Origin of the sequence: Streptomyces sp. NPDC091371 (genome assembly GCF_040684275.1) — a bacterium.
Lineage (GTDB): Bacteria > Actinomycetota > Actinomycetes > Streptomycetales > Streptomycetaceae > Streptomyces.
Genome location: NZ_JBFBFP010000057.1, coordinates 1 through 44,546, shown reverse-complemented (window position 1 = coordinate 44,546; position 44,546 = coordinate 1). Strand labels below are relative to the sequence as shown.

At 72.3% G+C, this 44,546-nt stretch carries 38 protein-coding genes and 1 riboswitch; of the genes, 25 read left to right on the top strand and 13 right to left on the bottom strand.

What is annotated here, in order from left to right:
* Positions 1 to 243: 243 nt before the first annotated feature.
* The 3 genes from AB0O21_RS36075 to thiO all read right to left on the bottom strand — a co-directional run bounded on the left by AB0O21_RS36075 (position 244) and on the right by thiO (position 2,459).
* Entirely contained in the window at positions 244 to 1,038 is a 795-nt protein-coding gene (locus AB0O21_RS36075; protein ID WP_365178756.1) for a thiazole synthase, read from the bottom strand.
* 6 nt (positions 1,039 to 1,044) lie between these two features.
* The gene (gene thiS / locus AB0O21_RS36070) at positions 1,045 to 1,245 is read right to left on the bottom strand and encodes a sulfur carrier protein ThiS (protein ID WP_365178753.1); all 201 of its coding nucleotides are present in this window, start codon (positions 1,243 to 1,245) and stop codon (positions 1,045 to 1,047) included.
* A complete protein-coding gene (thiO, locus tag AB0O21_RS36065; RefSeq protein WP_365178750.1) occupies positions 1,242 to 2,459 on the bottom strand; it encodes a glycine oxidase ThiO in 1,218 nt (405 codons plus the stop codon). Before thiO ends, thiS begins: the two co-directional genes overlap by 4 nt.
* A riboswitch (TPP riboswitch) is annotated at positions 2,457 to 2,568 on the bottom strand. (Overlaps the previous gene by 3 nt.)
* 81 nt (positions 2,569 to 2,649) lie before the next feature.
* Between thiO and AB0O21_RS36060 the strand changes: the two genes are divergently transcribed.
* The 5 genes from AB0O21_RS36060 to AB0O21_RS36040 all read left to right on the top strand — a co-directional run bounded on the left by AB0O21_RS36060 (position 2,650) and on the right by AB0O21_RS36040 (position 7,130).
* The gene (locus AB0O21_RS36060) at positions 2,650 to 3,879 is read left to right on the top strand and encodes an FAD-dependent oxidoreductase (RefSeq protein ID WP_365178747.1); all 1,230 of its coding nucleotides are present in this window, start codon (positions 2,650 to 2,652) and stop codon (positions 3,877 to 3,879) included.
* Positions 3,880 to 4,119: 240 nt separating this feature from the next.
* Positions 4,120 to 4,485 (top strand): Rv2175c family DNA-binding protein, encoded by a 366-nt coding sequence (locus AB0O21_RS36055; RefSeq protein WP_365178744.1) that lies wholly within the window; start codon positions 4,120 to 4,122, stop codon positions 4,483 to 4,485.
* 82 nt (positions 4,486 to 4,567) lie between these two features.
* Complete coding sequence (gene thiE / locus AB0O21_RS36050) at positions 4,568 to 5,206, top strand: thiamine phosphate synthase (RefSeq protein ID WP_365178742.1); 639 nt, start codon at positions 4,568 to 4,570, stop codon at positions 5,204 to 5,206.
* 82 nt (positions 5,207 to 5,288) lie between these two features.
* A complete protein-coding gene (metF, locus tag AB0O21_RS36045; protein WP_365178739.1) occupies positions 5,289 to 6,203 on the top strand; it encodes a methylenetetrahydrofolate reductase [NAD(P)H] in 915 nt (304 codons plus the stop codon).
* Positions 6,204 to 6,245: 42 nt separating this feature from the next.
* Complete coding sequence (locus tag AB0O21_RS36040) at positions 6,246 to 7,130, top strand: hypothetical protein (RefSeq protein ID WP_365178737.1); 885 nt, start codon at positions 6,246 to 6,248, stop codon at positions 7,128 to 7,130.
* A gap of 30 nt (positions 7,131 to 7,160) precedes the next feature.
* On the opposite strand, the gene AB0O21_RS36035 is transcribed toward AB0O21_RS36040, so the two are convergent.
* The 5 genes from AB0O21_RS36035 to AB0O21_RS36015 all read right to left on the bottom strand — a co-directional run bounded on the left by AB0O21_RS36035 (position 7,161) and on the right by AB0O21_RS36015 (position 11,368).
* Positions 7,161 to 8,597 carry an NAD(P)/FAD-dependent oxidoreductase gene (locus tag AB0O21_RS36035; RefSeq protein ID WP_365178734.1) on the bottom strand — a complete coding sequence of 479 codons (1,437 nt, stop codon included), beginning with the start codon at positions 8,595 to 8,597 and terminating at the stop codon, positions 7,161 to 7,163.
* 23 nt (positions 8,598 to 8,620) lie between these two features.
* Positions 8,621 to 9,250, bottom strand: coding sequence for a DUF4126 domain-containing protein (locus AB0O21_RS36030; protein WP_365178732.1), 630 nt, complete (start codon positions 9,248 to 9,250; stop codon positions 8,621 to 8,623).
* Positions 9,251 to 9,349: 99 nt separating this feature from the next.
* Positions 9,350 to 9,751 (bottom strand): DUF3040 domain-containing protein, encoded by a 402-nt coding sequence (locus AB0O21_RS36025; protein WP_328790804.1) that lies wholly within the window; start codon positions 9,749 to 9,751, stop codon positions 9,350 to 9,352.
* A gap of 276 nt (positions 9,752 to 10,027) precedes the next feature.
* Entirely contained in the window at positions 10,028 to 10,786 is a 759-nt protein-coding gene (locus tag AB0O21_RS36020) for a methyltransferase (protein ID WP_365178728.1), read from the bottom strand.
* Positions 10,787 to 10,873: 87 nt separating this feature from the next.
* Positions 10,874 to 11,368 (bottom strand): SAV_6107 family HEPN domain-containing protein, encoded by a 495-nt coding sequence (locus tag AB0O21_RS36015; protein ID WP_365178725.1) that lies wholly within the window; start codon positions 11,366 to 11,368, stop codon positions 10,874 to 10,876.
* Positions 11,369 to 11,558: 190 nt separating this feature from the next.
* On the opposite strand from AB0O21_RS36015, the gene AB0O21_RS36010 reads away from it, so the two are divergent.
* The 3 genes from AB0O21_RS36010 to AB0O21_RS36000 are packed head-to-tail and all read left to right on the top strand — an operon-like array spanning position 11,559 to position 15,065.
* Entirely contained in the window at positions 11,559 to 12,350 is a 792-nt protein-coding gene (locus AB0O21_RS36010) for an ATP-binding cassette domain-containing protein (protein WP_365178723.1), read from the top strand.
* Positions 12,322 to 14,409 (top strand): YhgE/Pip domain-containing protein, encoded by a 2,088-nt coding sequence (locus AB0O21_RS36005; RefSeq protein ID WP_365178720.1) that lies wholly within the window; start codon positions 12,322 to 12,324, stop codon positions 14,407 to 14,409. Before AB0O21_RS36010 ends, AB0O21_RS36005 begins: the two co-directional genes overlap by 29 nt.
* A gap of 29 nt (positions 14,410 to 14,438) precedes the next feature.
* Positions 14,439 to 15,065, top strand: coding sequence for a TetR/AcrR family transcriptional regulator (locus AB0O21_RS36000; protein WP_365178717.1), 627 nt, complete (start codon positions 14,439 to 14,441; stop codon positions 15,063 to 15,065).
* A 493-nt stretch (positions 15,066 to 15,558) separates the two neighbouring features.
* On the opposite strand, the gene AB0O21_RS35995 is transcribed toward AB0O21_RS36000, so the two are convergent.
* The 4 genes from AB0O21_RS35995 to AB0O21_RS35980 form a co-directional block, all read right to left on the bottom strand.
* A complete protein-coding gene (locus tag AB0O21_RS35995; protein WP_365178715.1) occupies positions 15,559 to 17,973 on the bottom strand; it encodes a DUF3488 and transglutaminase-like domain-containing protein in 2,415 nt (804 codons plus the stop codon).
* Positions 17,970 to 19,346 carry a DUF58 domain-containing protein gene (locus AB0O21_RS35990; RefSeq protein ID WP_365178712.1) on the bottom strand — a complete coding sequence of 459 codons (1,377 nt, stop codon included), beginning with the start codon at positions 19,344 to 19,346 and terminating at the stop codon, positions 17,970 to 17,972. The genes AB0O21_RS35995 and AB0O21_RS35990 overlap by 4 nt, the downstream gene beginning before the upstream one ends.
* Positions 19,346 to 20,356, bottom strand: coding sequence for a MoxR family ATPase (locus AB0O21_RS35985; protein ID WP_365178709.1), 1,011 nt, complete (start codon positions 20,354 to 20,356; stop codon positions 19,346 to 19,348). The genes AB0O21_RS35990 and AB0O21_RS35985 overlap by 1 nt, the downstream gene beginning before the upstream one ends.
* A gap of 137 nt (positions 20,357 to 20,493) precedes the next feature.
* Entirely contained in the window at positions 20,494 to 21,045 is a 552-nt protein-coding gene (locus AB0O21_RS35980; protein ID WP_365178706.1) for a carbonic anhydrase, read from the bottom strand.
* A 310-nt stretch (positions 21,046 to 21,355) separates the two neighbouring features.
* On the opposite strand from AB0O21_RS35980, the gene rsmH reads away from it, so the two are divergent.
* From rsmH to AB0O21_RS35900, 16 genes are all read left to right on the top strand, one after another.
* Complete coding sequence (rsmH, locus tag AB0O21_RS35975; protein ID WP_365178703.1) at positions 21,356 to 22,315, top strand: 16S rRNA (cytosine(1402)-N(4))-methyltransferase RsmH; 960 nt, start codon at positions 21,356 to 21,358, stop codon at positions 22,313 to 22,315.
* Positions 22,312 to 22,899, top strand: coding sequence for a hypothetical protein (locus AB0O21_RS35970; protein ID WP_365178700.1), 588 nt, complete (start codon positions 22,312 to 22,314; stop codon positions 22,897 to 22,899). The genes rsmH and AB0O21_RS35970 overlap by 4 nt, the downstream gene beginning before the upstream one ends.
* Positions 22,900 to 23,175: 276 nt before the next feature.
* Complete coding sequence (locus AB0O21_RS35965; RefSeq protein ID WP_365178697.1) at positions 23,176 to 25,155, top strand: penicillin-binding protein 2; 1,980 nt, start codon at positions 23,176 to 23,178, stop codon at positions 25,153 to 25,155.
* A 37-nt stretch (positions 25,156 to 25,192) separates the two neighbouring features.
* Positions 25,193 to 26,899, top strand: a complete 1,707-nt coding sequence (locus AB0O21_RS35960) for a UDP-N-acetylmuramoyl-L-alanyl-D-glutamate--2,6-diaminopimelate ligase (protein ID WP_365178695.1) — start codon at positions 25,193 to 25,195, stop codon at positions 26,897 to 26,899.
* Positions 26,896 to 28,320 carry a UDP-N-acetylmuramoyl-tripeptide--D-alanyl-D-alanine ligase gene (murF, locus tag AB0O21_RS35955; protein WP_365178693.1) on the top strand — a complete coding sequence of 475 codons (1,425 nt, stop codon included), beginning with the start codon at positions 26,896 to 26,898 and terminating at the stop codon, positions 28,318 to 28,320. Before AB0O21_RS35960 ends, murF begins: the two co-directional genes overlap by 4 nt.
* Positions 28,317 to 29,387, top strand: a complete 1,071-nt coding sequence (gene mraY, locus AB0O21_RS35950) for a phospho-N-acetylmuramoyl-pentapeptide-transferase (protein WP_365178690.1) — start codon at positions 28,317 to 28,319, stop codon at positions 29,385 to 29,387. The genes murF and mraY overlap by 4 nt, the downstream gene beginning before the upstream one ends.
* Positions 29,369 to 30,886 carry a UDP-N-acetylmuramoyl-L-alanine--D-glutamate ligase gene (murD, locus tag AB0O21_RS35945; protein ID WP_365178688.1) on the top strand — a complete coding sequence of 506 codons (1,518 nt, stop codon included), beginning with the start codon at positions 29,369 to 29,371 and terminating at the stop codon, positions 30,884 to 30,886. The genes mraY and murD overlap by 19 nt, the downstream gene beginning before the upstream one ends.
* A 79-nt stretch (positions 30,887 to 30,965) precedes the next feature.
* Complete coding sequence (ftsW, locus tag AB0O21_RS35940) at positions 30,966 to 32,327, top strand: putative lipid II flippase FtsW (RefSeq protein ID WP_365178685.1); 1,362 nt, start codon at positions 30,966 to 30,968, stop codon at positions 32,325 to 32,327.
* A gap of 6 nt (positions 32,328 to 32,333) precedes the next feature.
* Positions 32,334 to 33,428 (top strand): undecaprenyldiphospho-muramoylpentapeptide beta-N-acetylglucosaminyltransferase, encoded by a 1,095-nt coding sequence (gene murG, locus AB0O21_RS35935; protein ID WP_365178683.1) that lies wholly within the window; start codon positions 32,334 to 32,336, stop codon positions 33,426 to 33,428.
* A 187-nt stretch (positions 33,429 to 33,615) separates the two neighbouring features.
* On the top strand, positions 33,616 to 34,320 hold the full coding sequence (locus AB0O21_RS35930) for an FtsQ-type POTRA domain-containing protein (RefSeq protein WP_365178759.1): 705 nt from the start codon (positions 33,616 to 33,618) through the stop codon (positions 34,318 to 34,320).
* Positions 34,321 to 34,597: 277 nt separating this feature from the next.
* Positions 34,598 to 35,803: a cell division protein FtsZ gene (ftsZ, locus tag AB0O21_RS35925; protein ID WP_365178681.1), complete on the top strand. Its 1,206-nt coding sequence runs from the start codon at positions 34,598 to 34,600 to the stop codon at positions 35,801 to 35,803.
* Entirely contained in the window at positions 35,800 to 36,531 is a 732-nt protein-coding gene (gene pgeF / locus AB0O21_RS35920; RefSeq protein WP_365178678.1) for a peptidoglycan editing factor PgeF, read from the top strand. The genes ftsZ and pgeF overlap by 4 nt, the downstream gene beginning before the upstream one ends.
* Entirely contained in the window at positions 36,531 to 37,250 is a 720-nt protein-coding gene (locus tag AB0O21_RS35915; RefSeq protein WP_365178675.1) for a YggS family pyridoxal phosphate-dependent enzyme, read from the top strand. Before pgeF ends, AB0O21_RS35915 begins: the two co-directional genes overlap by 1 nt.
* Positions 37,251 to 37,399: 149 nt before the next feature.
* Positions 37,400 to 38,017, top strand: a complete 618-nt coding sequence (gene sepF / locus AB0O21_RS35910; protein ID WP_365178672.1) for a cell division protein SepF — start codon at positions 37,400 to 37,402, stop codon at positions 38,015 to 38,017.
* Positions 38,018 to 38,077: 60 nt separating this feature from the next.
* A complete protein-coding gene (locus tag AB0O21_RS35905; protein ID WP_073774433.1) occupies positions 38,078 to 38,374 on the top strand; it encodes a YggT family protein in 297 nt (98 codons plus the stop codon).
* An 82-nt stretch (positions 38,375 to 38,456) separates the two neighbouring features.
* On the top strand, positions 38,457 to 39,647 hold the full coding sequence (locus AB0O21_RS35900) for a DivIVA domain-containing protein (protein ID WP_365178669.1): 1,191 nt from the start codon (positions 38,457 to 38,459) through the stop codon (positions 39,645 to 39,647).
* Positions 39,648 to 39,957: 310 nt separating this feature from the next.
* Here AB0O21_RS35900 and ileS read toward each other — a convergent pair whose 3' ends face one another.
* A complete protein-coding gene (ileS, locus tag AB0O21_RS35895) occupies positions 39,958 to 43,104 on the bottom strand; it encodes an isoleucine--tRNA ligase (RefSeq protein WP_365178666.1) in 3,147 nt (1,048 codons plus the stop codon).
* 571 nt (positions 43,105 to 43,675) lie between these two features.
* Here ileS and AB0O21_RS35890 point away from each other — a divergent pair.
* A complete protein-coding gene (locus AB0O21_RS35890) occupies positions 43,676 to 44,455 on the top strand; it encodes a TraR/DksA C4-type zinc finger protein (RefSeq protein WP_365178663.1) in 780 nt (259 codons plus the stop codon).
* Positions 44,456 to 44,546: the final 91 nt, after the last annotated feature.

Here is a 44,546-nt window from a genome sequence, read left to right as displayed (position 1 = left end):
GAAGGCCATCGCGAAGCGACGCGACGACGAAGGAGGAGCGCCCTTTACAGGCCGGCCCGACACGGAAGGACCATGGGACTGACGGGAAACCCCCCAGGACATCTCTGATTCAGGCCAGGGCGGACCCCGCCGGCCGGAGTCCCGGCCCGCACCCGGGGGCGGGTGGGCAGACACCGCCCCACCACCACGCCCCGAGGGGGGAGAAGTCCCGCTCGCGCGTGGACTCGTACGCCCCCCGCCCCCTCAGAACGCCGGCCGCTCCGGGTCCAGGGTCGCGCGGCCCTCCGTGGGGGACGAGGCTTCCGCGAAGCGGCGTTGGGGGATGCGGCCCGCGCGGTGGGCCAGGCGGCCCGCAGAGACGGCGTCGCGCATCGCGGCCGCCATGAGGACGGGGGACTGGGCGCGGGTGACCGCCGAGGCGAGCATCACCGCCGCGCAGCCGAGTTCCATCGCGAGGGCCACGTCCGAGGCCGTGCCCGCGCCCGCGTCGAGGATGACCGGGACGCCCGCGCGCTCCGTGATCAGCTCGAAGTTGTGCGGGTTGCGGATGCCCATGCCCGACCCGATGGGGGAGCCGAGCGGCATGATCGCCGCGCAGCCCACGTCTTCCAGCTTGCGGGCCAGCACGGGGTCGTCGTTGGTGTAGGGGAGGACGGTGAAGCCCTCGTCCACCAGGATCTCGGCCGCGTCGAGGAGCTCCACGCCGTCCGGCAGGAGGGTCCGCTCGTCCGCGACCACCTCCAGCTTGATCCAGTCCGTGCCCAGCGCCTCCCGTGCGAGGCGTGCCGTCAGGACGGCCTCGCCCGCAGTGAAGCAGCCGGCCGTGTTGGGCAGGACCGCGATGTCGAGCTTCGAGAGGACCGAGAGGACGGAGCCCTGGACCGTGGGGTCCAGGCGGCGCATCGCGACCGTGGTGAGCTCCGTGCCGGACGCGACCAGGGCGCGTTCGAGCACGTCCAGGCTGGGGGCGCCGCCCGTGCCCATGATCAGGCGGGAGGAGAAGGTGCGGCCGCCGAGGGTGAGGAGGTCGTCTGCCATGGTGCGTCAGCCTCCCTGGACCGCGGTCAGGATTTCGATCCGGTCGCCGTCGCCCAGCGCCGTGGCCGGCCACTGCCCGCGCGGGACCACGGTCTCGTTGAGCGCGGCGGCGACGCCGGAGGGGGCGGTGGTGAGGGTGGCGACCACCGCGTCGAGGGTGGTGCCGGCCGCGACCTCGCGCGGCTCGCCGTTGACGGAGATGGTCATGCGTACGACTCCTGACGTGCGGGGGAGAACCGGCGGGGGGTGAAGGGGCGCGCGATCGGCGGTAGTTCGCCGGTCGTCAGCAGCTCCGCCATCACGTCGCCGGTGAGGGGGGTGAGGAGCACCCCGTTGCGGTAGTGGCCGGTGGCCAGGTGGAGGCCCGGCAGCTCGGTCGGACCGAGCAGGGGGGCGTTGTCGGGCGAGCCGGGGCGCAGGCCGGCGCGGGTTTCCACCAGGGGGAGTTCGGTGATGCCGGGCACCAGCTCGTGGGCGTCGCGGAGGAGTTCGTAGACCCCGCCGGCGGTGACGGTGGTGTCCCAGCCGAGTTCTTCGCTGGTGGCGCCGAGGACGAGTTCGCCGTTCTCGCGCGGCACCAGGTAGACGTGGCTGCCGCGTACGACGGCCCGTACGGTCCGCGACAGGAACGGCCCGTAGGCGGGCGGTACGGACAGCCGCAGGACCTGGCCCTTCACCGGCCGGACCGGGACCGCCGCCTCGGGCGGTACGCCGGGCAGCTTGCAGCTCAGCGAGCCGGCCGCCAGGACCACCTGCCGCGCGCGCAGCTCCGTACCGTCGTCGAGTACGGCGCCGGCCGCGCGGTCGGCGGTGACCACGAGCCGTTCCGCGTTCGCCCGGTGGATGATCACCCCGGCCCGCTCGCAGGCGGCCAGCAGGGCGGCCGCCAGGCGGCGCGGGTCGACCTGGTGGTCGCCGTCGACGCGCAGGCCGCCGCGTACGCCCGGGGCCAGCATGGGCTCCAGGCGGCGGCACTCGCGGCCGGTCAGCCACTCGGACTCCAGGCCGCAGCGGCGCTGCAGGGCGTGCAGCTCGCGCAGGTGCAGCCGGTCGTCGGCGTCGAGGGCGACGGCGAGGGTGCCGCAGGCGCGGTAGCCGATGTCGATGCCGCCGCTGGCTTCGGCGAGCTCGGCGGCGAACTCCGGATAGCGCTCGGCGGAGGCGAGGCCGAGGCCGAGGAGGGCTTCCTCGCCGTAGTGCAGCTCCGTGACGGGGGCGAGCATGCCGGCCGCGACCTGGGCGGCGCCGCCGCCGGGGGCCGGGTCGGCGAGTACGGTGCGCAGGCCGCGGGCGGCGGCCCGCCAGGCGGTGACCAGGCCGATGATTCCGCCGCCGATGACGAGGACGTCGGATCCGTTGGCGGATCCCTTGGCGGATCCCTTGGCGGATCCGGTTCCCGGTCCCGTTCGAGATGAGTGCATGGGCGTCCAGCCCCTCCCTTCGCCGGCATGACCCGGATCAGGTTCGTACGGTCGGAGGCCGTCCAGCCTCCCTCTCAGCCCGGTGCGCCGGACTCCCGCGATAGGTACGGTGGCCAGACTAACCCGGCCGCGGACGGCGGGTAAGGCGGCACCTATTCCTGACGGACCGTCAGGTGATTAGGGTGGCCGGGTGAGCGAGCAGACGGATAAGAATCAGAGCGGCGTCGTGATCGTCGGCGCCGGAATGGCCGGTGTGCAGACCGCGGTCGCCCTGCGGGAGCAGGGCTTCGCCGGCCCCGTGACCCTGCTGGGTGCCGAACCGCACCAGCCCTACGACCGGCCCCCGCTGTCCAAGGCGGTGCTGCTCGGCAAGGCCGAGGACTCCGCCTTCGACGTGGACTTCGAGGGGCTCGGCATCGAGCTCAGGCTCGGCACCGAGGTCACCGGGCTACGGGCCGCCGAGCGCGAGCTGGACACCGAGGCGGGCCCGGTCCCGTACGAGACCCTCGTGCTGGCCACCGGAGCCGAACCGCTGACCCTGCCGGGGACCGAGGGCGTCGCGGGCGTGCACCTGCTGCGCACCCTCGACGACGCGGCCCGGCTGCGCCCGGTCCTGGCGGCGGCCCCTTCGGTCGTGGTCGTGGGGGCGGGCTGGATCGGCGCCGAGTTCGCCACCGCGGCCCGGGAGGCGGGATGCGCGGTGACCGTGGTCGAAGCCGCCGACCGGGTGCTGGCGGGGGCGCTGCCGGAGGAGGTCGCCGCGCCGATGGGGCGCTGGTACGCGGAGGCCGGGGCCGAGCTGGTCACCGGCGCGAAGGTCGCGGGGGTCGAGGCGGGGCAGGTGCTGCTCGCGGACGGCCGCGTGCTGCCGGCGGGCGCGGTGGTGGTGGGCATCGGGGCCAGGCCGGCCACGGGGTGGCTGGCCGGGAGCGGGGTCGAGCTCGGGCCGGACGGATCGGTCACCGCCGACGCGTACCTGCGTACGTCCGTTCCCGGGGTGTACGCGGTCGGCGACTGCGCGTCCTTCCCCTCGGGGAGGTACGGGACGCGGCTGCTGGTGCACCACTGGGACAACGCGCTGCAGGGGCCGAGGGCGGTCGCGGCGAACATCCTGGCGGGAGCCGGGGAGGAGCCGGCCGAGGTCTACGACCCGGTTCCGTACTTCTGGTCGGAGCAGTTCGGGCGTTTCGTGCAGTACGCCGGGCATCACGGCGGGGCGGACGAGATGCTCTGGCGGGGGGATCCGGACGGGGCGGCGTGGTCGGTGTGCTGGCTGCGGGGCGGGGTGCTGGTGGCCGTGCTGGCGGTCGGGCGGCCGCGGGATCTGGCGCAGGGGCGGCGGTTGATCGAGACGGGGGTTCCCGTCGACCCCGCCAAGGCGTCCGACCCTGCGGTTCCGCTGAAGTCGGCCGTGGCGTAGCCGCCGGTCGGTCAGGGGGCGAGGTCGGGGGGCCGCTGCGCGGAGCTGTCCCCTACCCGCCCTTCCACCGTTCCCCGGGCCCTGCCCGGAGCCCGCGCCTCAAACGCCGGCGGGGCTTGAAGATCGGGGCTCCGCCCCGGACCCCGCTCCTCAAACGCCGGAGGGGCTGGATGTGGCGGCGCGACCCGGACGGGTTGGCTCAGGTACCGGCGGCGGAGCCGAGATGGCAGGCTTGGGGCTGTGACCGAGATTGACGTAAAGATCGATGCCCTTGTCCCCTCGTGGCTGTACCTCCCCGACATCGCGGAGATGCTCGACATCGAGGTGACCCGGGTCCGCCAGATGGTCAAGGAAGGTCAGCTGGTCGCCGTACGCCGCGGCGAGAACCGCTCCCTCCAGGTGCCCGCCCCGTTCATCGACGGGGACAAGGTCGTCAAGGGCCTGGTCGGCCTGCTGACCGTGCTCCGCGACGACGGCTTCTCCGACGAGGAGATCCTGGAGTGGATGTTCACTCCGGACCCGACCCTGCCCGGCACCCCCGCGCAGGCCTTGAGCGAGAATCGCGGCACGGAGGTGAAGCGCCGCGCTCAGGCGCTCGCCCTCTGACCTGATCCGATCCGCATTCCGCTCCACCGCGGTGTACGGGCGCACGTGCCCGTACACCGCCTCCATCCCCGGGGGTACACCCATGCAGCAGCTGTCCGACGCCCGGCTCTACCTGTGCACGGACGCCCGCAAGAAGCAGGGTGACCTTCCCGAGTTCCTGGACGCCGTGCTGGCCGGCGGCGTGGACATCGTCCAGCTCCGGGACAAGGGCATGGAAGCCGGGGAAGAGCTCGAGCACCTCCAGGTGTTCGCCGAGGCCGCCCGGCGGCACGGCAAGCTGCTCGCCGTGAACGACCGTGCCGACGTCGCCCACGCCATCGGCTCCGACGTGCTGCACCTCGGTCAGGGCGACATCCCCGTCCCCGCCGCGCGGGCCATCCTCGGCGAGAACGTCCTGATCGGCCGCTCCTGCCACGCGGAGGCCGAGGTAGACGCGGCCGCCGCCGAGCCCGGCGTGGACTACTTCTGCACCGGACCGTGCTGGCCCACCCCCACCAAGCCCGGCCGCTACGCCCCCGGCCTCGGGCTCGTCCGGTACGCGGCCTCGCTGGAACAGGACCGCCCCTGGTTCGCCATCGGCGGCATCGACGCCACGAACCTGGACGAGGTGCTCGACGCCGGAGCGACCCGTGTCGTGGTCGTCCGCGCGCTCACCGAGGCCTCCGACCCGGGCGCGGCCGCAGCCGAGCTGGCCAAGCGCGTTCGGGCCCGTCTCGGCTAGGGGCCGAGGCGGGGTGTCCAAAAGCGTGTCCAATAGACGGACACCACTTCGGGCTGCGCCACCCCGCGTCTAACCTGCCCGTATGGCCTTTGGTACCGCTTCCACCTGGTCGGACCGTGCACACACGGTCCGCGACCTCCTCGCGTCCGGGCGCTCCTACTCCTTCGAGTTCTGGGCCCCGAAGACCGAGAAGGGCGAACGCAACCTCTGGAACGCGCTGCGCCGGGTGGAGGCGGTGGCCCCCAGCTTCGTCTCCGTGACCTACGGAGCCGGCGGCTCCACCCGCGGCGGCACCGTCAAGGCCACCGAGCAGATCGCCTCGGACACCACCCTGACCCCCGTCGCGCACCTCACCGCCGTGGACCACTCGGTCGCCGAGCTGCGCAACGTCATCGGCCAGTTCGCCGACGCCGGGATCCGGAACATGCTCGTCCTGCGCGGAGACCCGCCGGGCGACCCCATGGGCGAGTGGGTGGCGCACCCCGACGGCATCCACTACGCGGCCGACCTGGTCCGCCTCGTCAAGGAGTCCGGCGACTTCTGCGTCGGCGTCGCGGCCTTCCCCGAGATGCACCCGCGTTCGACGGACTGGGACACGGACATCCGGCACTTCGTGGACAAGTGCCGCGCCGGCGCCGACTACGCCATCACCCAGATGTTCTTCGATCCGGAGAATTATCTGCGGCTGCGCGACAGCGTCGAGAAGGCGGGCTGCGAGACCCCGATCATCCCCGAGGTCATGCCTGTTGTGGGTATCAGGCAGCTCGACCGACTGCCCCAACTCAGCAACGCGGTCTTCCCCGCGGACGTGAAAGAGCGCATGCTCGCCGTCAAGGACGATCCCGCCGCTGTACGCTCCATTGGCATCGAGTTCGCCACGGAGTTCTGCGCGCGGCTGCTGTCCGAGGGTGTACCGGGGCTGCACTTCATCACGCTGAACAATTCCACGGCGACTCTCGAAATCTACGAGAACCTGGGCCTGCACCAGCGGGCCTGACCGGCCGTACGCCAGGGGCGGCCGTACCGAGAGGGGCCACGCATGGGAATGACGGTCCTCTACATCGCGTTCGGCATCGTCGCGCTGTGGTTGCTCGCCGAGGTCCTGATGCAGTACAAGGCCCGGCTCCGCTGGCGCCTGCTCGCCTTCGCAGGGTTCCTCGGCGTGGTCGCCGGGGTGGTGCTGCCATCGGTGCCGGTCATCGGCGCGGGCGCGGCCATGTTCGCGCTCGGCCAGACGCTCGTCACGCTCTCCTTCCGCAAGGGCTTCGAGGCCGGCTGGGCGATTCGCCGCGGCGGGGAGCCCGTACGGCAGCAGTCCAGGCGGCGCCGCTCCGGCGGGCCGGTGCACCAGGAGCCGTCGCTCGAGGTCACCGGGCTGGAGTACGAGGACCGGGCCGCGGGCGGCCGTGGCCCGGACGCGGACCCGGAGGTCTACAGCCCGGAGCCGGTGCCCGAGGACACCGGGTCGTACGGGATCCAGAGCTTCGTGCCCGCGCAGCCCGGCCCCGATCCCGCGCAGACGGGGGCCTTCGCCTCGCCGTTCACCACGGGCGAGCAGGACGCCCACCAGTACGCCGCCTACTACGACCCCTCGCAGCCCCAGGGTGGCCAGGGCGGCCAGGGCGGCTACGACTACTACGCTGACGGCTACCCGACGGGCGAGCAGCAGCAGGTCTACGCCGCGTACTCGGACCCGTACATCGGCACCGGCGGCATGCCGCCGAGCACCGACCCCTACGCCGGCTACGCCCCGTACGGCGACTACGGGCAGCAGCAGTACTCCATGGACACCCCGCCCGGCGGCGTGTGGGTCCCCCAGCAGCGGACCACCGACGAGTACGGGCAGCCGTACCCGCCGGAGGACCAGCAGGGCTACCCGTACCCCTCCCAGGGGACCGGCGAGTACGAGCAGTACCGCTACTGAGGGCCGTACGGGGGCCCGTGGCTCCCGGGCCTACTGGGAGCCCCGGAACTCCGCGCCCTCCACGATCAGCCCCGCCACCAGGGCTCCGGTCATCCCGGCGTGCGGCAGTCCGCCGCCCGGGTGCGCCCAGCCGCCCGCCAGGTACAGGCCGGGCACGGCCGTGGTGTTGGCCGGGTAGAGCAGCCGGCCCCCGGCGCCCGCGAGGGCGGGCGGGGGCACCGAGCCGCCCAGCGCGCCGGTGGCGGCCTCGACGTCGGCGGGGGTGCGCACCTCGTGCCACAGCAGCCTCTCATGCAGCCCGGGAACGGCCTCGGCGGCGAGTTCCAGCAGTTCCTCCGCCCCGGGTGCCTCGGGCCCGCACACGGCGCTCACGGTGACCGCCTCGTGGTCCGGGTCGGGCCGGGTGGCGGGGTCGTCGGGGCGCAGCACGGTGACGTCCACGCCGGGCCCCTGGACGGGCGTGCCGTGCACCAGCGTGCGGTGGACGGCGTCGGCCGGGCGGGCCCCGCGCAGCGCGAGCAGCAGCGTGACCCGGCTCGGCACCGCGTCCCCGCGGGCGGGGACCGCCTCCGCGGGCCACGGCAGGGAGCGGTCGGGCAGCCGCCGCGGGTCGATCCCGCAGACGACGGAGTCGGCCTCCACCTCGGTGCCGTCGGCCAGCAGCAGCCCGGACGCCCGGCCGGCGGGCGCCAGTACCTCCCGTACCTCGGCGCCGAAGACGAAGGCGACCTTCCGCTCCAGGCAGCGCTCGTACACGGCGGTGGCCAGCGCCCGCATCCCGCCGCGCACGTACCAGCTGCCGAAGGTCTGCTCCATGTAGGGGAGCACGGCCGCGGAGCCGGGCGCGGTGGCGGGGTCGATCCCGTACGAGCGGACGAGGCCCGCCGGCAGCTGCCCGAGCGCGCCGCCCAGCTCCCGTTCGGCCACCTCGGCGAGGGTCGGGGTCCGGCGGCGCAGCAGGCCGCTCCTGCGCAGGGCGGGGTACGGGTCGGTGCCCAGCACCAGCCGGGCCTCGCCCGTGCGCAGCGGTTCCTCCAGCAGCGGGCGGCGGGTGGCGTCCCAGGCGTCCCGGGCGCGGCCGAGGAGGCCGTTCCAGCGCTCGCCCGCGCCGGGGCCGAAGGCGGTGTCGAGGGCGGCGGCGACTCCGCCGCGCGAGGCGCCCGGGAGGGTGACGTCGATGCCGTGGTGGGGCAGCACGTGCCGGACGGCCGGGTCCACCTGGACGATGTCCACGCAGTCCTCCAGGGACCGCTTGCCGGTCTTCACGAACAGGTCGCGGTAGACGGCGGGCAGGTGCAGCAGGCCGGGGCCGGTGTCGAAGGCGAAGCCCTCGCGCTCGTACCGCCCGAGCGCTCCGCCGTACGTCGCCCCGCGCTCGTACACCGTCACCCGGTGCCCTGCCACGGCCAGCCGGGCCGCCGTCGCCATCGCGCCCATCCCGGCGCCGATCACCGCAATTCGTGCCATGCGGCCGAGCCTATCGAGCCGCCTCAGCGGGGTGGCGGGGCCCCGGTGGCCTCACGGGCCTCGGAGGCCAGCCGTTGTTCCCCGCGGCGCTGGGCGCGGCGGCGCAGGAAGCGGCGGATCCGGGTCCAGAGGAAGATCAGCAGGGCCAGGCCGGCGGCCAGCAGGACGGCCGCGATGATCGCGGCGGCCTCGGGGTTGAACATCGCGAAGGTGACGATGCCGGCCACGCCCAGGTCCTCGGCGATGCTCACCAGGACGTTGGTGAACGGCTCGGGCGAGGTGTTGATCGCCATCCGGGTGCCGGCCTTGACGAAATGGCTGGCCAGCGCGGTGGAACCGCCGATGGCGCCGGCGGCGAGGTCGGGGAGCGAACCGCTCTGGCCGGCCAGCAGGGCTCCCACCACCGCACCGGTCAGGGGGCGGATCACGGTGTGGACCGAGTCCCATATGGAGTCCACGTACGGGATCTTGTCCGCGATCGCCTCGCAGAGGAACAGCACGCCCGCGACGATCAGCACGTCGGTGCGTTGCAGCGACTCGGGGACCTCGTCGGTCAGGCCTGTCGCGCCGAAGATGCCGAGCAGGAGGACCACGGCGTATGCGTTGATCCCACTGGCCCAGCCGCTGGTGAAGACCAGGGGGAGCACACTCACCTGATCATCATGCCGGAGCGGAACCGGGCGGCACAACGGTGAGGGGACGGACACCCAGCGGTGGCCGTCCCCTCGTTCACGTTGTTTCGGGGCTGTTGGCTACTGCCCCTGCTCGTCACGGCGGCGCTGCCACCGTTCCTCGATGCGGGTCATCATCGACCGACGCTGCCGGTTGCGGCCGTGGGCCGAACCGCCTGCACTGCCGGAGACGGGCTGCTCGCCAGGCTTGGGTGCCTTGCGCCAACCGGTGACCACGAGAACCGTACATCCCAGCATGACGAGGAAACCCACCACACTGATCCACAGCACGTTCGGAATGATCACACCGGTCATGAGGAGCGCGATACCCACCACAATGCCTGCGACTGCCTGGTAGACCCGTCGCCGGGTGTACGTACGCAGTCCGCTTCCCTCAAGCGCTGTCGCGAACTTGGGATCTTCGGCGTACAGCGCTCGCTCCATCTGCTCGAGCATTCGCTGCTCGTGCTCCGAGAGCGGCACGGGAGTCCTCCTCATCCGTCGGTCGCGGGGGGTAGCGACCAGGGGTCCCCTTCAGGATAGGCGGGGAACCGCCCCCGTGATACCCGCCCTCTACGCCACGTTCCTAAAAAAGCACTGCCGGGAAAAAACTGTGCGAACCGCACGGCCTGATTCCGGCCACTGAGGCGCTTATTCCCCAATGATCCGTCCGCCATGCCGGTCGGTGACCCGATCATACGGGGCCGAACGCGATAGCGGAGGGTGTGTGGCCGACTCCATGCGCGGAGGATCAGCAGATCAGGCCTGCTTCTCGCCCAGAACGTGCAGCTGCGTGGCGACCGCGTGGAAGGCGGGGAGCTCCGCGGCGGCCTCCTCCAGACGCAGCAGGGCCTCCACCGCGCCCGGCTCGGTGTCCACCAGGACGCCCGGGACGAGGTCGGCGAAGATCCGTACGCCGTGCACCGCGCCGACCGCCAGACCGGCCCCGCCGACCAGCTCGGAAAGCTGTTCGGCGGTGAAGCGGCGCGGTACCGGGTCGCCGGAGCCCCAGCGGCCGGCCGGGTCGGTGAGGGCGGTACGGGCCTCGGTGAAGTGGCCGGCCAGCGCGCGGGCGAGCACGGCCCCGCCGAGGCCGGCGGCGAGCAGGCTGAGCGTGCCGCCGGGGCGCAGGGCCGCCACCGCATTGGCCACGCCCTCGGCCGGGTCGTCCACGTACTCCAGCACGCCGTGGCAGAGCACCACGTCGTACGCGTCCCGCTCGACGACCTCCAACAGGCCCTGGGCGTCGCCCTGGACGCCGCGGACCAGGTCGGAGAGACCGGCCTCGGACACCCGGCGCTCCAGCCCGAACAACGCGTTCGGGCTGGGGTCGACCACGGTGACCCGGTGGCCCAGGAGGGCCACCGGCACGGCGAACTTGCCGGTGCCGCCGCCGGTGTCGAGCACGTCCAGCACATCCCGCCCGGTCGCCTTCACCCGGCGGTCGAGGGCCTCCTTGAGGACCTCCCACACCACGGCGGTGCGGAGGGAGGCACGGGGGCGGGAATTGTCCGACACGGCTGATGGCTCCTCGGCGCGCTAGGGAAGGGGTGGGCGTCAGTGCCCCACCCGGCCCCACCCTATTGCCTTCCGCGGCCCGTCAGCTCATCCCGCGTCGGGACGCTCCGGACGCGGACCCGGCACGGGCCCCGGCAGGCTCTGCGCCGGCGGCCGGAGGGCGAGCATCCGCTCCACCAGGCGCAGGAACATCGAGGCGGCGCGCACCAGATCGTCCGCGTCCCGGCTGCTCGCCGCGCCCGCTATGCCCGCCTCGGCCCGGGCCCGGCGCGCCGCGCCGGAGGCGAAGAGCGCGCTCCACTCGGCGAGTTCCGGCGCTATCTCCGGGAGGACCTCCCACGCGCTGCGGATCCGGGGCCGCCGCCGCGGGGTGACCGGTTCGGGCCGGCCGCGCGCGGCGAGCACGGCCGCGGCGGTGCGCAGCGCGGCGAGGTGGGCGGTGGCGTACCGCTCGTTGGGCCTGGTCAGCCGGGCCGCCTCGGCCAGGCCGCCGCGGGCCTTCTCGAGCAGGTCGAGCGCGGCCGGCGGAGCCGCCGACCTGCGCGGGACGGGATGGACAGGGGACGGGGACGGTGTGGCCATGACGAACCTCCTGTCGATGCCTTGCACGGTGCTTTCTGCCTTGTCCCCATCGTGACGGGCCCCACTGACAATCGCGCTGACCTGCGCTTTCACGCTCCACGGCGGGGCAACTGCCCCCTCCTGCACCGGCGGTGCGGAAAGGGATGCTAGTTTTTGAACTGACCGGTCAGTTCAAAAGAGGGGGGACGGCGTGGACAGCCCGCACGGCGCGGCCGTCAAAGCCGAGAATTTCGGACTCAAGGGCCCGCGCGGCTGGGCCTTCCGGGGAATCGGCGTCGACGCGGCGCCCGGCTCGCTCATCGCGGTCGAAGGCCCCTCCGGCAGCGGCCGCACCTGCCTGCTCCTCGCGCTCACCGGACGGATGAAGGCCACCGAGGGCCACGCCGAGACCGGCGGCCACCGGCTGCCGAAGCGGATGACCGCAGTCCGCAGGATCGCCGCCCTCGGCCCGGTCAACGGGGTCAACGAGCTCGACCAGGCCCTCACCGTCGCCGAGCAACTGCGCGAAGGCGCCCTGCTCCAGCGCCGCTACGAAGGCTCCGTCCGCGCCCTGCTGCGCCCCCGCGAAGAGCGCAGCGCCGCGACCGCGGCCCGCATCGACGCCGCGCTGGCCGCCGCCGGGCTGGACCTCGCCACCCTGCCGAAGGGCGCGCGCACCTCCGTACGGGACCTGGAACGACTGGAGTCCGTACGGCTGTCCGTGGCCATCGCCCTGCTGGGTGCGCCGCGGCTGCTCGCCCTGGACGACCTCGACCTCAAGCTCTCGGACGCCGAACGCGAGCAGGCCTGGGCCCTGCTCCGCGGGATCGCCGCCGCGGGCACCACCGTCCTCGCGGTGTGCAGCGAGGCCCCGGCGGACGCCACGGTCCTGCGGACCGGCCCCGCCGACGCGAGCAGCACCGGCGACGACGCCGGCACCGACAACGACACCGAAGACACGAAGGGGGCGGACGATGCGCTCGCCGAAGCTGGCCGCGCTTGAGCTGAAGCGGTTCGGGCGGGGGAAGCTGCCCCGGGCCGCTCTCGTCGCACTGCTCCTGCTGCCGCTGCTCTACGGGGCCCTGTACCTCTGGTCCTTCTGGGACCCGTACAGCCGTCTCGACAAAGTGCCCGTCGCCCTCGTCAACTCCGACAAGGGCGCCACCGTCGAAGGCAGGCGCATCGACGCGGGCGACGAGATCACCAAGAAGCTCCACGACAGCAAGACCTTCGACTGGCGCGAGGTCAGCGCCGAGGAGGCCGCCAAGGGCCTGGAGAACGGGACGTACTACCTGTCCCTCACCATGCCCGCCGACTTCAGCGAGAAGATCGCCTCCAGCTCCGGCGCGGACCCCGCCACCAGCGCGCTCCACGTCCGCACCAACGACGCCAACAACTACATCGTCGGCTCGATCTCCCGCACCGTCTTCTCCGAGGTCCGCTCGGCGGCGTCCACCAACGCCTCCCGCGGCTTCCTCGACAAGATCTTCGTCTCCTTCTCCGACCTCCACGACAAGACCGCCGAGGCCGCCGACGGCGCCGACAAGCTCAAGGACGGCGCGAGCAAGGCCCAGCAGGGCGCCAAGGAGATCGCCGACGGCCTCGACACCGTCGAGGAGAAGAACGGCGAGCTGACCGGCGGGCTGCGCAAGCTCAACTCGGCCGCGGCCAAGCTCGCGACCGGCACGAAGGACATCGCCGCCGGCACCCAGCAGGTCCAGGACAAGGTCACCGGCACCGCCGGCCAGGTCCGCCCGTACCTCGACAACCCCAAGCAGGTCGCCGACGCGGCCCTGCTCGTCGCGGACACCGCCAAGGTCGTCAACAACCACCTCGAGACCTTCGGCAAGAAGGCCCCCGCGGCCGCCAAGGTCAGCAAGCAGGCCGCCGCCCTGGCCGCCGACACGTACACCCGCACCTGCACCGGTTCCGCGCCCAAGCCGCTGCCCGCCGCCTGCGCCGACATGAAGAAGCTGAAGGACGCCACCGCCGAGGCCGCCCAGCTCACGGGCGACGTCGACACCCTCGTCAAGGACTCCAACGGCGACCTGGCCGCCCTCCGCAAGCAGCTCACCGACCTGGAGGCGAAGGCCCGCAAGCTCGCCGTCGGCGCCCCCGGCCTCGCCGGCAAGCTCGACCAGGCCGTCGCGGACGTCAAGGCCCTCAACGACGGCGCCCACAAGGTCGCCACCGGCATGGGCCAGCTCCACGCCGGCCTGGGCAAGGCCACCGACGGCTCCGCGGCCATCGGCGAGGGAGTCGGCAAGATCGGCGACGGCGCGCACAGCCTGAGCGGCGGCATCTACAAGCTCGTCGACGGCAACGGCGCCCTGGCCGACGGCCTCCACCAGGGCGTCGACAAGATCCCGGACTACGACGAGCAGCAGCGCGACACCCGCACCGAGGTCATGGCCGACCCGATCCGGCTCGCCAACCAGTCCCTGCACAAGGCACCCAACTACGGCACCGGCTTCGCCCCCTACTTCATCCCGCTCTCCCTCTGGGTCGGCGCGATGGTCGCCTACATGCTGATCGCCCCGCTCAACAAGCGGGCCCTGGCCGCCGGCGCCTCGCCCTGGCGGATCGCCCTCGCCGGCTGGCTGCCGGTGGCGGGCCTCGGCGCGGCGCAGGTGGGCGCACTGATGTCCGTACTGCACTGGGGCCTCGGCCTGGAGATGGCCCACCCGGCCCTCACCATCGGCTTCCTGATGCTGGTCACGGGCTGCTTCGCGGCGATCGTGCAGTGGCTCAACGCCAAGTTCGGCGCCGCCGGGCGGATCCTCGTCCTCGCCGTGCTGATGCTCCAGCTGACCTCGGCGGGCGGCACCTACCCCGTGCAGACCAGCCCCGGCTTCTTCAACGCCATCCACCCGTACCTGCCGATGTCGTACATCGTCGAGGGCCTGCGCCACGTGATCAGCGGCGGGCCGCTCACCGTGGTGTGGCAGGGCTGCGCGGTCCTGGTGGCCTTCACGGTCGGAGCCCTCGCGCTCACCTCGCTCGCCGCGCGCGGCAAGCAGGTGTGGACCATGGACCGGCTGCACCCCGAACTGAGCCTGTAGAGAGCCGTTGACCTGTGAGAATCAGCGCCATGGAAAGCAGCACCGGTACAAGCGCGGGCGGCGCCCGACGCCAGGCCACCCGGCAGAAGCTCTACGAGGCGGCCGTCACCCTCATCGCCGAGCAGGGCTTCTCGGCGACCACCGTCGACGAGATCGCCGAACGGGCGGGAGTGGCGAAGGGCACCGTCTACTACAACTTCGCCAGCAAGAACGACCTCTTCGAGGAGCTGCTGCGGCACGGCGTCGGACTGCTGACCGCGTCCCTGCGGGAGGCGGCGGAATCGACCGAGGCGCGCGGAGGCACACGCGTCGAGGCGCTCGACGCGATGATCAGGGCCGGTCTCGTCTTCATCGACCGCTACCCGGCCTTCACGCAGCTGTACGTCGCCGAGCTGTGGCGGACCAACCGGACCTGGCAGTCCACGCTGATGGTGGTCCGCCGGGAAGCCGTGGCGGTGGTGGAGAAGGTGCTGCGGGAGGGCGTCGAGCGGGGCGAGCTGAGCGCGGAGATCGACGTGCCGCTGACGGCGGCGGCGCTGGTCGGGATGGTGCTGGTGGCCGCTCTGGACTGGCAGTCCTTCCAGCGCGAGCGGTCCCTGGACGACGTCCACTCGGCACTGTCGCTGCTGCTGCGGGGCCGGGTCAGCGGGCGCTGACCCCCGGTCGGCGGTGTCCGCGCGGGGCGCGGGCCCGTACAACTGGTGGGGCCGACCGCGGCGACTGAGTATCCGTACCTAGACGCGGAGATGAGTACGCGCGCGGATGGGCTCCCACCTGCGCGGACGCCAGACTGGGGGCAACGGACGGGAGACCCGGTCCGCACCGCCGACACGGGGCTGCGGAGCGGACCGGGGCCTCCCCGTCCGGTTACGGGGGCGCGACGACGGCGGGGCTCGGGGGGATCGAGCCTCGCCGTTTCGCGTGCGCGGGGGCCGGGTGCGGCGCCGCTGCCGGGGCTCCGCCCCGGACCCCGCGCCTCAAACGCCGGCGGGGCTGAAATTGCCCTGCGGGCAATCCAGCCGCGCCTGGCGGCACACACCAGCGAGATCCAGCCCGTCCGGCGTTTGAGGACCGGGGTCCGGGGCGGAGCCCCAGGGAACGGCGGAAGGGCGGGTGGGGGACATGCCCCGCAGGGCACGCCCCCCACCGTCAGCCGCGGCCGCGCAACGGCAGCCGTAGGCGGACGGCGGCCAGGCGGGCCGAGACGGCGGTGGTCAGCGACGACCACCGGCGCGCGGCCGCCCAGGAGAGGCGGGCCGCCGAGCGCGGGAGCAGCAGCGCCCGCAGCCGCGAACCGCGGGACGCCGCGGCCAGCAGGCCCGCGCGGGCCAGCAGGACGTCGTCCGCCAGGCCGGGGTACGAGGACTCCGCGCCCGGGGGCGCGTACAGCGACCGTTCCACCGCGCCCGCCACCCGGCGCACCGCGGCGGCGGCCTCCGCGTCCAGCCCGCCCAGGTCCGCCACGCGCGCGGCTGCCCGGCGCGGGGACAGCGCCCCGTCCGGCGGCAGGCCCACGTCCCACGCCGCGTCGCCCAGCTCCCGCCAGGCCGCCGGCACCTCGCCCGAGCCCAGCCGCCGCGCCCGGAGCCGGTTCCGCCACAGCATCGGCAGCAGCGGCAGGCCCAGCACCGCCAGCGCGGCCACCGCCCACACCGCGACCGTCGCCGCAGACGGCCCGCCACCGCCGGAGGAGCCCGGCTTCGGCGCGGCCGCACCGCACTCGCCGAGCTTCTTCAGCTCCGGCGGGCAGTCGTCCGCGGTGGACGGCGCCGCGGACGGCGCGGGCGCGCTCTGCGAGGGCAGCGGCGCCGGCGCCGACGGCTGGGACGGCTGCGTCTGCGGCCGGGAGTAGTCCGGCACCGTGATGCCCGACCGGGGCGTCGGCTCGAACCGGGTCCAGCCCACGCCCTGGAAGTACAGCTCCGGCCAGGCGTGCGCGTCCCGCATCGAGACGTTCACGCTGCCGTCGGCCTGCTTCTCGCCGGGCGTGAAGCCCACCGCCACCCGCGCCGGGATCCCCAGCGAACGGGACATCGCCGCCATCGAGAAGGCGAAGTGGACGCAGAAGCCCTCCTTCTCGGCGAGGAACCGGGCCACCGCGGCCGATCCCGTGCCGGAGGCGGTCTTCGTGTTGTAGCGGAAGCCGCCGGTCACCGCGAAGTAGTCCTGGAGCTTGACCGCCCGCGTGTAGTTGTCCTTCGATCCCTGCGTCACCTGGCGGGCCGTCTCGGCGACCACGGGCGGCAGGTTGTCCGGCAGCTTCGTGTACTCGGCGCGGATCGCCGCATCGGGTTCCGGGGCCTTGGAGAGCTGCTGCGCCGTGGGCTTCAGCAGCAGGCTCCGTACGGTGTACATCGCGCCCTGGACGTTCTGGAACTTGTCCTTGCCCAGCTGGTCGCCGACCAGGGTCCGGCCTTCCGGCTCGAACCGCCACTTCCCGCCGATGTCCACGCCCGTCGCCGGATACGGCATCGGCAGGTAGCGCTGGGTGTAGCTGTCCGCCGCCGAGACGCTGGTCCGCACCTCGGTCGCGCCCGCCCGGACCGCGGGGCTGAGCCCGGGAGGCGTCGGCAGCTGCTCCGGCACGTCGGTCAGGGCCCGCCCGGAGGCCTCCCACTTGACCCCGTTGAACTCGTCCAGGGCCAGGATCCGCAGGTACTGATCGCTCTGCTGCGGGCTGTCCGTGCGGTACTTCAGCACCACCCTGTTGTCCTGCGCGTTCAGGCTGCTCTGCAGGGACACCAGCGGGTTGACGGCCGAGATCGTGCCGCCCGCACCGCTGCCGCCGCCCTCCTCGCCCCGCGCGCCCAGCAGGCCGCCGCCCAGCGCGGGCAGCGCCGCCGGCACCGCCAGCGCGATGCCCAGCGCCACCGCGCCGATCCGCCGCCCGGTCCGCACCGGGGCCGTGGCCTGTCCGCCCGGAGCGGCCGCGAGGCCCGAGGCGGCCGAGACCCGCTCGCGCGGGGCCGCGCCGAAGACCCGGCCCCACTGGGCGAGCCGGTCGCGGCCCTCGGCCAGCAGCATCATCAGGTAGCCGCAGCCCGCCAGCAGGAAGGAGAACCAGGACGACTTCCCGCCGCCCGACAGGCCCGCGGCCACCGAGTACAGCGCGAGCAGCGGCAGCCCGGCCGCCGCGGCCGTCCGCGCGGTCACCGCGAGGGTGTCCACCAGCAGCCCGATGAGCAGCACCCCGGACAGCAGCAGGAGCCGGATCCCGTCGGTCAGCGGGGCCGGGATCGCGAACTCGCTCACGTCCTGGACGCCCCGCAGGAACAGCCCTCCGAAATCCGTGACCAGGTAGGCCAGCGGCCCCTGCCCGGTCGACTCGCCCTTCCCCAGGAAGAGGAACGACAGCAGCACCAGGGACACCAGGGCCTGCGCGGCCACGGTCAGCGACCGGGCCAGCGGCACCCGCCGCGCCCCGGCCCCCACCGCGCTCTGCACGGCCAGCAGCACCGCCGCCTGGAGCAGCCAGCCCGCCGACTGCACCAGCGGGGTCAGCGACCACGAGGTGAGCAGCGTCGCCAGTGCCGCGAACACCGTCAGTCTCGCCCGCCCGCTCATCCGCGTCCTCCGGAGGTTCCCGTGCCGAGGGGAGCGGTCCCGGCCTGTCGCCACAGCTCGCCGAAGGCCACCCCGGGCGGGGCGGCCACCGCCGTCCAGCCCGCGTCGCGCAGCCTGCGCAGCCGCTCCTCGAGCGAGGGCAGGTCCTGCTGCCGCGCCGGCTGCCCGGCCCAGGTCGCCGAGTCCAGTACGAAAGCCACCGCGCCCCCGGCACGCTGGCGCATCTTCGCCGCCAGCTCTGTCTGTACGTCGTCCAGGTCCCCGAAGAAGGCGACGAGGAGCCCGTCACCGCCGAAGCCGCCGCCCTCGCCGGCGCCGCGCACCGCGTCGTAGGCCCGGGAGATCCCCGCTCCGTCGGAGTGCCCGATGACCGCGAGGGTGTCCATCATCAGGCCGGCGGCCTCCGCGGACTCCTGCCCGCCGGAGGAGAACCCTCCCGCGCCCTCGCCGGGCACCGAGTCCCCGGTATCCGTGAGCAGCCGCACCGAGAAGCCCTGCTCCAGCAGGTGCACCAGGGTGGAGGCGGCCGCGGAGACGGCCCACTCGAAGGCGGAGTCGGGGCCCGCGCCCTCGAAGGCGATGTCCCGGGTGTCCAGCAGGACGGTGGCGCGGCTGCGCTGCGGCTGCTCCTCGCGGCGCACCATCAGCTCGCCGTAGCGGGCGGTGGAGCGCCAGTGCACCCGGCGCAGGTCGTCGCCGCGCCGGTAGGTCCGCGGGATCACGTCGTCGTCGCCGGCCAGGGCCAGCGAGCGGCGGCTGCCGTCGCCGTAGCCGGAGGAGTCGCCCGCGAGCCGGACCGGCGGGAGGGGTTCGGTGCGCGGGATGACGGTGAGGGTGTCGTACGCGCTGAACGAGCGGGTCAGCTCGACCAGCCCGAAGGGGTCGGTCAGGCGCAGCTGGAGCGGGCCCAGCGGGTAGCGGCCGCGCAGGTCGGAGCGGACCCGGTAGGACACCTCGCGGCGCCCGCCGGGCTCGACGCGGTCCAGGACGAACCGCGGGCGCGGGCCCAGTACGTACGGCACGCGGTCCTGGAGCATCAGCAGTCCGGTGGGCATGCGGGACACGTTGTCCATGCGCAGCTGCACCCGGGCCTCGGAGCCCGTGGGCACCCGCCCCGGGGTCAGCCGGCGGCTGCCGGAGACCCGGTGGCGGGTGCGGTGCAGGGCGTACACGCAGATCAGCGGCAGGACGGCGAGCAGCAGGCCGACCCGCAGCAGCTCGCTCTGGCCGAGGACGTACGCGCACACGGCGGCGGCGATCCCGGCGGCCAGGAACGAGCGGCCCCGGGTGGTCAGGCCGGACAGTGACGCGCGCAGCCCGCCGACGCCGCCTCGGTCCGCGCCGTCGGCGCCGCCGGGGGCACCGGCGCCCATCAGAAGCTCCGGGTGCCCGCGCCGGGCGGCATCTCGCCGCCGGTGTGCGCGGCCGGCACGGGAGTGCGCTGCAGGATGTCGGCGACGACCTGCTCGGCGGTGCGCCGGTTGAGCTGGGCCTGCGCGGTGGGCAGCAGGCGGTGCGCGAGGACCGGGGCGGCGAGCGCCTGCACGTCGTCGGGCAGGACGTAGTCCCGGCCGGCGAGCGCGGCGGAGGCCTTCACGGCGCGCAGCAGGTGCAGGGTGGCGCGGGGCGAGGCGCCCAGGCGCAGGTCGGGGTGGCTGCGGGTGGCGGCGACCAGGCCGACGACGTACCGCTTGACGGGCTCGGCCACGTACACCTCGCGGACGGCCTCGATCAGCTTGACGATCTCGTGGGCGTGCGCGACGGCGGTCAGGTCGTCGAGCGGGGAGAGCCCGCCGTGCACGTCGAGCATCTGGAGCTCGGCGTCGGCGCTGGGGTAGCCGACGGAGACGCGGGCCATGAAGCGGTCGCGCTGGGCCTCCGGCAGCGGGTAGGTGCCCTCCATCTCCACCGGGTTCTGGGTGGCGACGACCATGAAGGGGCTCGGCAGCGCGTAGGTGGTGCCGTCGATGGTGACCTGGCGCTCCTCCATCGACTCCAGCAGGGCGGACTGGGTCTTGGGGGAGGCGCGGTTGATCTCGTCGCCGATGACGATCTGCGCGAAGATCGCGCCCGGCTTGAACTCGAACTCGCGGCGCTGCTGGTCGTAGATGCTGACACCGGTGATGTCGGAGGGCAGCAGGTCCGGGGTGAACTGGATGCGCTGCACCGAGCAGTCGATGGACTTGGCGAGCGTCTTGGCGAGCATCGTCTTGCCGACGCCGGGGACGTCCTCGATCAGCAGGTGCCCCTCGGCGAGGAGCACGGTCAGCGCGAGGCGGACGACCTCGGGCTTGCCCTCGATCACGCTCTCGACCGAGTGGCGCACCCGCTCCGCCGTGCTCGTCAGATCAGCGAGGCTCGCTCGGTCGTCGTACGTCGTCACCTGGTACTCCTCGGCCCAAAATCCAGGGCCGACGCCCTTGGCGCATGACCGGCCCACCCCGAAACACGGACGCCGGGCCCGGGGGGTCCCGGGTGGCGTCATCCCGCATTCTTGACGGCGTTAAGGGCTCGTGTCACTCAAGAGCTGGGATCGATCTCCCGCAGGAGCCCGCTGTGCACATCGAAGACGAAGCCTCGCACATCGTCCTTGTGGAGCAGGAAGGGGTTCGTACGGACCCGCTGCATGGACTGGCGGACGTCCTGGTCGACGTCGCGGAAGGCCTCGACGGCCCAGGCGGGGCGCTGGCCGACCTCGTCCTCCAGCTCGTGCCGGAAGTCCTCGGTCAGGCTTTCGAGGCCGCAGCCGGTGTGGTGGATGAGTATGACCGAGCGGGTGCCCAGGGCCCGCTGGCTGATGGTGAGCGAGCGGATGGTGTCGTCGGTGACCACTCCGCCGGCGTTGCGGATCGTGTGACAGTCGCCGAGCTCCAGGCCGAGGGCGGCGTGCAGGTCGAGGCGGGCGTCCATGCAGGCGACGATCGCCACCTGGAGGACGGGGCGGGCGTCCATGCCGGGATCGGCGAAGTGTGACGCGTAGGCACGGTTCGCCTCGACCAGCCGGTCGGTGACGGTGCCTCCGAGGGCAGCCTCGTGTGCGGACTCGGCGGGCACGGAGGGGGAAGTAGTCATGCATACGACGTTAGTGGTCACAGCTTGTGCAGGCATTGGGTGAGGAGGGACAAAGAACATCAACCGGCTTTGTTGTGAGCTAATCCACAGGGGTGAGGCGGGGGCGGCCGTCCGGGTGATTCGCGGCTTTTGCCGGTTCGCCGGGGGAGGGGCGCACCGTACCGGGGCGGTTCGTTGACCGCGGCGACCGTTGCACTAAAGTGACGCGAACCGGCCGGAGCCCGGCCCTCACCGGCCGCCCGGCCCCCTGGTAACACTCCGCGTGCGCGGCGCGGCGTATGCCTGCCGCGCCGTTATCTGAGAGGGCGCTTTGACTAGCGAGTCCCGACATGTCCCGGTGATGCTCCAGCGGTGCCTGGACCTGTTGGCCCCGGCGCTGGAGAGGCCCGGGGCCGTCGTCGTCGACTGCACCCTCGGCCTCGGCGGCCACAGCGAGGCCCTGCTGACGCGTTTCCCCGAATGCCACCTGATCGGCATCGACCGCGACAAGGAGGCCCTGCGGCTCTCCGGCGAGCGCCTCGCGCCCTTCGGCGACCGGGCCACCCTCGTCCACGCGATCTACGCCGACCTCGCCGAGGTCCTCGACGGACTGGGCATCCCCACCGTCCAGGGCATCCTCCTCGACCTCGGTGTCTCCTCCATGCAGCTCGACGAGGCCGACCGCGGGTTCGCGTACGCGCAGGACGCCCCGCTGGACATGCGCATGGACCAGACGACGGGCATCAGCGCCGCCGAGGTGCTCAACACCTACGCGCCGGGCGAGCTCGTACGGATCCTGCGCCAGTACGGCGAGGAGAAGCAGGCCAAGCGGATCGTGTCCGCGATCGTCCGGGAGCGCGACAAGGAGCCGTTCTCGAACAGTGCCCGGCTCGTGGAACTGATCCGCGACGCGCTGCCGCAGGCGGCGAAGCGGACCGGCGGCAACCCGGCGAAGCGGACCTTCCAGGCCCTGCGCATCGAGGTCAACGGCGAGCTGTCCGGGCTGGAGAAGGCCATCCCGGCGGCGGTGGACCGGATCGCGGTCGGCGGCCGGATCGCCGTGCTCTCGTACCACTCGCTGGAGGACCGCCTGGTCAAGCAGGTCTTCGCGGCCGGCGCCACCTCCACGGCCCCGCCCGGGCTGCCGGTGGTGCCGGAGAAGTACCAGCCGAAGCTGAAGCTGCTGACGCGCGGGGCGGAGCTGCCGACGGAGGAGGAGATCGCCGAGAACCGGCGGGCCGCGCCGGCCAGGTTCCGCGGGGTCGAGCGCATCCGGGAGGCGCGGCTGTGACCAAGGCCGCCGGGCCCGGACCGGGGAGGTTCGCCACGCTGACGCGCCGGGCGCGCGGCGCGCGGCCCGTCCGCCCTGCCCGCCCCGCCCGTCCGCGCCCCGGCGGGCAGGCGGCGCGGATGCCGTTCGTGCTGCTGGTCGTGGCGCTGCTCGGCGGCGGCCTGATCAGCCTGCTGCTGCTGAATTCCGCGCTGAACGAGGGGTCCTTCCAGCTGACCAAGCTGAAGAAGGAGACCACCGCCCTGACGGACGAGGAGCAGGCGCTGCAGCGGGACGTGGACGCCTACTCCGCGCCGGACGCGTTGCAGCGGCGGGCGCAGGAGATGGGGCTGGTCCCGGGCGGCAGCCCCGTCTTCATCGGCCCGGACGGCAAGGTCACCGGCACCGCCGCCGAGGCGGAGCCCCCGCCGGCCCCCACTCCGCCGGCCCCGGCCCCGCCGACGCAGCCCCCGGCCGGGCAGCCGCAGCCCCCGGCCTCGGGCCAGCCGCCGGCCCCCGCCTCCGGTCAGCCGAGTGGCGCCGCCACGGCGTCCGCGCCGGCGCCCGGCGGTGCCCCGCAGCCCACCCAGACCCCTGGAAGGTGACGCCGTGACCCGGAACCCTGCGGGGCCGTTCCCCACCCCGCCCTTCCTCCGTTCCCCGGGCTCCGCCCGGACCCCCCGGGGGCTCCGCCCCCGGACCCCCGCTCCTCAAACGCCGGAGGGGCTGGATTTCGCTCCTGCCGTCCGCGATGCGCGGCTGGACTGCCCGCAGGGCAATCCCATTGAGTCCGGCGGGCTGGGTTGCCGCGCAGCGGCAATTCCAGCCCCGCCGGCGTTTGAGGCGCGGGGTCTGGGGCGGAGCCCCAGGACGGTGACCCGGTGAGCCCCGCACGGGACCCCCGCAGGGTGCCAGGGCCCTCGCGGCCGCGCACCGGCACCGCCCGGCCGGCCGGCTCGCGGCCGGCGACCCGGCGGCCCGCCGCGCAGCGCAAACCGCACACCATCCGGCTCGGCAGCCCCCGCCCCCGGCTGCGCCTCGTCAGCGTCGGCCTGACCCTCGTCATGGTCGCCTTCGTGGTCCGCCTGCTCCAGGTGCAGGCCGTCGACGCCTCGGCCTTCTCCGCCGAGGCCTCCAAGAACCGGTACACCAGCGTCAAGCTGGCCGCCGAACGCGGCGAGATCACCGACCGCAAGGGCGTGGCCCTGGCCACCAGCGTCGACGCGTACGACATCACCGCCGACCCGAAGATGTTCACCCCGCAGGAGAGCAAGGCCCCGGACGCCCCCGAGCAGGCCGCCGCCCTCCTCGCGCCCATCCTCGGCGAGGACGCCAAGGCCCTCACGGCCAAGCTGAACACCAAGAACTCCCGCTACGTGGTCCTGGCCCACCGCCAGACCCCCCAGGTCTGGAACCAGATCAAGGACCTCAAGCGGGTCTTCGCCGAGAAGGCGGCCGCCGACAAGCGCAACAACGGCCCCGGCGCCAACGTCCTGGCGGGCGTCTTCAAGGAGGACAGCAGCAAGCGCGTGTACCCGAACGGCGACCTCGCCGCCGGGATACTGGGCTACGTCAACGCCGAGGGCAAGGGCGCGGGCGGGCTGGAGTCCTCCCTCGACAAGAAGCTGGCCGGCAAGGACGGGGAGATCACCTACGCCCAGTCCGGCGGCCGCAAGGTGCCCACCGCCGGCTCCAGCGAGAAGCCCGCCGTGCCCGGCGAGGACATCGAGCTGACCATCGACCGCGACATCCAGTGGGCCGCGCAGAGCGCCATCGCCGAGCAGGTCGAGAAGTCCGGCGCCGACCGAGGCTACGTCATCGTCCAGGACACCCGCACCGGCGAGGTGCTGGCCATGGCCAACGCCCCCGGCTTCGACCCCAACGACCTGACCCGGGCCCGTTCCGCCGCCATGGGCAACGCCGCGCTCCAGGACGTGTACGAGCCGGGCTCCACCGCCAAGGTGATGTCGATGGCCGCCGTGCTGGAGGAGAAGAAGGCCACCCCAGAGACCCACGTCGAGGTCCCCAACCGGCTGCACCGGGGCGACCGGCTCTTCAAGGACGACATCGACCACCAGACCTGGTACCTGACCCTCAACGGGGTCCTCGCCAAGTCCTCCAACATCGGCACCATCCTGGCCACCGGCCAGCTCGGCCCCACCCAGCCCGAGGCCAACAGGGTCCTGTACTCCTACCTGACCAAGTTCGGCATCGGCCGGCCGACCGGGCTGAACTACCCGGGCGAGTCCCGGGGCATCCTCGCCAAGCCCGAGGCCTGGTCCACCTCCCAGCAGTACACGATCCCCTTCGGTCAGGGCCTGTCCCTCAACGCCATGCAGGCGGCCTCCGTCTACTCGACCATCGCCAACGGCGGTGTCCGGATCGAGCCGACCCTGGTCCGCGGCACCAAGGGCCCCGACGGCCGTTTCACCCCGGCCCCGGCCCCCGAGCAGAGCCAGGTGATCAGCAAGGAGACCGCCAAGACCCTCGCCGCGATGCTCGAATCCGTGGTCGACGACGAGGAGGGCACCGGCACCAAGGCGAAGATCCCCGGCTACCGGGTCGGCGGCAAGACCGGCACCTCCAACCGGGTGGATCCGGCCACCGGCCGCTACAAGGGCTACACCGCCTCCTTCGCCGGTTTCGCCCCGGCCGACAACCCGCGGATCACCGTCTACTGCGCCATCCAGAACCCCACCAAGGGCAGCTACTTCGGCGGCCAGATCTGCGGTCCCATCTACAAGAAGGTCATGGAGTTCTCCCTCAAGACCCTCCAGGTCGCCCCCACCGGATCCGCCCCCGCCGGACTCCCGGTCACCTACGAACCCGGCGCGCAGCCCGCTGCGAAGCCGGGTCAGTGACCACTTCTCCCGGCCCGAACAGCGTGAGGCACCACCAGTGACAACGATCACCCCGAAACCCGGAAACCAGTCGGCCGACGGCGCGGAGACCGGGCCCTCGCTTCGCGGGCGGCCCGCCGCGCCCGGTACGCTCACCGCCGTGCCCCACGCTGATCAGCCCAGAACCGCCCAGAAGGACGCCCCGGCAGTGCCGCCGGGAGCGCCGCGGCCCCAGTCCGCACGCCCGACCGAGCTCGGCGAGCTGGCCGCCCTGCTGGGGCTGCCCGCACCGGCCGCCGCAGCGATCACCGGCATCACGCACGACTCCCGTGCGGTCCGCCCGGGCGACCTGTACGCGGCGCTGGCCGGAGCCAGGACGCACGGCGCCGACTTCGCCGCGCAGGCGGCCGGCCTCGGTGCCGCCGCCGTGCTGACCGACCCCGCGGGGGCCGAGCGGGCGGCCGCCACCGGACTGCCCGTCCTGACGGTCGCCGATCCGCGCGGCCGGATGGGCGAGCTCGCCGCCGCGATCTACGGCCGGCCCGGTGAGGACCTGCTCCAGATCGGCATCACCGGCACCTCCGGCAAGACCACCACGGCGTACCTCGTCGAAGGCGGACTGCGCGCCGCGGGCCGCCGCACCGGACTCGTCGGCACCGTCGAGATGCGCATCGGCGACGAGCGCATCAAGTCGGAGCGGACCACCCCCGAGGCCACCGACCTCCAGGCCCTCTTCGCGGTCATGCGCGAACGCGAGGTCGAGGCCGTCGCCATGGAGGTCTCCAGCCACGCCCTGGTGCTCGGGCGCGTCGACGGCTGCGTCTTCGACGTGGCCGTCTTCAACAACCTGAGCCCGGAGCACATGGAGTTCCACTCCGACATGGACGACTACTTCCAGGCGAAGGCGGGGCTGTTCACCCCCCGCCGCGCCCGCCTGGGCGTGGTCAACCTCGACGACGAGTACGGCCGCCGCCTCGCCAAGGAGGCGACGATCCCGGTCGTCACCTTCTCCGCCACGGGCGACCCGGCCGCCGACTGGCGCGCCGAGGACGTGGTCTTCGGCCCGGCGAGCTCCACCCTGACCCTGCTGGGCCCCGAAGGACAGCGCGTACGGGCCACCGCGCCGCTGCCCGGCCCGTTCAACGTCGCCAACACCGTCGCCGCCGTCGTCACGCTCGCCGCCGCCGGCCTCGACCCGCAGACCGCCGCCGACGGCGTCGCCGCGGTCCCCGGGGTCCCCGGCCGGCTGGAGCGGGTGGACGCGGGACAGCCGTACCTGGCCGTCGTCGACTACGCCCACAAGACGGACGCCGTCGAGTCGGTGCTGCGGGCCCTGCGCGAGGTCACCGCGGGCAAGCTGCACATCGTCCTCGGCTGCGGCGGCGACCGCGACACCACCAAGCGCGGCCCGATGGGCGCCGCGGCCGCCCGGTACGCCGACGTGGCCGTGCTGACCTCCGACAACCCCCGCTCCGAGGACCCCCTGAAGATCCTCGCGGCGATGTTCGAGGGCGCTGTGTCCGTACCGCCCGCCGAGCGGGGCACCGTCCTCGTCGACGCCGACCGGGCCGCGGCCATCGCCGCCGCCGTCGCGCGCGCCGAGCCCGGTGACACCGTGCTGGTGGCCGGCAAGGGCCACGAGCAGGGCCAGGACACCGCGGGGGTCGTACGCCCCTTCGACGACCGCGAGGTGCTCCGCGCCGCGATCGAACGCCAGGAAGCCGCGCATCTCCGAGATGGCCGACAGGCCGAGGTGAACCAGTGATCCCCCTTTCCCTCGCCGAGATCGCCGACATCACCGGCGGGCAGCCCCACGACATACCGGATCCGTCGGTGCGGATCAGCGGGCCCGTGGTCATCGACTCCCGTCAGGTGGAGGCCGGCAGCCTGTTCGCCGCCTTCGATGGCGAGCACGTCGACGGCCACGACTACGCCGAGCGCGCGGTGGCCGCCGGAGCGGCCGCCGTCCTCGCGGCCCGGCCGGTCGGCGTGCCCGCCGTCGTCGTCCCCGACGTGGAGAAGGCGCTCGGCGCCCTGGCCCGGGCCGTCGTCGAGCGGCTCGGCACCGACGTGGTGGCCCTGACCGGTTCCGCCGGAAAGACCTCCACCAAAGACCTCATCGCCCAGGTCCTCCAGGCCCACGCGCCCACAGTGTGGACGCCGGGCTCCCTCAACAACGAGATCGGCCTGCCGCTCACCGCGCTGAAGGCCACCGGCGAAACCCGCCACCTGGTACTGGAGATGGGGGCCCGCGGGATCGGCCACATCGCCTACCTCACCGGCCTGACGCCGCCGCGCATCGGCGTCGTCATCAACGTCGGGACCGCCCACATCGGCGAGTTCGGCGGCCGCGAGCAGATCGCCCAGGCCAAGGGAGAGCTGGTCGAGGCCCTGCCGGCCGAGGCGGAGGGCGGCATCGCCGTCCTCAACGCCGACGATCCGCTGGTGCGCCCGATGTCCGCCCGCACGAAGGCCCGTACGGTCCTCTTCGGTGAGGCGGAGGACGCGGAAGTGCGGGCCACCGAGGTCCGGATGACACCGGCGGGTCAGCCCGCCTTCACACTCCACACACCGACCGGGTGCAGCGATGTGACCTTGCGGCTGTACGGTGAGCACCACGTGTCGAACGCGCTCGCCGCGGCCGCCGTAGCCCATGTACTGGGAATGTCCGTCGAGGAGATCGCCACCGCGCTCTCCGGGGCGGGCACGCTGTCCCGGTGGCGGATGGAGGTCACCGAGCGGGCGGACGGTGTGACGATCGTCAACGACGCCTACAACGCGAATCCCGAGTCCATGCGGGCCGCACTGCGCGCACTTGCCGCGATGGGCGGCTCCGCCAGGGCGAACGGGGGCCGCACGTGGGCGGTGCTCGGTCCCATGGCCGAACTCGGTGACGCATCGCTGGCCGAGCACGACGCGGTGGGACGGCTTGCCGTCCGGCTCAACGTGAGCAAGCTCGTCGCAGTCGGGGGCAGGGAAGCGTCCTGGCTGCAACTGGGCGCCTATAACGAGGGTTCGTGGGGTGAGGAGTCGGTGCTCGTGTCCGACGCACAGGCGGCGGTCGACCTGTTGCGCAGTGAACTGCGCCCGGGGGACGTCGTGCTGGTGAAGGCTTCCAGGTCGGTCGGCCTGGAGCGGGTCGCGCTCGCTCTGCTGGAGCGCGAGGGCGAGGTCGCCGACCGATGAGGCAGATCCTGTTCGCCGGTGTCATCGGCATGTTCCTCACGGTCGTCGGCACCCCGCTGCTCATCAAGCTGCTGGCCCGCAAGGGCTACGGCCAGTTCATCCGCGACGACGGCCCGCGCGGCCACGCCGGGAAGAAGGGCACGCCCACCATGGGCGGCATCTCCTTCATCCTGGCCACGATCGTCGCGTACGTCCTGACGAAGGTCATCACGGGAAGCGAGCCGACCTTCTCGGGCCTGCTCGTCCTGTTCCTGATGGCGGGCATGGGCCTCGTCGGCTACCTGGACGACTACATCAAGATCGTCAAGCGGCGCTCGCTCGGTCTGCGGGCCAAGGCCAAGATGTCCGGCCAGCTGATCGTCGGCATCGCCTTCGCGGTGCTCGCCCTCCAGTTCAAGGACTCGCGGGGGCTCACCCCGGCCTCCACCAGGCTGTCGTTCGTCACGGACTTCGGCTGGTCGATCGGCCCGGTGCTGTTCGTGGTCTGGGCGCTGTTCATGATCCTGGCGATGTCGAACGGCGTGAACCTGACCGACGGCCTCGACGGCCTGGCCACCGGCGCCGCGGTGATGGTCTTCGGCGCGTACACCTTCATCGGTGTGTGGCAGTTCCAGGAGTCCTGCGCCAACGCGGCCACGCTGACCAACCCCAACGCCTGCTTCGAGGTGCGCGACCCCCTCGACCTCGCGGTCGTCGCGTCCGCCCTGATGGGCGCCTGTTTCGGCTTCCTGTGGTGGAACACCTCGCCCGCGAAGATCTTCATGGGCGACACCGGTTCGCTGGCGCTCGGCGGCGCGCTCGCCGGCCTCGCGATCTGCTCCCGCACGGAGTTCCTGATCGCCCTGCTCGGCGGCCTCTTCGTCCTCATCACGATGTCGGTCGTCATCCAGGTCGGCTCCTTCAAGCTGACCGGGAAGCGCGTCTTCCGGATGGCCCCGCTGCAGCACCACTTCGAACTCAAGGGCTGGTCCGAAGTCCTCGTGGTCGTCCGCTTCTGGATCATCCAGGGCATGTGCGTGATCGTGGGCCTCGGTCTCTTCTACGCGGGATGGGCAGCCGACAAGTGACCTCCTGGCAGGGCATGAACATCACCGTGGCCGGACTCGGCGTGAGCGGCATCAGTGCCGCCCGCGCCCTGGCCGGCCTCGGCGCCGTCGTGACCGTCGTCGACAACGGCGACGGGGACGCGCACCGGGCGAAGGCCGCCGAGCTCGCGGAGCAGGGCATCGGGGTCCGCCTGGGCCGCCTGGAGGGCGGCGGGCACGCGGGCGAGGTGCTCCCGGAGGGCACCGAGCTGGTCGTCACTTCGCCGGGCTGGAAGCCCGACAGCCCGCTGTTCCTGGCCGCGGCGGCCGCCGGTGTCGACGTCGTCGGAGACGTCGAGATCGCCTGGCAGCTGCGCCAGGTCGGCCAGGACTTGCGCGACGCGCGGTCCGGGGAGGCCGCAACCGGTGAGCCCCGCAGGGCACCGGCCGAATGGCTGGCCATCACCGGGACGAACGGCAAGACCACCACCACGCAGATGCTGGCGTCGATCCTGAAGGCCGCGGGCCTCAAGACCGCCGCCGTCGGCAACATCGGCACCCCGATCATCGACGTGGTGCTCGGCGAGCAGCAGTACGACGTGCTCGCCGTCGAGCTCTCCAGCTACCAGCTGCACTGGGCGCCCTCGCTGCGCGTCCACTCCGCGGCCGTGCTCAACCTGGCCCCGGACCACCTCGACTGGCACGGCTCCATGGAGGCGTACGCCGCCGACAAGGGCCGGATCTACGAGGGCAACACCGTGGCCTGCGTCTACAACGTCGCCGACCCGGCCACCGAGAAGCTGGTCGAGGACGCCGACGTCGAAGAGGGCTGCCGGGCCATCGGCTTCACCCTCGGCGCCCCCGGCCCCTCCATGCTCGGCGTCGTCGACGGCATCCTCGTCGACCGCGCCTTCGTCGAGAACCGGCAGAAGAACGCCCAGGAACTCGCGCAGGTCGAGGACGTCAACCCGCCCGCCCCGCACAACATCGCCAACGCGCTCGCCGCCGCGGCCCTGGCGCGCGCCTTCGGCGTGGAGCCGCGCGCGGTCCGCGACGGGCTGCGCGACTTCCGTCCGGACGCCCACCGCGTCGCGTACGTGGACGAGGTCGACGGGGTCACCTACATCGACGACTCCAAGGCCACCAACACGCACGCCACCGAAGCCTCCCTCGCGTCCTTCGAGCCGGTCGTCTGGATCGCCGGCGGCCTCGCCAAGGGCGCCACCTTCGACGAGCTCGTCCAGAAGGCGGCGAAGCGGCTGCGCGGCGCCGTGCTGATGGGCGCCGACCGGGCGCTGATCGCCGAGGCGTTGGCGCGACACGCCCCCGAGGTCCCGGTCGTCGACCTCGACCGGACCGACACTGGGGCGATGCTCGCAGCGGTCCGGGAAGCGGCCCGGCTCGCCGAGCGCGGCGATACGGTCCTGCTGGCGCCCGGCTGCGCCTCGATGGACATGTTCGCGAACTACAACGAGCGTGGGGACGCGTTCGCCGACGCGGTGCGCGAACTGGCCGCCGAGAGCGCCGCGAACACGGCCTAGGCCGAGGGCTCCGTCAGCCCGTCAGCGGGTCCCTCCGGCCGGGCCGCTCGCCGCGTACGAGTGGAGGGGAAGAACACAGATGCCGGCCAAGCAGATGCTGCCGGGGCGGCGGCCTCCCGCCGTGCGGGCGCAGGACCGCAAACGCCCCGTGGCGGGCGCGAAGAGGCCAGCGGAGCGCGGTCCGCTGGCCGGGATCCGGCGTACGCAGCGGAAGTTGCGCAAGGCCTGGGACCGACCGCTCACGGCGTATTACCTGATTTTCGGCAGCTCGCTGCTCATCACCGTGCTCGGCCTGGTGATGGTCTACTCGGCCTCCATGATCAAGGCGCTCCAGCTCGGCCTGGGTGACGCGTACTTCTTCAAGAAGCAGTTCCTGGCCGCCCTCATCGGCACCGGACTGATGCTGGTCGCCTCCCGGATGCCCGTCAAACTCCACCGGGCGCTGTCCTATCCGGTGCTCGCCGGCACGCTCTTCCTGATGGTCCTGGTGCAGATCCCCGGGATAGGGGTGGCCATCAACGGCAACCAGAATTGGATCTCCCTTGGCGGTCCGTTCATGTTGCAGCCCAGTGAGTTCGGCAAACTGGCACTGATCCTGTGGGGCGCCGACCTGTTGGCGCGCAAGGGCGACAAGGGGCTGCTGAGCCAGTGGAAGCACCTGCTGGTGCCGCTGGTCCCGGTGGCCTTCCTGCTGCTCGGGCTGATCATGCTCGGCGGGGACATGGGCACCGCGATGATCCTCGGCGCGATCCTCTTCGGCCTCCTGTGGCTGGCGGGGGCGCCGACGAGGCTGTTCGTGGGGGTCCTGGTCTTCGCTGGTGCGATCGTCGCACTGCTCATCAAGACGAGCCCGCACCGGATGGACCGGCTGGAGTGCATCGGCGCGACGGATCCGGGCAAGAACGACCTCTGCTGGCAGGCCGTCCACGGAATCTACGCTCTCGCATCGGGCGGATGGTTTGGTTCCGGTTTGGGTGCCAGTGTGGAAAAATGGGGCCAACTACCCGAAGCCCACACCGACTTCATCTTCGCCATCACCGGGGAGGAACTGGGTCTGGCGGGGACGCTGTCGGTGCTCGCCCTGTTCGCGGCTCTAGGCTATGCGGGTATCCGCGTGGCCGGACGCACGGAGGACTCCTTCGTACGGTTTGCCGCGGGAGGCGTGACCACCTGGATCACGGCCCAGGCCGTGATCAACATCGGTGCGGTGCTCGGCCTGCTGCCGATCGCCGGAGTCCCGCTCCCGCTGTTCTCCTACGGAGGGTCAGCCCTGCTGCCGACCATGTTCGCGGTCGGACTGCTCATCGCCTTCGCGCGGGAGGAGCCGGCGGCGCGCGCGGCCCTCGCGATGCGACAGCCGAAGTCCGGCTGGCGGCGGACCGGGGTGAGATGGAAGTCGATGAGACGGCGCGTCAAGAAGCGTCCGTCCGGAGAGCGGTGAATTTCGGTGCATGTCGTACTCGCCGGTGGGGGGACCGCCGGCCACATCGAGCCGGCGCTCGCCCTCGCGGACGCCCTGCGCAGGCAGGACCCTTCAGTGGGCATCACCGCCCTCGGCACGGAGCGCGGGCTTGAGACCCGCCTGGTGCCGGAGCGCGGCTACGAGCTCGGGCTGATCCCCGCCGTACCGCTGCCCCGCAAGCCCACCCCGGAGCTGATCACCGTCCCCGGGCGGCTGCGCGGCACCATCAAGGCCGCGGAGGAGATCCTGATCCGCACCAAGGCCGACTGCGTCGTCGGCTTCGGCGGCTACGTGGCCCTGCCCGGCTACCTCGCCGCCAAGCGGCTCGGGGTGCCGATCATCGTCCACGAGGCCAACGCCCGTCCCGGACTGGCCAACAAGATCGGCTCCCGGTACGCGCACGCCGTCGCGGTCTCCACCCCCGACAGCAAGCTGCGCGGCGCCCGCTACGTGGGCATCCCGCTGCGCCGCTCCATCTCCACCCTCGACCGGGCCGCGGTCCGCCCCGAGGCACGCGCCGCCTTCGGCCTGGACCCCAACCTGCCGACGCTGCTGGTCTCCGGCGGCTCGCAGGGCGCCCGCCGCCTCAACGAGGTGATCCAGCAGGTCGCTCCGACCCTCCAGCGCTCCGGGATCCAGATCCTGCACGCCGTCGGGCCGAAGAACGAACTGCCGCGTGTCGACAACATGCCCGGGATGCCGCCCTACGTGCCGGTACCGTACGTGGACCGGATGGACCTCGCGTACGCCGCCGCCGACATGATGCTGTGCCGCGCGGGTGCGATGACCGTCGCCGAACTCTCCGCCGTCGGGCTCCCCGCCGCCTACGTCCCGCTGCCGATCGGCAACGGCGAACAGCGGCTCAACGCCCAGCCGGTGGTCAAGGCCGGCGGCGGCCTGCTCGTGGACGACGCGGAACTGACGCCCGAGTGGGTGCTCAGCCAGGTCCTCCCGGTGCTGTCCGACCCGCACCGCCTGTACGAGATGTCCCGCGCCGCCGGTGAGTTCGGCCGCAGGGACGCCGACGAGCTGCTGGTCGGCATGGTGTACGAGGCGATCGCGGCGCACAGGAGCCGCTGAGGCAGGAGGCACAGGAGTGGCCGGAGCGACGACCGCACAGCGCGGCAACCCGGGCCCTGACGGGTCCGCCCGCAAGGGCGCCGGCTCTCCCAAGCCACCGAAGGGGCCCAAGGCGCCCAAGACGCCCAAGCCCGATCAGCCGCCCAAGTCGGCGAAGAGAACCGGCCCGCGGGGCCCCGGCGCGCGCCTGCGCCGCGGCCCCGTGCTGCTGGCTTCCCTGGCCGCCGCGGTGCTCCTGGCCGCGGCCGGCGCCTGGGTGCTCTACGGGTCCTCCTGGCTGCGCGTCGAGAAGGTCACCGCGAGCGGCACCGAGGTGCTGACCTCCGAACAGGTCCTCGCCGCCGCGGCGGTACCCGTGGGCGCGCCCCTGGTGAGCGTGGACACCGACGAGATCGCGAACCGGGTCCGCGGCCGGCTGCCCCGCATCGATTCGGTCGATGTGGTGCGGGCCTGGCCGCACGGAATCGGGCTGAAAGTGACAGAACGCAAACCCGTCCTGCTCATCAAAAAGGGCGCCGACTTCGTGGAAGTGGACGCTTCGGGTGTGCGATTCGACACGGTCCCGAAAGCGCCGGCCGGGGTTCCGGTCCTCGAATTGAACGCGGGGGCCTCCCCGAGCGCCCGCCGCTTCGACGAGGAACGGCTGCTGCACGAGGCCGTGCTCGTCGCGGGCTCCCTCCCGGAGCCGGTCGCGAAGGAGACCGTGCAGGTCAAGGTGGGTTCGTACGACTCGGTCGTACTGGAGCTCACCCGCGGCCGGACGGTGAGGTGGGGGAGCGGTGAACAGAGCGAAGCGAAGGGGCGTGCCCTGACCGCTTTGCTGAAGGCCGCCCCCAAGGCCGGTCACTTCGACGTGAGCGTCCCCACCGCCCCTGCGGTGTCCGGGAGTTGACTCCCGGTCGAACAGCGGAGCACCCTGGTTGGCCAGCGATACGGGTGATCACATAGGGTGAAAAGAAAAACGGGAGGTTCGGCGTGTTCGTTGAACACGCGCTACTTGTCGACTTAGTGTCCTGTTCGGAAGAGTCCAAGGAACAGACACACCTCTCACCCTAAACTTCAGGGTGAGGGTTCGGGTCGGCGCGTTCGGACCGTCCCTATTTCGGCATCAGTCGTCGCAACGCAGACCGCGAGGCGACGACACGTAATCGAGGCGAGAGGCCTTCGACGTGGCAGCACCGCAGAACTACCTCGCAGTCATCAAGGTCATCGGTGTCGGCGGCGGTGGTGTCAATGCCATCAACCGAATGATCGAGGTTGGTCTCAAGGGCGTCGAGTTCATCGCCATCAACACGGACGCCCAGGCGCTGTTGATGAGCGACGCAGACGTCAAGCTCGACGTCGGCCGGGAACTCACCCGGGGCCTCGGCGCCGGAGCCAACCCGGCCGTCGGTCGCAAGGCGGCAGAGGACCACCGCGAGGAGATCGAGGAGGTCCTCAAGGGGGCCGACATGGTCTTCGTCACCGCCGGCGAGGGCGGCGGCACCGGCACCGGCGGCGCACCCGTCGTCGCCAACATCGCACGCTCGCTGGGCGCCCTGACGATCGGTGTGGTCACCCGGCCGTTCACCTTCGAGGGCCGGCGCCGCGCGAACCAGGCGGAGGACGGCATCGCCGAGCTCCGCGAAGAGGTCGACACCCTCATCGTCATCCCCAACGACCGGCTGCTGTCCATCTCGGACCGCCAGGTCAGCGTCCTCGACGCCTTCAAGTCGGCCGACCAGGTCCTGCTGTCGGGCGTCCAGGGCATCACCGACCTCATCACCACCCCGGGTCTGATCAACCTCGACTTCGCCGACGTCAAGTCCGTGATGTCCGAGGCCGGCTCGGCGCTGATGGGCATCGGCTCGGCCCGCGGCGACGACCGCGCGGTGGCCGCCGCCGAGATGGCGATCTCCTCGCCGCTGCTGGAGGCGTCCATCGACGGCGCCCGCGGCGTGCTGCTCTCCATCTCCGGTGGCTCGGACCTCGGTCTCTTCGAGATCAACGAGGCCGCGCAGCTGGTGAGCGAGGCCGCGCACCCCGAGGCGAACATCATCTTCGGCGCCGTCATCGACGACGCGCTCGGCGACGAGGTACGGGTCACCGTCATCGCGGCCGGGTTCGACGGCGGACAGCCCCCGGCCCGCCGGGACAACGTCATCGGCGCCGCGTCCACCAAGCGCGAGGAGCCTGCCCCGGCCCCCGTCCGCGCGGCGGAGCCGGTCCGGCCGGCCTTCGGCGGACTCGGCACGGTCACCCCGCGCGAGGAGCCCCCGGCTCCCGTCGAGCCGGCTCCGGTCGAGGCCGCGGCCCCCGCGCCGCAGGTCCCGACGGCCCGTCCGTACCAGGACAGCCCGGCCGAGGAACTGGACGTCCCGGACTTCTTGAAGTGACACCGGAGCAGCACCACGTGGGCGGCGCCCACTTCGCCTTCACCGACAGGTGGGGCGGAGTGAGCGCCGTTCCGTACGAAGAGCTCAACCTCGGCGGCGCGGTCGGAGACGACCCGGCCGCCGTTCTGGCGAACCGGGCGCGCGCCGCCGAGTCCTTGGGGCTGGCGCCGGACCACGTGGTCTGGATGAACCAGGTCCACGGCCGGGACGTGGCCGTGGTCCCCGGACCCTGGGGCGCCGACTCCGCGGTCCCCGCCGTGGACGCGGTGGTGACCGCCCGTCGGGGACTGGCCCTCGCGGTGCTCACCGCGGACTGCACGCCCGTCCTGCTCGCCGACCCCGTCGCCGGCATCGCGGGCGCCGCGCACGCGGGGCGGCCCGGACTGGTCGCCGGAGTGGTGCCCGCCGTCCTGGAGGCGATGGTCTCCCTGGGCGCCGAGCCCGGCCGGATCACCGCCCGTACCGGACCGGCGATCTGCGGGCGCTGCTACGAGGTGCCGGCCGAGATGCGGGACGCGGTGGCCGAAGCGGTTCCGGCCGCCCGGGCGGAGACCAGCTGGGGGACACCGGCCGTGGACGTGGTCGCCGGGGTGCACGCGCAGCTCGCGGAGGCGGGGGTGGTGGACGTCCGCCGATCCCCGGTCTGCACACTGGAGTCGCGGGACCACTACTCGTACCGCCGTGACCGGGTGACCGGGCGGCTCGCCGGATATGTCTGGTTGGACTGATGACGGATCGTAAGTCGGAACTCGCCGAAAATCTGCAGCGGGTGGAGGAACGTATCTCGTCCGCCTGCGCGGCGGCGGGACGCGAGCGGGACGAGGTGACCCTCATCGTGGTCACCAAGACCTACCCCGCGAGCGACGTACGACTGCTGGCGGAGCTGGGCATCCGTCATGTTGCGGAGAATCGGGACCAGGACGCGGCCCCGAAGGCCGCGGCCTGCGCGGATCTGCCGCTCAACTGGCACTTCGTCGGACAGTTGCAGACGAACAAAGTCCGTTCCGTGGCGGGATACGCGCATGTGGTGCAGTCGGTCGACCGGCCCAAGCTCGTGACCGCCCTCTCGGCGGCCGCGGAGGGCGCGGGCCGCGAACTCGGCTGTCTCGTACAGATCGCCCTCGATGCGGAGTCGGGGGAGCGCGGGGCCCGCGGCGGCGCGGCGCCGGAGCAGCTCGCGGAGTTGGCGGACCTCGTCGCGAAGGCGCCGGGGCTGCGGATCGACGGGCTGATGACGGTCGCTCCGCTGTCCGGCGAGTACGCGGGACGCGAACAGGCCGCTTTCGAGCGGTTGATGGAATTGTCATCCCGCCTGCGCGCGGACCATCCTGCTGCCACGATGGTGTCGGCCGGGATGAGCGCAGACCTGGAACAGGCCGTTGCGGCCGGTGCGACACATGTACGCGTCGGCACTGCGGTACTCGGCGCGAGACCCAGGCTCGGGTAACGTCGCGAAGAAAGTCGGACCACAGCAGAAAATATGGTCATTCCCGCAGATGAGCGGGCAGACCACGTGGATCGCGGGCAGTTGGTGACATTCGTGACACGGCGGCACCTGCGACAGGGCGATCCACCACAGAGCGGAGGACTCAGAGAATGGCCGGCGCGATGCGCAAGATGGCGGTCTACCTCGGCCTCGTGGAGGACGACCGGTACGACAACCCGGGGTACGACCCCGACGACGAGTTCGAGCCCGAGCCGGAACCCGAGCGCGTCCGGGACCGGGATCGCAGGCAGCAGTCCCTGCACCAAGCGCCCGTATCGGACGAACCGGTACGAGTGGTGCAGCCTCCGGCGCAGCGCGAACCCGCCCCAATTCCGGTCGAAAACGGACGTCCTGCGCGAATCGCCCCCGTGGCATCCATCACACCTGACCGCTCGAACCTGGAGAAGAACGCCCCCGTGATCATGCCCAAGGTCGTCTCCGAGCGGGAGCCGTACCGCATCACGACGCTGCACCCCCGGACCTACAACGAGGCCCGTACCATCGGGGAACACTTCCGTGAGGGCACTCCGGTGATCATGAATCTCACGGAGATGGACGACACGGATGCGAAGCGTCTCGTGGACTTCGCCGCCGGACTCGTCTTCGGTCTGCACGGCAGCATTGAACGCGTGACACAGAAGGTGTTCCTGCTGTCGCCTGCTAACGTCGATGTCACGGCGGAGGACAAGGCCCGCATCGCGGAGGGCGGGTTCTTCAACCAAAGCTAGACCGATCCGTCAGATACGGGACCGGGAACAGAGCGGGAAACGGGGAGAGGGAAGCGCGGGATGGGCGTCGCACTACAGGTGGTCTACATCGCGCTGATGTGCTTCCTCATCGTGCTGATCTTCCGACTGGTCATGGACTACGTGTTCCAGTTCGCACGTTCATGGACACCCGGCAAGGCGATGGTGGTCGTTCTGGAGGCCACCTACACTCTTACCGATCCACCGCTCAAGCTTCTTCGGCGGTTCATCCCGCCGTTGCGTCTCGGGGGCGTGGCACTCGACCTGTCCTTCTTCGTTCTGATGATCATCGTTTACATCCTCATCAGTTTCGTGAGCACCGCTGCGAGAAGCGTGTGAACGATGAGCTTCTCCGCGCGCGCGGGGACAGTCCCGATACGGTCTTGCCGACTGCCGACGACTACGTAGAGGTGAAGAAGACATGCCGCTGACTCCCGAGGACGTGCGGAACAAGCAGTTCACGACCGTCCGCCTCCGAGAAGGCTATGACGAGGACGAGGTCGATGCCTTCCTCGACGAGGTCGAGTCCGAGCTGACGCGCCTGCTGCGCGAGAACGAGGACCTGCGCGCCAAGCTGGCTGCCGCCACGCGTGCCGCCGCACAGAACCAGCAGCAGCAGGGCATGCGCAAGCCGGAACCCCAGGACCAGCGTGGCCCCGGCGCCCCCGTGCCCGCGGCCATATCCGGCCCGCCGCAGCAGCCCCAGATGGGTCCGCCGCAGCTGCCGGGCGGCCCGCCGCAGCTCCCGGCCGGCCCCGGCGGACACGGACCGCAGGGTCCGGGCCCGATGGGCGGCCCCATGCAGCAGCACCCCATGGGCGGACCGCAGGGCATGGGTCAGCAGGGCATGGGCCAGCAGTCCATGGGCGGCCAGAACCCGCTCGGCCAGCAGATGCAGCCCATGGGCCAGCAGATGCAGCCGATGGGCCAGCAGATGCAGCCCATGGGTCAGCCGATGCAGCAGATGCAGCAGCCCCAGCAGCTCCCGCAGCAGGGCCCCGGTGGCGACAGCGCCGCCCGCGTCCTGTCGCTGGCGCAGCAGACCGCCGACCAGGCGATCGCGGAGGCCCGCTCCGAGGCCAACAAGATCGTCGGCGAGGCCCGCTCGCGTGCGGAGGGCCTGGAGCGGGACGCCCGCGCCAAGGCCGACGCGCTGGAGCGGGACGCGCAGGAGAAGCACCGCGTCGCGATGGGCTCCCTGGAGTCCGCCCGCGCCACGCTGGAGCGCAAGGTCGAGGACCTGCGGGGCTTCGAGCGCGAGTACCGTACGCGCCTGAAGTCCTACCTGGAGTCGCAGCTGCGCCAGCTGGAGACCCAGGCCGACGACTCGCTGGCCCCGCCGCGCGGGCCGGCCGGTCCCGCGCTGCCGCCGTCGCCGTCCCCGTCGATGGCTCCGGCCGGCGCCATGGGGCACTCCATGGGTGGCCCGTCGATGGGCGGCCCGTCCCCCATGGGCGGTCCCTCCCCGATGGGTGGCCCGTCGTACGGCGGCCAGCAGCAGATGTCCCCGGCGATGACCCAGCCGATGGCTCCGGTCCGGCCGGCGGCTCCGCAGCCGATGCAGGCGCCGTCGCCGATGCGGGGCTTCCTGATCGACGAGGACGACAACTAGGCGCGCCTCTCGCCTGTCGGCGGCAGCAGCAGTTCGGGCCGGGCCCGAGGTTCCACGGAACCTCGGGCCCGGCCCGTTTCCGTACCCGGCTGCGCGCCGCCCCTGGGGCTCCACCCCAGACCCCGCGCCTCAAACGCCGGCGGGGCTGGATGTGGCCGGTACCGGCTGACCGGCGCGGCTCAAAGATCGGGGCTCCGCCCCGGACCCCGCTCCTCAAACGCCGGAGGGGCTGGACTTTCGCCCGGCGGGGAGAGGAAATGGCTGTGGCCCGGCGCCCCAGGTCGGGGGCCGGGCCACAGGGGGCAGAGGCTTACGCCTTGCGGAGGCGGAAGGTCAGGGACAGGGGCTCGTCCGTGAAGGGGGCGCCGTACGTGGCGTCCGCTTCGCCGGAGGCGTAGTCCGTGGACAGGACCTCGTCCGCGATCAGGGCCGCGTGGTCCGTCAGGGCCGTCACGACCTCCGGGTCCGAGGAGGACCACCGCAGGGCGATGCGGTCCGCCACGTCGAGGCCCGAGTTCTTCCGGGCCTCCTGGATCAGGCGGATCGCGTCACGCGCCAGGCCCGCCAGCCGCAGCTCCGGCGTGATCTCCAGGTCCAGGGCGACCGTCGCGCCCGAGTCGGAGGCCACCGACCAGCCCTCGCGCGGGGTCTCCGTGATGATGACCTCCTCGGGGGTGAGGGTGACCTCCTCGCCACCCACCGAAACGACCGCGGAGCCCGAGCGCAGGGCCAGGGAGAGGGCCGCGGCGTCGGCGGCCGCGACGGCCTTCGCCACGTCCTGGACGCCCTTGCCGAAGCGCTTGCCCAGGGCGCGGAAGTTCGCCTTCGCCGTGGTGTCCACCAGGGAGCCGCCGACCTCCGACAGGGAGGCCAGCGAGGAGACGTTCAGCTCCTCGGTGATCTGCGCGTGGAGGTCGGGGGAGAGCGCCTCGAAGCCCACCGCGCCCACCAGCGCCCGCGAGAGGGGCTGGCGGGTCTTCACACCGGATTCCGCACGCGTGGCGCGTCCCAGCTCCACCAGGCGGCGTACGAGCAGCATCTGCTGGGACAGGGTCCGGTCCACCTGGGAGGCGTCCGCCTCCGGCCAGGTGGACAGGTGCACCGACTCCGGCGCCGCCGGCGTGACCGGGGCGATCATGTCCTGCCAGACCCGCTCCGTGATGAAGGGGGTGAGGGGGGCCATCAGGCGGGTGACCGTCTCCACCACGTCGTGCAGGGTGCGCAGCGCGGCCGCGTCGCCCTGCCAGAAGCGGCGGCGCGAACGGCGGACGTACCAGTTGGACAGGTCGTCCACGAAGGAGGACAGGAGCTTGCCCGCGCGCTGGGTGTCGTACGCCTCCATGGCCTCCGTGACCTCGGCCACGAGCGTGTGCAGCTCGGAGAGCAGCCAGCGGTCGAGGACCGTGCGGTCGGCCGGGGCCGGGTCGGCCGCGGAGGGCGCCCAGTTCGACGTACGGGCGTACAGGGCCTGGAAGGCGACCGTGTTCCAGTACGTCAGGAGGGTCTTGCGGACGACCTCCTGGATCGTGCCGTGGCCGACGCGGCGGGCCGCCCACGGGGAGCCGCCGGCCGCCATGAACCAGCGCACCGCGTCCGCGCCGTGCTGGTCCATGAGCGGGATCGGCTGGAGGATGTTGCCCAGGTGCTTGGACATCTTGCGGCCGTCCTCGGCGAGGATGTGGCCCAGGCAGACCACGTTCTCGTAGGAGGACTTGTCGAAGACCAGGGTGCCGACCGCCATCAGGGTGTAGAACCACCCGCGGGTCTGGTCGATCGCCTCCGAGATGAACTGCGCCGGGTAGCGCTTCTCGAAGATCTCCTTGTTCTTGTACGGGTAGCCCCACTGCGCGAACGGCATCGAGCCCGAGTCGTACCAGGCGTCGATGACCTCGGGCACGCGGACGGCGGTCAGGGAGCAGCCCTCGGCCGTGCAGGTGAAGGTGACGTCGTCGATGTACGGGCGGTGCGGGTCCAGGGCCGAGAGGTCCTGCCCGGTCAGCTCCGACAGCTCCGCGCGGGAGCCGATGCAGGTGAGGTGGTTCTCCTCGCAGCGCCAGATCGGGAGCGGGGTGCCCCAGTAGCGGTTGCGGGAGAGGGCCCAGTCGATGTTGTTGTTCAGCCAGTCGCCGAAGCGGCCCTGCTTGACCGAGTCCGGGAACCAGTTGGTCTTCTCGTTCTCCCGCAGCATCGCGTCCTTGACGGCGGTGGTGCGGACGTACCAGGACGGCTGCGCGTAGTAGAGCAGGGCCGTGTGGCAGCGCCAGCAGTGCGGGTAGCTGTGCTCGTAGGCGATGTGCTTGAAGAGCAGGCCGCGCGCGTCGAGGTCGGCGGTGAGCTTCTCGTCGGCCTTCTTGAAGAAGACGCCGCCGACCAGCGGGACGTCCTCCTCGAAGGTGCCGTCGGGGCGGACCGGGTTCACGACGGGCAGGCCGTAGGAGCGGCAGACCGCGAGGTCGTCGGCGCCGAAGGCGGGGGACTGGTGGACCAGACCGGTGCCGTCCTCGGTCGTGACGTACTCGGCGTTCACGACGTAGTGGGCCTCCGCCGGGAATTCGACGAGGGAGAACGGGCGCTCGTACGTCCAGCGCTCCATCTCCTTGCCCGTGAAGGTCTCGCCGGTGGCCTCCCAGCCCTCGCCGAGGGCCTTCTCCAGCAGCGGCTGGGCGACGACGAGCTTCTCCTCGCCATTGGTGGCGACGACGTACGTGACCTCGGGGTGGGCCGCCACGGCGGTGTTGGAGACCAGGGTCCAGGGGGTGGTCGTCCACACCAGGAGGGCGGCCTGGCCGGCCAGCGGGCCGCCCGTCAGGGGGAAGCGGACGAAGACCGAGGGGTCGACGACCGTCTCGTAGCCCTGGGCCAGCTCGTGGTCCGAGAGGCCGGTGCCGCAGCGCGGGCACCAGGGGGCGACGCGGTGGTCCTGGGTCAGCAGGCCCTTGTTGAAGATCTCCTTCAGCGACCACCACACGGACTCGATGTACTCGGGGTCCATCGTCCGGTAGGCGTCGTCCAGGTCGACCCAGTAGCCCATCCGGGTCGTGAGCTCGGTGAACGCGTCGGTGTGGCGGGTCACGGACTCGCGGCACTTGGCGTTGAACTCGGCGATGCCGTACGCCTCGATGTCCTGCTTGCCGTTGAAGCCCAGCTCCTTCTCGACGGCGAGCTCGACGGGCAGGCCGTGACAGTCCCAGCCGGCCTTGCGGGCCACGTGGTAGCCGCGCATGGTGCGGAAGCGGGGGAAGACGTCCTTGAAGACGCGGGCCTCGATGTGGTGGGCACCGGGCATGCCGTTCGCGGTGGGCGGGCCCTCGTAGAAGACCCACTCGGGGCGGCCCTCGGACTGCTCCAGGGTCTTGGCGAAGATCTTGCTCTCGCGCCAGAAGTCGAGGACCCCGTGCTCAAGGGCAGACAGGTCGACCTGGGCGGGTACCGGGCGGTATTGCGGCGGTGTGGTCATGAGGCTGAACTCTTCCTCCGGCGGTGTGTCACTTCCGTCCGGAGGGACGAGAGCACTGCTGCTCCCGCGGTACCACCCTCCTTGGCCCCCGGACGCGCCGGTGGCCCCCTCATTGGGGTGCGAAGCCGGTTCTACAGGCCCTGCGGCTCCCTACGGGTCCGTGCGGGCTTTCTTCCGGCGGCTCCGGGGTGATCCTTCGCATCGCGCTCGCCCCCGGGCTCTCACCGTCCCCGGGTCGCTCCTGGCTGCGTCCGACGCTACTCGTCCCCATCCATGCCTCTCGCTGGGGCCAGTGTACGGGCCCGGGGGGCGGTCGGCAGACCGGTTTACACGGGCCCGCGCGCCGTCTCGTACGCGGCCGTCGGAGGTGCGGCGGATGACCCGAACGGGCTGATGCGCCGGGAGCGATCCAGGTGGGGCGGGTGGGGCGGATTACCGGGCCCCCTGCTGGGCACAACGGATGCAGGTCGGCCTCGAAGGAAGCGTGCCCCGTTGCCGCGGGACTGGAGTCGATTTATCGTTCCGGCACGATTCGCGAGCAAAGATCACAGTATGTGAAGGGGCCGCGGCCATGGTGGCGAAAAAGACCGCCAGGAGTACTGCCAGTACGGCTGCCGCCGGGAAGGCGCCGGTCAAGGAGGTGCCCGCTGTGAAGGGGTCCGCCGGGAAGCCGGTGGCCGAGGAAGCGGCGGCCGGGAAGACCGCCGCCAAGGCGTCCGGGGCCAAGAAGGCCGTGGCCGCGAAGACGGCTGCCACCGCCAAGAACGCCACCGCGGTCAAGACGGCGCGGAAGGCCCCGGCCAAGAAGGCCGCGGCCGAGGGGGCGGCGCAGGCCGCGAAGAAGACGGGAGTCCGGAAAGTGGTTGCCAAGAAGAGCACCGGCACGGCCAGGAAGACGGCCGCGGCCGCCACGAGCGGACTGCCCAAGGCGCGGGTCACGGAGGCCCTCGCCCCCGGAGAGCTCGCCGTACGGCCCGGGGAGGACCCCTGGACCCCGGAGGAGGTCGAGGAGGCCCGCAGCGAGCTGATGACGGAGGTGCTGCGGCTGCGCGCCGAACTCGACGCCTCGGAGGTGGCCATCTCCGGCCTCATGCGGGACTCGGGCGACGGCGCGGGCGACGACCAGGCCGACACGGGCACCAAGAACATCACCCGCGAGTCCGAGCTGGCCCTCGCCGCGAACGCCACCTCGATGCTGGAGCAGACCGAACGGGCCCTGGAGCGCATGGACGCGGGCACGTACGGGCTCTGCGAGAACTGCGGGAAGCCCATCGGCAAGGCGCGGATGCAGGCCTTCCCGCGGGCCACGCTGTGCGTGGACTGCAAGCAGAAGCAGGAGCGGAGGCACTAGGGGGTGTCCGGCGGATCAGGGTCGGACAGGCCGCGTCGTCTGGTGCCGTGCATTGCAAGGCGGAGGAGGGAGTCGATGCGGAGCATCGACG

What these genes read in the sequence shown, in the direction of transcription:
- AB0O21_RS36075 (WP_365178756.1), bottom strand. Translation starts at nt 1,038, where the DNA reads ATGGCAGACGACCTCCTCACCCTCGGCGGCCGCACCTTCTCCTCCCGC.
- thiS (WP_365178753.1), bottom strand. Translation starts at nt 1,245, where the DNA reads ATGACCATCTCCGTCAACGGCGAGCCGCGCGAGGTCGCGGCCGGCACC.
- thiO (WP_365178750.1), bottom strand. Translation starts at nt 2,459, where the DNA reads ATGCACTCATCTCGAACGGGACCGGGAACCGGATCCGCCAAGGGATCC.
- thiE (WP_365178742.1), top strand. Translation starts at nt 4,568, where the DNA reads ATGCAGCAGCTGTCCGACGCCCGGCTCTACCTGTGCACGGACGCCCGC.
- metF (WP_365178739.1), top strand. Translation starts at nt 5,289, where the DNA reads ATGGCCTTTGGTACCGCTTCCACCTGGTCGGACCGTGCACACACGGTC.
- AB0O21_RS36040 (WP_365178737.1), top strand. Translation starts at nt 6,246, where the DNA reads ATGGGAATGACGGTCCTCTACATCGCGTTCGGCATCGTCGCGCTGTGG.
- AB0O21_RS36035 (WP_365178734.1), bottom strand. Translation starts at nt 8,597, where the DNA reads ATGGCACGAATTGCGGTGATCGGCGCCGGGATGGGCGCGATGGCGACG.
- AB0O21_RS36015 (WP_365178725.1), bottom strand. Translation starts at nt 11,368, where the DNA reads ATGGCCACACCGTCCCCGTCCCCTGTCCATCCCGTCCCGCGCAGGTCG.
- AB0O21_RS36005 (WP_365178720.1), top strand. Translation starts at nt 12,322, where the DNA reads ATGCGCTCGCCGAAGCTGGCCGCGCTTGAGCTGAAGCGGTTCGGGCGG.
- AB0O21_RS36000 (WP_365178717.1), top strand. Translation starts at nt 14,439, where the DNA reads ATGGAAAGCAGCACCGGTACAAGCGCGGGCGGCGCCCGACGCCAGGCC.
- AB0O21_RS35995 (WP_365178715.1), bottom strand. Translation starts at nt 17,973, where the DNA reads ATGAGCGGGCGGGCGAGACTGACGGTGTTCGCGGCACTGGCGACGCTG.
- AB0O21_RS35990 (WP_365178712.1), bottom strand. Translation starts at nt 19,346, where the DNA reads ATGGGCGCCGGTGCCCCCGGCGGCGCCGACGGCGCGGACCGAGGCGGC.
- AB0O21_RS35980 (WP_365178706.1), bottom strand. Translation starts at nt 21,045, where the DNA reads ATGACTACTTCCCCCTCCGTGCCCGCCGAGTCCGCACACGAGGCTGCC.
- mraY (WP_365178690.1), top strand. Translation starts at nt 28,317, where the DNA reads ATGAGGCAGATCCTGTTCGCCGGTGTCATCGGCATGTTCCTCACGGTC.
- murD (WP_365178688.1), top strand. Translation starts at nt 29,369, where the DNA reads ATGGGCAGCCGACAAGTGACCTCCTGGCAGGGCATGAACATCACCGTG.
- ftsW (WP_365178685.1), top strand. Translation starts at nt 30,966, where the DNA reads ATGCCGGCCAAGCAGATGCTGCCGGGGCGGCGGCCTCCCGCCGTGCGG.
- AB0O21_RS35915 (WP_365178675.1), top strand. Translation starts at nt 36,531, where the DNA reads ATGACGGATCGTAAGTCGGAACTCGCCGAAAATCTGCAGCGGGTGGAG.
- sepF (WP_365178672.1), top strand. Translation starts at nt 37,400, where the DNA reads ATGGCCGGCGCGATGCGCAAGATGGCGGTCTACCTCGGCCTCGTGGAG.
- AB0O21_RS35905 (WP_073774433.1), top strand. Translation starts at nt 38,078, where the DNA reads ATGGGCGTCGCACTACAGGTGGTCTACATCGCGCTGATGTGCTTCCTC.
- AB0O21_RS35900 (WP_365178669.1), top strand. Translation starts at nt 38,457, where the DNA reads ATGCCGCTGACTCCCGAGGACGTGCGGAACAAGCAGTTCACGACCGTC.
- ileS (WP_365178666.1), bottom strand. Translation starts at nt 43,104, where the DNA reads ATGACCACACCGCCGCAATACCGCCCGGTACCCGCCCAGGTCGACCTG.
- AB0O21_RS35890 (WP_365178663.1), top strand. Translation starts at nt 43,676, where the DNA reads ATGGTGGCGAAAAAGACCGCCAGGAGTACTGCCAGTACGGCTGCCGCC.